A 56,905-nucleotide genomic window follows, 5' to 3' on the forward strand; every position below is an offset into this window, starting at 1 on the left:
GGTGGGTGGTGGTGCCGCGTCTACCATCCGCCGCTCGTTCCTCGCGGCTCCCGCCAGGCCCGCCACGACGCGGCACCACCACCCACCCCGCCCTGCTCCGTCTCACCCCGGTCGTCGCTCGCCCCGGCCGACTACCCGCGGTGCCGGCTTGCCGTGAAGCGCCGGACCAGGGGCCGCTGGGTGATCTGATCGCCGCGGGCCGACCATCGCGGGCGTCGGCCCGCCGGGCAACCGACCGCCGTCCTGCCGATGAGGGCTTGACCTCGCGCGACCGCGGTTCTACCTCGGCAGACCACAGTTCTACCTCGGCAGACCACAGTTCTACCTCGGCGACGCGGTGCCGAGGTGATGCTGCCGGCCTGAACACGCGGCATGAGACCCGAACAGGGTTCTACCTCGCGCAACCAGGGTCCTGTCTCGCGTGACCAGACGTTCTGCCTCGCGCGACCGCCGGGGTCAGCGGCGGGCCAGGGCCCAGCGGAAGGCGTTGCGCAGGAGGTAGGAGCCGTCGGGGCGGCGGAAGGGGCGTGCGGCGGCGAGGACGTCGCGGCGGAGCTCGGCCCGCAGCTCGGCCGACTCGCCGAACATGATCGCGGCGACGACGTCGTCCGCGTCGGCGAGCGCCATCGGCGCGTCCGCGACGCCCTCGTGGAGCACGGTGAAGCCGTGCTCCGCAAGGAGCGCGCCGAGACGGCCCTCCTCGCGGCTCTCGTCGCTCGGCTCGTGCTCCTCGCCGGCGACGGCCCGCTCGAGGACGGTGAGGTCGTTGACGTCGTCCTCGGCCCACGTCGCGACGGCGACCAGCTCGCCGACGCGCCGGCACTCGCTCAGGGTCTTGGCGACGTCGGTGAACGCGAGGGCGTTGACGAGCGTGACGAGGTCGAACCCGTCGTCGGGCCAGGGGAGGTGCTCGGCCTGGGCGACGCGCAGGTCCGCGTCCGGGCTCCGGCGGCGAGCGGCGTCGATCATCCCGGCGGCGGCGTCGCACCCGGCCGCGTCCGCACCGCGCGCGATCGCCAGGGCGACGAGCTCGCCCGTGCCGCACCCGACGTCGAGCACCCGGGACCCTGGCCCGACGCCGGCGGCGTCGAGGATCGCCCGCTGCGCGGGAGCGGCGGCCGGCGCCCACCAGCGCGCCCAGGCGTCGGCCAGGGCCGACCACTCGTCGACGTGGTCCACGGTCCCCTCCGTGCGGTGCGTCGTGCGGACGGTCGAAGCGTCAGACGTAGCGCTCGAGGATGCTCGACTCGGCGAGCCGCGACAGGCCCTCGCGCACCGCGCGGGCGCGCTGCTCGCCGACGCCGTCGACGGTCATGAGGTCGTCGATGCTCGCCGCGAGGAGCTTCTGCAGGCCGCCGAAGTGCGCGACGAGCCGGTCGATGATCGTCGCCGGGAGTCGCGGGACCTTGGAGAGGAGGCGGTACCCGTGGGGAGCGACGGCCGCGTCGAGCGCGTCGCCGCCGCCCGGCAGGTCGAGCACGCGACCGATCTGGCCGAGGTCGAGGAGCTGCGTGGAGTCGAGACCGCCGAGCGCCTTCTGGACGTCGGCGAGCGAGCGGTCCTTGCGGCCCAGGTCCACGTAGTCACGGATGACGAACTCACGGTCGGAGCCGATTCCGCCGATGAGCTCGTCGAGCTGGAGCGCGAGGAGGCGCCCGTCGGTGCCGAGCTCGATGACGTACCCGGCGATCTCCTCGGAGATGCGGGCGACCATCTCGAGGCGCTGCACGACCGAGCAGACGTCGCGGACCGTGACGAGGTCCTCGATCTCGAGCGCGGACAGCGTGCCGGACACCTCGTCGAGGCGGGCGCGGTAGCGCTCGAGCGTCGCGAGCGCCTGGTTGGCGCGCGACAGGATCGTGTCGGAGTCCTCGAGGACGTGGCGCTGGCCGCCGACGTACAGGGCGACGATCCGCATCGACTGGCTCACCGAGATGACCGGGAACCCGCTCTGCTTGGCGACGCGCTCCGCGGTGCGGTGCCGCGTCCCGGACTCGGTCGTCTCGATGGTCGGGTCGGGCAGGAGCTGCACGGCCGCGCGCAGGATGCGGTTCGCGTCGCGGTCGAGCACGACGGCACCGTCCATCTTGGACAGCTCGCGCAGGCGGGTCGCGGAGAAGCCGACGTCGAGGACGAACCCACCCGAGCACATCTCCTCGACGACCTTGTCGAGGCCGAGCACGATGAGCGCCCCCGTCCGGCCGCGGAGGATGCGCTCGAGACCGTCACGGAGCTCGGTCCCGGGTGCCACGGCGGCAAGGGTCTCCCGGAGCATCTCGTCGGGGTGCGCAGGGGAGTTGGCCACGGAGGAATCCTACGCTGTGAGCCCTTTTTCACCCCCGGGAACCCGCGGCAGCGGGCCACAATCCGGTCACGATCCGGTCTCGACGCCTCCCGTGCGCGACGCCGTGGGAGTCATCGCGACCGCGCGGTGGGCGGCGACGCGCACGGTTGTGCACGTCTTCGGCGATGTCAGGCCGGGAGGACGCGGACCCGCTCCCGGAGCGCGCACGACGTCCGACGCGGGGGCGGCGTCCGTGACGACGCCCGCGACGTCGTCGAACCGGAGCGGCGCAACGACGCCTGGAGCACTGCGACGCCGTGCTGCGCGTGCCCGGTGGCCCGGCGGGGCCGACCAGGACGTCGCGATCGCCACGGCCCGTGGCCTCCCTGTCTACCACGACGTCTCCGAGCTGCCCCGACGCGTCGAGAGCCCTGCCGCGAGCGCCCGGTGAGCCGGGTCCCGGGGTCGACGTCCCGGGGCGGGCGGAGGAGTGGCGGCCGAGGGGAGGACATGGAGGTCGTCGAGCTCGTGCTCGACGACGCGCTGGCCGTGACCGGCGACGGCCGCAACGTCGACGGCAAGACCATCATGCTGCTGCAGTGGTGCGCCCTGAGCGGCAGACGGTCGGGCCGCTGACCGTCCGTCGTCGTCAGGTCCGCGCGAGCTCGACGGCCTCGCCGAGGTGGCGTGCGGGGAGGATCGTCATGCCCTCGACGGGGCGCGGGAACGACCCGCGCGGCACGACGGCGCGGGTGAAGCCGAGGCGCGCGGCCTCCGCGAGGCGGCGGTCGAGGCCCGTGACGGGGCGGATGTCGCCCGCGAGGCCGACCTCGCCGAACGCCACCGTGCCCTGGGGCAGCGCCTCGTCCTCGCGCGCGGAGAGCACGGCGAGCGCGATCGAGAGGTCGGCGGCGGGCTCGGTGACCTTGGCGCCTCCGACGGTCGACGCGTAGACGTCCTGGTCGACGAGCCGGACGCCCGCATGGCGGTGCATCACCGCGAGGATCATCGCGAGGCGGCTGGAGTCCACGCCGCTCGTGGTACGGCGCGGGTTGGTGAGGGAGCTCGGCACGACGAGCGACTGGATCTCGAGCGCGAGCGGGCGCCGGCCTTCGAGCGTGACGGTGACGCACGTCCCCGGGGACCCGGCGCCGGTGTGCGAGAGGAACAGCCCGCTCGGGTCGGCGAGACCGACGATGCCGTTCTCCGTGAGGTCGAAGCAGCCGACCTCGTCCGTCGGACCGTAACGGTTCTTCACGGCGCGCACGAGCCGCAGTCGCGAGTGGCGGTCGCCCTCGAACTGGCAGACGACGTCGACCAGGTGCTCGAGCGTCCGCGGCCCGGCGACGGAGCCGTCCTTGGTGACGTGCCCGACGAGGATCACCGGGAGGTCACGCGCCTTCGCCGCCGCGATGAGCGACGCCGCGACCTCCCGCACCTGGCTCACGCCGCCCGGCGCGCCCTCGACCTGGGCGGACGCGATGGTCTGCACGGAGTCCACGACGAGCAGGTCCGGCTCCGTGGCGTCGATGTGGCCGAGCACTGTCGCGAGGTCCGTCTCGGACGCCAGGAGCAGGCCGGGCGCGAGGGCGCCGACGCGCTCCGCCCGCAGCCGCACCTGCCCCGCCGACTCCTCGCCCGTGATGTAGAGGACGCGCCGCGGCGTCGGGGCCGGGCGGGCACTCGCGGCCGCGCGCTCGCCGACCGGGCGCACCGTCGGCAGGTCGGACCCGCCGGCCGCGACGTTGCTCGCGACCGCGAGGAGCAGGGTCGACTTGCCGACCCCCGGCTCCCCGGCGAGCAGCACCACCGCGCCCGGCACGATGCCGCCGCCGAGCACGCGGTCGAACTCCGAGACACCCGTCGGGGTCGCGCGCGCCGCCTCGACGCTGATCTCCCCGATGGGGCGCGCCGGCGAGCGGGTCGGCGTGACCGCCGTCGTGCGCGGGCCCGAGGCCGCGGGGGCGTCCTCCGTCACCGTGCCCCACTCCTGGCACTCCCCGCAGCGACCCACCCACTTGGCCGTGGTCCAGCCGCACTCCGAGCAGCGGTAGGCGGGGCGGGAGCGCTTGGCGGCCGTGGAGCGGGCAGCGGTGGTCGACGACGTCACGCGCCCCAACGTAGCCACGACCGCCCACACCGGCGACGCCGCGACGGGAGCGCCCCCGCGCGGGATGCTGGGCGCATGCGCAGCCTCCCGCACGACAGCCCGTGGTGGACGCTCGTCCTCACGGTCGCCTCGACGACGGCGTGCCTCACGGTCTACTACGGGGTCCCGCTGCCGACCGACGACGCCCCGGAGGTCGTCCAGCTCGTGGTGTTCGCCGTCGGGCTGGCGCTGCTGTGCGCGCTCCTCGTGGTCCAGGTGCGCCGCCAGCTCCGCGCGTGGGGGACGCCGAGCGTCCGGGTCCAGTCGGTGATGGGGCTGCTCCTCCCGGTCGTCACGTTCTTCGCCCTCGCCTACTACCTCATGGCCGACCAGTTCGTCGGCATCGAGAACCGCACGGACGCGCTGTACTTCGCCGTCGTGACGCTCGGGACCGTCGGCTACGGCGACGTCCATCCGGTCGGCGAGGCGGCGAAGATCGTGGCGATGGTCCAGATCGTGCTGGACCTCGTCGTGGTCGGCGTGCTCGTGTCCATCGCCACGTCGCGCGCCCGTGCGCGTGCGGAACGGCACCGCGAGCACGGCCCGCAGACCGAAAACCGGGCCGACTGAGTTTCTTCTCCTGCGCGACGGCGACGACGCGGCCACGGCGCTCTCGCGCGCGTCATCTCGCGGTTTGTCACCGTTGCACGCGAGCACGCCCGCCGAGCCCTGAGCGTCGCGAGCCGCATCGGCACCGAAAACCATTGCGATCTCCTTTCTGGGTATGACAAGGTCGGCACCGGACGACCGGCTCGACGACGAGAGGTGCACGCCCGTGACGACGCGAGCGCGACGACGGCCCGCACGCCGCACCGCCGAGGTGCGCGGCGCCGTCGGACCGCCCGTCACGACCGCCACCCCGCGCCCGACGACGGTGCCGCGACGACGGCGGTGACGCGTCCGACCCCCGCTCGCGAGGGCGTCACCGCCGGCCGGACGCGCACCCGGCCGCCCTGCCCGCCGGCACGGGCTCCACGACCGTGCGCCCCGGGGGCCGAGGGAACTCCCGGGGCGCACGACCTCCACGCACGACCCGCTGGTCCGCGCAGCGCGCGGCCGACCGTCAGGAGAAGCCCATGACCGACAGACCGACCACCCGACCGTCGCGCGGCCGGAGCCCGGCCCGCGCCGCGCTCGCGAGCGTGCTCAGCGCCGGGCTCGCGCTCACCGGGCTCGCGGCGACCGCGGGCCCGGCCGCCGCCGCGGACCCGTACACGTTCACGAGCACCGAGAACCCGATCCTGGGCGACGGGAGCTACTACTCGGCCGACCCCGCGCCGCTCGTCGTCCCCGCGGGCGCGCCCGGCAACGACACGGGCGAGGACGAGCTGTACGTCTACACGGGCCACGACGAGGCCGGTCCGACACGCAACGACTTCGTCATGAACGAGTGGGGCGCGTTCGTGACGAGCGACGTGGACGCGGGGGAGTGGACGCACCACCCGTCGCTCATGCGGCCCGAGGACGTGTTCGACTGGGCGACGCCGGGCCGCGCGTACGCGGGGCAGGTCGTCCAGGGCGTCGACGGGCGCTACTACTGGTACGTCCCGGTGCACGAGGCGAACAGCCCGGCGAGCGACGCGTTCGGCATCGGCGTCGCCGTGTCCGAGTCCCCGACCGGCCCGTGGGCGGACCACGTCGGCGCGCCGATCATCTCCCAGCGGGTCCCGACCCCGAACACGATCCACAACATCGACCCGACGGTGCTCGTGGACGGCGAGGGTGACGACGCACGCGTCTACGTCTGGTGGGGCAGCTTCTCGAACCTGCGCATGCTCGAGCTCGCGCAGGACATGAAGACCCCGGTCGGTCAGGTCCGCACGGTCACCGGGCTCACCGGCTTCTTCGAGGCGGCATGGGCGTTCGAGCGGGACGGGACCTACTACATGGCGTACGCGGGGAACGACGCGGGACCGACCTCTCCGTGCACACCGGCGAACTACCACGCGTGCATCGCGTACGGGACCGCCTCCTCCCCCGAGGGGCCGTGGACGTACCGGGGCACGGTCCTCGCCCCGGTGTCCTCGACGACGAGCCACCCGGGCATCCTCGAGTTCGACGGCGAGTGGTGGATCGCGTACCACACGGCCGACGCCGAGGGCGGCAACCACTTCCGCCGCTCGGTCGCGATCGACCGTGTCGAGTGGGACGACACGCAGTCGCCGCCCCGCATGAAGCCCGTCGTCACGACGCCGGCGAAGGTCAGGGACACGACGCCGCGCGCGAACGTCGCGCAGGAGGCGACGGTCACGGTCTCGAACGAGCCCGTGCCGACGCAGTACTGGAAGAAGGCGCTCAACGACGAGATCGTCCGGCCGAACCCGCTGCCCCCGGACATGTGGGGCACGTGGACGGGGAACAACCCGCCGCAGCAGTGGGTCCAGTACACGTGGGACCAGCCGGTGCGCCTTGCCGGCTCGCAGATCGAGTTCTGGAACGACCAGCCGCAGGGCACGGGCGTCGGCGTCGCGGCACCCGCGTCGTGGCGCATCCAGTACTGGGACGCGTCCGACGGCGGGGCGTGGGTCGACGTGCCGAACCCCAGCGCCTACGGCACGGGGACGAGCGGGTTCCAAAACACGACGTTCGACCCGGTCACGACGACCCAGGTGCGCGCGGTCCTCGACGCCTCGACGAACGGCAGCACGTACTCGGCCGTCGCCGTCGAGGAGTGGAAGGTCCTGGCGGAGCAGCCCGCCGCCGTGGAGCCCCCCGGCGTGACGGTCGAGGTGGGCGAGACCGACCTCCCCGGGACCGTCCCGGTGACGTACCCCGGCGGCGAGACGCTGCGGGTCCCGGTGTTCTGGGACGCGGTCGGGGCCGACGACGTCGCCGCCCCGGGCACGTTCGAGGTCGAGGGGTCGGTGCTCGGGTACGCGGGCGGACGCGTGACGACGGACGTCACGGTGGTCCCGGCGGAGCCCGCCGCGGGCGACGAGACGCCTCCGGTCCTCACCCTCACGCCGCTCGGCAGCGCCGGCAACGACGGCTGGTTCCGATCCGACGTGCGCGTGCGCGTCGACGGCACCGACGACTCGGGCGGCCGCGTGGTGCTCACCACGCGCGTCGACGAGGGCGCGCCCGTCGTCACGGACCCGGTGCGCACGACCGAGGTCGCCGTCTCCGGGGACGGCGCGCACCGCGTCGTCGCGACGGCCGCCGACCGTGCGGGCAACGTCTCGGACGAGGCGGTGCTCGACGTCCGGATCGACCGCGTGGCGCCGGTCAGCAGCGGCGTCCTCGACGAGGGTGCCCGGACGGTGACGGTCACCGCGACCGACGCCACGTCGGGGGTCGCGCGCGTCGAGTACGCGATCGGGACGGGCGCGTGGCAGCCGTACGACGGCCCGGTGGCCGCCCCGGACACGAACCAGCACCGCGTGTCGTTCCGCGCGGTCGACGTCGCGGGCAACGCCGAGGCGCCGAGGTCGGTGACGATCCCGGCGGACGTCTCTGGCCCGCTCGCGGGGAACGTCGCGCCGATCGCCAGGGTGAGCGCGTCGTACACCGCCGGGTGGAACAGCGTGGGAGCGCTCAACGACGGCGCCGATCCGGCGAACCCGAGCCAGGCCCAGATCTGGGGCACGTGGTCCGGGACGCGCCCGGCCACCCAGTGGGTCCGGTACGACTGGTCGCGCCCGATCCGGCTCACCGGCGCGGAGCTGAAGTTCTGGCGGGACGCGAACCCGGGGACCGGGGACGGCGTCGTCCGCCCCGACTCGTGGATCCTCGAGTACTGGGACGACGCGGCGCAGTCCTGGGCCCCCGTGGCGAACCCGTCCGGGTACGGAACGAGCACGACAGCCTTCAACACCGTGACGTTCGACCCCGTCACCACGTCACGCCTGCGGGCGACGTTCTCGGCGAACGGGAACGGGACCACGTACTCCGCGGTGGCCGTCACCGAGTGGCGGGCGTTCGCGGACGACCCGGGCACGGGCGAGCCCGAGCTGCCCGTCACGGTCACCGCGCAGGCGCGCTGCCTCGCCGGGAAGGCCTACGTCGCCGTGGTCGCCACCCACGGCCACGACGCCCCGGTCGACCTGGTGCTCGAGACGCCGTACGGCACGCGGTCGTTCCCGGCGGTCGACCCGGGGAGGAGCGCCTACCAGTCGTTCGCGGTCCGCGGCTCGTCGGTCGAGGCGGGCAGCGTCGTCGTGCGCGCGGCGGGCACCGTCGACGGCGTCGAGGTCACGACGGAGACCGAGGCGGAGCACCCTGCCCTGGGCTGCGGGTGACGACCGGCGGGTGAACCGCCGACGCGTGCCCGACACCCCGCACGAGCGCGGGGGGTCGGGCACGCGCGCGTCCTACGCTTGGCCGCAGAGCCCGGGCCGGAGGACCGGGCCCGCGAGACCGAGAGCAGCGGAGGTACGCGCGATGAGCCAGCCGCCCGGCGGGAGCCCGACGCGACGCGCCACCCCGGCACGTCCCGCGACCGCCGGGGGGTCGTCGCCGCGTCGCCCGAGCGACGCACCGGGCGCGAGCGACCGTCGTCACTCCCGGCCCGCGTCGGCAGCCGTCTACCGGCGTCGCCGGCTCGTGGTCCTCGTCGGGCTGCTGCTCGTCGTCGGCCTCGTGCTCGCGTTCCTCGCCTGGGGGTGGCCGGGCTTCGCGCGTGCGGACGCCGCGGCGGACCCCGAGCCGACGGTCACCGTCACGGCCGACCCGCCGACGCCGACGCTCGAGCCCGTCGCACGGACCGGCACGACCGCGTTCGCGCAGGCGCTCCCGGACACCGTGCTCGACCTGGTGCTGCGCAGCGACTCGGCGACGGACGCGTGGACCGCCGCGCGGGCCCTCGAGGCGTACCAGCTCGTGTACGCGGACGGCGAGGGGGACGACGCGACCACGGTCACGGTGCTCGCCGGGCAGTGGCCGACGGTCGCCGAGGCGGAGACCGCCGCGGCGGACCTCGTCACCGCGGCCGGCGAGCCGGTGGACACCGGCGACGTCGAGGTCGCCGGAGAGGTCGCGGGCACGTACGCCGTGACGTCCGCGCCCGACGGGCAGACGACCGTCACGTGGCGCAACGGCACCGCGGTCCTCCAGGCCACCGGGCCCGCCGACGTCGTCACCGACGTGTACGAGGCGTACCCGCTCTGACCCGCTCTGACCCGCCCGGCCCGCCCTGACCCCGCCTCGACCACCGCCTCGCCTCCAGGCGTCGTCCCGGGACCCGCGGAGCCCGCGACGACGTCCCCGGGCCCTGCCCGGCCCCGAGCACCCGCCGGGTGCGCAAGAATGCCCTCACCGACCTCCGGGAGCTGATCGTCCATGACCGACCTGTCGACCCCGCCCGTCCCCGATCGCCGGCTCGCCGTCCTCGGCACGGGAGTCATGGGCGAGACCGTCCTCGCGGGCGCGCTCGCCGCGGGCTGGGACCCTGCCGACGTCGTCGCGACGGTCCGCCGGACCGAGCGCGCCGAGGAGCTCGCGACGCGCCACGGGGTCAGGACGACCCAGGACAACGTCGAGGCGGTGCGCGGCGCCGGCGTCGTGGTCGTCGCGGTGAAGCCCAAGGACGTCGCGGCGCTGCTCGCCGAGGTCCGCGACGCGGTGGGCGCGGGGACGGTCGTGGTGAGCGTCGTCGTCGGGCTCCCGACGGCCTTCTACGAGGACCGGCTGCCGGAGGGGACCGCCGTCGTGCGGGTCATGCCGAACACCCCGTCGGTCGTGGGCGCCGGCGTGAGCGCGGTGAGCGGCGGCGCCGCCGCGAGCGACGACGACGTCGCGCTCGTCGAGCGCCTGCTGTCCGCGACGGGGCTCGTCGTGCGCGTCGCGGAGAAGGACCAGGACGCGGTGGGGGCGCTCTCGGGGTCCGGCCCGGCGTACGTCTTCTACGTGATCGACGCGCTCGCCGAGGCGGGCGTGCTGCTGGGCCTCACGCGCGCGACGTCGCTCGAGCTCGCCACCGCCACGGTGCACGGCGCGGCGACGATGCTGCGCGAGACCGGCGAGCACCCGGCGATCGCGCGCGAGAAGGTCTCGTCGCCCGGCGGCACGACGGTCGCCGCCCTGCGGCGGCTCGACGCCGGCGGGGTACGCGCCGCGTTCCTCGACGCTCTCGAGGCCGCGCGCGACCGCTCGGCCGAGCTCGCCGCGGCGCTCGCGGCCGCTCCGGCGCCGCGCGCGGAGGCCCGGGGGACCGAGCGATGAGCGACGGCCCGTCCCCCCGCACGCGCCCGCCAGCGATGTCCGACGTCGCGCGCCTCGCCGGGGTGTCGCACCAGACGGTCTCGCGCGTGCTCAACGACCACCCGAGCGTGCGTCCGGAGACGCGGGACCGCGTCCTCGACGCGATCGCGACGCTCGGCTACCGGCGCAACAGCGCGGCGCGGGCGCTCGTGACGATGCGGTCGGGGACGATCGGCGTGGTCACGACCGGGTCCGCGCTCTACGGGCCGACGTCGACGCTCATCGCCGTCGAGGAGGCCGCGCGCGAGCAGGGGTACTTCGTGAGCGTCGCGACGATCCGGCGCTACGACGCCGACACGATGCACCGGGTGCTCGAGCACTTCATGGACCAGGGCGTCGAGGGCATCGTCGTCATCGCCCCGCAGACCGACGTCGCGGCGGCGGTCGACTCGTTCCGGGCGCCGGTGCCGGTCATCATGATCGCCGCGCGCGACCACCCGGGCGAGGGTGAGGCCGCGGACGTCGTGCGCCCGAGCGCCGGGGCGCTCGGCGCTCCGGGTGCCATCCTCTCCATCGCCGTCGACCAGCGGCTCGGCGCGCGGCTCGCGACCGAGCACCTGCTCGGACTCGGGCACTCCACCGTGCTGCACCTGTCCGGTCCGCTCGACTGGTTCGACGCGCGTGAGCGCGAGACGGGCTGGCGGGCCGCGCTCGAGGAGCACGGCGCGCCCGTGCCCGACCCCGTGCGCGGCGACTGGTCGTCGGACCGCGGCTACGCCGTCGGGAAGGAGCTCGCCGACGCGGTCCGCGCGGGCGACGGGCCGACCGCGGTCTTCGCCGGGAACGACCAGCTCGCGCTCGGCCTGCTCCGGGCGTTCTGGGAGCAGGGCGTGCGCGTGCCGGCCGACGTCTCCGTGGTGGGCTTCGACGACGTCGCGGGCGCCGGGCACTTCATCCCGCCGCTGACCACGGTGCGCCAGCCGTTCGGCTCGCTCGGCCGCCGGTGCATGGGGATGATGATCGACGCCCTGTCCGGCGCGGCGGTCCGGCCCGTCTCGATCCCGCCCGAGCTCATGGTGCGCGAGAGCACGACGACGCCGCGCGACTGAGGCCGCCCACCGCTCACGGGAACTCGCGCGGGGGAGTTGGCCTCGTCGGTTGTGAGCGCTAACATTCGAGAAGGAACTCAACGACCGAGGCGCGACGCCGCGACGAGGAGAAGCAGCAATGGTGCAGCAGGACGAGGTCGGCCGCCGTCGGGCGGCCGTCGTGGCGGGGGAGACCGCGCTCGGGATCGAGCTCGGGTCGACGCGGATCAAGGCGTGCCTCGTGGATGCCGACGGCACGCCGCTCGCGAGCGGCGGCCACGCGTGGGAGAACCGGCTCGAGGACGGTGTGTGGACGTACTCGCTCGACGCGGTCGAGGCCGGTCTGCGCGAGTGCTACGCCCGACTCGTCGACGACGTCGAGGAGCGCTACGGCGTCCGTCCCACGACCTACGGCGCGCTGGGCGTGTCCGCGATGATGCACGGCTACCTCGCGTTCGACGCCGACGGCGAGCTGCTCGTCCCGTTCCGCACGTGGCGCAACACGTCGACCGGCCCGGCGGCGGCCGAGCTCACCGAGCTGCTCGGGTACAACGTCCCGCTGCGCTGGTCGGTCGCGCACTGGTACCAGGCGATCCTCGACGCCGAGCCCCATGCGGCGCGGGTCGCGTCGCTCACGACGCTCGCGGGGTACGTCCACCGGCGGCTCACGGGCCGGCACGTGCTCGGGGTGGGCGACGCGTCGGGCATGTTCCCCGTCGACCCGGCGACGCGCGACTACGACCACGCGCTCCTCGCGCTCGTCGACGAGCGCGCCGCGACGCACCGGGACGGGCCCAAGCTCGCCGAGCTCCTGCCGGACGTGCTCGTCGCCGGCGAGGACGCGGGCCGGCTCACCGCCGAGGGCGCCGCCTGGCTCGACCCGTCGGGCACCCTGGCCCCCGGCGTCCTGCTCTGCCCGCCCGAGGGCGACGCCGGCACGGGTATGGTCGCGACGAACGCCGTCGCGCCGCGGACCGGCAACGTCAGCGCGGGCACGAGCATCTTCGCGATGGTCGTGCTCGAGGGCCCGCTCCGCAGCGTGCACCACGAGCTCGACCTCGTGACGACGCCCGCGGGCGACCTCGTCGCGATGGTCCACTGCAACAACGGCGCGAGCGAGCTCGACGCGTGGGCGAGCCTGCTCGGCGAGCTCGCCGCGGCCGTCGGCAGCGACGCGAGCCCGGACGACGTGTTCGGCGCCCTCTTCCGCGCCGCGCTGGACGGCGACGCCGACGGCGGCGGTCTGCTCGCGTACAACTACCTCGCGGGCGAGCCCATCACGGGCCTGGGCGAGGGCCGGCCGCTCGTCGTGCGCACGCCCGGCAGCCGCCTCACGCTCGCCAACTTCGCCCGCACGCAGGTGTACGGCGCCTTCGGGACGCTCGCGCTCGGCATGCGCGTCCTCGCGGGCGAGGGCGTCCGGATCGACGGGATGCTCGCGCACGGCGGCATGTTCCGCACCGCGGGCGTCGCCCAGCGGCTGCTCGCCGCGGCGATCGACGCACCCGTGAGCGTCGGGCACACGGCGGGCGAGGGCGGGGCCTGGGGCATCGCGGTCCTGGCCGGCTTCGCGCGCGACCGGGCGTCGTCGGGCACCGCGCCCGGGTCGACGGAGGGCGCCGTCGCCCACGACCTCGGCGCGTACCTGCGCGAGCGCGTGTTCGCGACGGCGGAGATCGAGACCGTCGCCCCCGACCCCGCCGACGTCGCCGGCTTCGCCGCGTACCTGGAGCGGTACGAGGCGGGGCTCGCCGTCGAGCGTGCCGCCGTGGCGGCGCTGCCCACCCGCACCGAAGGAGAGGACCCCGCATGAGCACGCCCACCCCGGCCGCGGACGTGGCTGCCGCGCCCGCCGCCGTGACGGCGGTGCCCGCGCACCTGCGCGACGCCGTCGACGCCGCCAAGGAGCGCGTCGCCGCGCTGCACGCCGAGCTCCCGCGGTGGGAGCTCGTGGTGTGGACCGCGGGCAACGTCTCCGAGCGCGTGCGCGACACCACGCGTCCCGACGGCTCGGGCGACCTGCTCGTCATCAAGCCGTCCGGCGTCGCGTACGACGACATCACCCCGGACGCGATGGTCGTGTGCGACCTCGACGCGACGCTCGTCGAGGGCGACCGGTCGCCGTCGTCGGACACGGCGGCGCACGCCTACGTCTACCGGCACCTGCCGGAGGTGGGCGGCGTGGTGCACACGCACTCGACCTACGCGACGGCGTGGGCCGCGCGCGGTGAGCCGGTGCCGTGCGTCCTGACGATGATGGCCGACGAGTTCGGCGGCGACATCCCCGTCGGGCCGTTCGCGCTCATCGGCGACGACTCGATCGGTCGCGGCATCGTCGAGACCCTGCGGGACTCCCGGAGCCCGGCGGTCCTCATGCGCAACCACGGGCCGTTCACGATCGGCAAGGACGCGCGCGCGGCGGTCAAGGCGGCCGTCATGTGCGAGGAGGTCGCGCGGACCGTCCACGTCAGCCGCCAGCTCGGCGAGCCCACACGCATCCCGCAGGACGACGTGGACTCGCTGTACGCGCGCTACCAGAACGTGTACGGGCAGCAGGCCGCCCGCTGACCCTGACCCAGACGCAGCACCCCGCGGCCCCGCACCGACGCGACGACCGCTCCCACCCGAGACGAGAGATGTGGAAGACATGAGCAAGCCCTACGCGGACCGCGAGATCTGGTTCCTCACCGGGAGCCAGGACCTGTACGGAGAGGAGACGCTGCGGCAGGTCGCCGAGCAGTCCCAGGAGGTCGCGCGCGTCCTCGACGCGTCCCCCGACGTCCCGGCGACCGTGGTCTGGAAGCCCGTCCTCAAGGACGCCGACTCGATCCGGCGCGCGATGCTCGACGCCAACGCGGACGACCGCGTGCTGGGCGTCGTCACGTGGATGCACACGTTCAGCCCCGCGAAGATGTGGATCGGGGGCCTCGACCAGCTCCGCAAGCCGTTGCTGCACCTGCACACGCAGGCGAACGTCGAGCTGCCGTGGGACACCATCGACTTCGACTTCATGAACCTCAACCAGGCCGCGCACGGCGACCGCGAGTACGCGTACGTCGCGACGCGGCTGGGCGTGGCGCGGACGACGGTCGTCGGGCACGTGTCGAACCCCGCCGTCACGGCGCGCGTCGGCTCGTGGGTGCGCGGCGCCGCGGGCTGGGCGGCGACGCACGAGCTGCGCCTGGCGCGCTTCGGCGACAACATGCGCAACGTCGCGGTGACCGAGGGCGACAAGACCGAGGCTGAGCTCCGGTTCGGTGTGAGCGTGAACACGTGGGGCGTGAACGACCTCGTGCGTGCGGTCGACGAGGTCTCCGACGCCGACGTCGACGCGCTCGTCGCGGAGTACGAGGACCTCTACGACGTGGTCCCCGAACTGCGCAAGGACGGCGACCGGCACGCGTCGCTGCGGTACGCGGCCCGGCAGGAGATCGCGCTCGAGACCTTCCTCGAGTCGGTCGGCGCCAAGGCGTTCACGACCAACTTCGAGGACCTGGGCGACCTGCGCCAGCTCCCCGGCATCGCCGTGCAGCGCCTCATGGCCAAGGGCTACGGGTTCGGCGCCGAGGGCGACTGGAAGACGGCCGTGCTCGTCCGCGCGGCGAAGGTCATGGGCGAGGGCCTGCCCGGCGGCGCGTCGCTCATGGAGGACTACACCTACGACCTCACGCCGGGCAGCGAGAAGATCCTCGGCGCCCACATGCTGGAGATCTGCCCGTCCCTGACGACGTCGACGCCTCGGGTCGAGATCCACCCGCTCGGGATCGGCGGCAAGGAGGACCCGGTCCGCATGGTGTTCGACGCCGACCCGGGCGTCGGCGTCGTCGTGTCCCTCGCGGACATGCGCGACCGGTTCCGCCTCACGGCGAACGTGGTCGACGTCGTCGCTCCGACGGCGCCGCTGCCGCACCTGCCGGTCGCACGCGCCGTCTGGGAGCCTCGCCCCGACTTCGCGACGTCCGCCGAGGCGTGGCTCACCGCGGGCGGGGCGCACCACACGGTGCTCTCGACGGCGGCGGGCATCGAGGCGTTCGAGGTCTTCGCCGACATCGCGCGCACCGAGCTGCTCGTCATCGACGAGAGCACGACGCGCCGGGGATTCCGCGACCAGGTGCGGTGGAACCAGGTGTACTACCGGCTCGCGCAGGGCCTCTAGGGGTCTCGGGGAAGCCGTCTGCGCAGGTCCGGGCACGGCCCTCGGGTCGTGACCGAACCGTGACGGGAGGCGGCTTCCCCTCCGCGCGTGTGAGCGCTAACATCGTCTCTCGGGAGGGTGTGAACGATCACATCCGCAGGTCTGGCGTTCAGCGCCACGGCAGGCTCCGCGGGTCGGCACGTCGCAGTGCCGGGCGGTGACCGCAACGGTTACCGAACGGTTATGCGGAATGCTGGGTCGGGGCTTGCGAGAGGGGTGCTGACACCGCTAGACATTGACACAAGCAAACATGTATCAACAAGAGTCAACAGCCCGATGGCGGGCTGGCACGACCCGACGACCCTCGGCACGGCGCCGAGGTCGCATCTCAAGGAGGAGAGCATGTTCAGCACGACCAAGGCGCGCACGCGTCTGACGGGTGTCCTCGCCGGCGTGGCGGTCCTCGCGCTCGCGGCGTGCAGCAGCGGGGGCGGCAGCACGGACGGCAGCAGCAACGACGCGGGCGGCGACGGCGGCAGCGGCGACACGATCGTCGTCGGCTTCTCGCAGGTGGGCGCCGAGTCCGGCTGGCGCGCGGCGAACACCAAGTCCATCCAGGACACGCTCACGGCCGAGAACGGCTTCGACCTCAAGTTCTCCGACGCGCAGCAGAAGCAGGAGAACCAGATCCAGGCGATCCGCTCCTACATCGCGCAGGGCGTGGACGTCATCGCGTTCTCCCCGGTCGTCGAGTCCGGCTGGGACGCGGTGCTCGAGGAGGCCAAGCAGGCCGGCATCCCGGTGATCCTCACCGACCGCGCCGTGGACTCCGAGGACGAGACCCTCTACGAGTCGTTCATCGGCTCCGACTTCGTCCTCGAGGGCGAGATGGCCGGCGAGTGGGTCTCCGAGAACGTCGCGACCGAGCCGATCAACGTCGTCGAGCTCCAGGGCACCACGGGTGCCGCGCCGGCGATCGACCGCAAGACCGGCTTCGAGAACGCCACGAAGGACAACCCCAACGTGACGATCATCGACTCGCAGACCGGCAACTTCACGCGCGCCGAGGGCAAGACGGTCATGGAGGGCTTCCTCCAGGCGCACGACGACATCGACCTCGTCTACGCGCACAACGACGACATGGGCCTCGGCGCCATCGAGGCCATCGAGGCCGCCGGTCTCGTCCCGGGCGAGGACATCAAGATCGTCACCGTCGACGCGGTCAAGGACGGCATGCAGGCGCTCGCCGACGGCAAGATCAACTTCATCGTCGAGTGCAACCCGCTCCTCGGCCCGGACCTGGCGGAGATCATCAAGAAGGTCGTCGCGGGCGAGGAGGTCGAGAAGCGCATCGTCGTGAAGGACGAGTCCTTCACGCAGGAGCAGGCCATCGAGGCGCTCCCGACGCGCGAGTACTGAGAAGCACCGGCGAGCAGCCGGGCGGACCGCTCGGAGCGATCCGAGACCCGCTCGGCACCGCTTCGGCGGGGCCCGTCGACGCCGACGGGCCCCGCCACCACGGACGGGTCGCGCGCCGGGAGAGCACGTCTCCCCGGCGCGCGGCCGACGCACCACCGCCGGCATGCCGACGTCGCCGGCGTCCTGAGGCGCCCCGGGGCCCGGCAGTCCCGCCGCCACCGCTGCACGGAAGGTCACCCATGACTACCGCCGTCCCCGACGGTCGGCCCGTCGTCGAGATGACCGGGATCTCGATCGAGTTCCCGGGCGTCAAGGCGCTCGACGGAGTCGACCTCACGCTCCGGCCCGGAGAGGTCCACGCCCTCATGGGCGAGAACGGCGCCGGCAAGTCGACGCTCATCAAGGCGCTCACCGGCGTCTACTCGATCGACTCCGGTCGCATCGTCGTCGACGGCGCCGAGCACACGTTCTCGGGCCCGGGCGAGGCCCAGGCCGCCGGCGTCTCGCCGGTGTACCAGGAGGTCAACCTCTGCGAGAACCTCTCGGTCGCCGAGAACATCATGCTCGGCCACGAGCCGCGCCGCCTCGGCGCGATCGACTGGCGTGCGACGCGTCGCCGCGCGGGCGAGATGCTCGCCCGCCTCAACCTCGACCTCGACCCGGCGTCGTCGCTCGCCTCCCACTCGCTCGCCGTGCAGCAGCTCGTCGCGATCTGCCGCGCGCTCGTCGTCGAGTGCAAGGTCCTCATCCTCGACGAGCCGACGTCCAGCCTCGACGCGGACGAGGTCGCCCAGCTCTTCGCCGTCGTGCGCCGCCTGCGCGACGAGGGCGTCGCGATCCTCTTCGTCTCGCACTTCCTCGAGCAGGTGTACGAGATCTCCGACCGCATGACGGTCCTGCGCAACGGGAAGCTCGTCGGCGAGTACGTCACGGCCGAGCTCCCGCGCCTCGAGCTCGTCTCCAAGATGATCGGCACCTCGCTCGAGGTGCTCGAGGAGCTCGAGGAGGCACCCAAGCGCTCGGTGGCCGACCGCGAGGCGACGCCGTTCGTCCAGGCGCTCGGCGTCGGCCGCAAGGGCTCCGTGCAGCCGTTCGACCTCGACGTGTACCCGGGCGAGGTCGTCGGCCTCGCGGGCCTGCTCGGCTCGGGCCGCACGGAGCTCGCCCGGCTGCTCGCGGGCGCGGACCGCGCCGACAGCGGCCAGGTGCGCGTCGGCGGCACGCTCGCGCGCCTGCGCACGCCGCGCAGCGCGATGCAGCGCAAGATCGCCTTCTCCTCGGAGCACCGCAAGGCCGAGGGCATCGTGGGCGACCTGACGATCCGCGAGAACATCGTGCTCGGGCTCCAGGCGGAGCGGGGCTGGGCGCGACGCCTGCCGAAGAAGCAGGTCGACGAGATCGTCGAGACGTACATGAAGGCGCTCGCGATCCGCCCCGCGAACCCGGACGCTCTCATCAAGAACCTCTCGGGCGGCAACCAGCAGAAGGTGCTCCTCGCGCGCTGGCTCGCGACGGCCCCCAAGCTGCTCATCCTCGACGAGCCGACGCGCGGCATCGACGTCGGCGCCAAGGCCGAGATCCAGAAGCTCGTGGCCCAGCTCTCGACCGAGGGCATGTCGGTCGTCTTCATCTCGGCCGAGCTCGAGGAGGTGCTGCGGCTCAGCCACCGCATCGCCGTCATGCGCGACCGCGTCAAGGTCGCGGAGATCACCAACGACGAGGACGTCACGGTCGAGGACGTCGTCGAGCTCATCGCGAGCGGAGGGCAGGAGTCATGAGCACCACGACACCCGCCTGGCAGCGCGCCGTCCAGCACCGGCTCTTCTGGCCGATCGTCGCGCTGGTCCTGCTGCTGGCGGTCAACACGATCAACCGGCCCAGCTTCCTGTCGGTCCGGCTCCAGGACGGCCACCTGTTCGGGTCGCTCGTCAACCTGCTGAAGAACGGGGCGCCGCTGCTGCTCGTCGCGCTCGGCATGACGCTCGTCATCGCGACCCGCGGCATCGACCTGTCGGTCGGCGCGGTCGTCGCGATCTCCGGCGCCGTGGCGCTGAGCTTCATCGCGTCGTCGCCCTCGCCGGACAGCCTGACGACGGTCCTGGTCGCCGTCGGGATCGCGCTCGCGCTGTCCTTCGTCCTCGGCGTGTGGAACGGCTTCCTGGTCTCGGTCCTCGGGATCCAGCCCATCATCGCGACGCTCGTGCTCATGACCGCGGGCCGCGGCGTCGCGATGCTCATCACGGGCGGTCAGATCACGACGGTCAACAGCGCGCCGTACAAGGCGATCGGCTCCGGGTTCTGGTTCGGGGTCCCCGTCGCGGTCGTGCTCGCGGGCCTGGTCTTCGCCGCGGTCGCGCTGCTCACGCGCCGCACCGCGCTCGGCATGCTCATCGAGTCCGTCGGCATCAACCCCGAGGCGAGCCGCCTCGCGGGCGTCAAGGCGCGCAGCATCATCTGGACCGTGTACGCGGTGTGCGCGCTCTTCGCGGGCCTCGCCGGCCTCATGATCTCGTCGAGCACCATGGCGGCCGACGCGAACAACGCCGGACTGTTCATCGAGCTCGACGCGATCCTCGCCGTCGTCATCGGCGGCACGTCGCTCGCGGGCGGCAAGTTCTCGCTCTCGGGCACGCTCGTCGGCGTCCTCATCATCCAGACGCTCACGCTCACGGTGACCATGCTCGGCATCTCGCCGTCCGTCACGCCCCTGTTCAAGGCGATCGTCGTCATCGCGGTCTGCCTCGCGCAGTCCCCGAAGGTGCGCGACCTGGTCGCCGCCCGACGACGTCGCGCGGCCCCGACGGCCGCCGCGGCCGCGGAGGTGAGCGCCTGATGTCCGCCGTGCAGACCCCTGCCCCGACCTCGCCCCCGGACCCGCGGGGTGCCGGTTCCGCCGCTCCCGGAGGCCCGTCCATGACCGAGCGACTCACGAGCCGCGTCCGCCTCGACCGGCGCTACCTCCCGGTCCTCGGCACGTTCGCCGTGCTCGCGCTCATGCTCGTCGTGGGAGGGAGCCGGTACGAGAACTTCCTCTCGGCCCGGGTCGTCTCGAACCTGTTCATCAACAACTCGTTCCTCATCGTGCTCGCGGTCGGGATGACCTTCGTCATCCTCACGGGGGGCATCGACCTGTCGGTCGGCGCGGTCGTGGCGCTCTCGGGCATCACCACGGCGTCCCTGCTCCAGAGCGGGTGGCCGGTCGCCGTCGTGCTCCTCATCTCGGTCCTCATCGGGACCGTCCTCGGCCTCGCGGTCGGCTTGATGGTGCACGTGTTCGACATCCAACCGTTCATCGCGACGCTGGCGGCGATGTTCCTCGCGCGCGGCCTGTGCTACGTGATCTCGCTCCAGTCGATCCCGATCACGGACGAGTCGTTCGTGTCCCTCGCGGGCTGGAGCCAGCAGTTCGGCGACGGCTGGCGCATCACGACCGCGGTCATCATCGCGCTGGTGGTCGTCGCGATCGCGTTCTACGTGCTGCACTACACGCAGTTCGGCCGCACGGTCTACGCGATCGGCGGCGGCGAGCAGTCGGCGATGCTCATGGGCCTGCCCGTCGCGCGCACCAAGGTGCTCGTGTACGTGGTGAGCGGCACGTGCGCCGGCATCGGCGGCCTGCTCTTCGCGATGTTCTCGCGGTCCGGCTACTCGCTCACCGGCGTGGGCATGGAGCTCGACGCGATCGCGGCGGTCGTGATCGGCGGCACGCTGCTCACGGGCGGGACGGGCTTCGTGCTCGGGTCCGTGCTGGGCGTGCTCGTGCTCGGTCTCATCCAGACGATCATCACCTTCGAGGGCACGCTGAGCTCGTGGTGGACCAAGATCGTCATCGGCGTGCTGCTCCTGGTCTTCGTGATCCTGCAGCGCGTGCTGGTCGTCAGGCGGAGGTGAGCCGGCGGTGCCGGGCCGCCCTGCGACGTCGTGCGACGTCGTGCGGGTGAGGCCCGGCACCGCGGCCGTCTGCCCGGGCGTCGCGCCCGGGGATCACCGGAGCTGGGCGGGGGCCGGCACCCCTGGGTCGGCCGGGCGCGTGCCCGGGCGACGGAGTGTCACGACACGACCCTTGTCGAATGTGAGCGTTCACACTAGGCTCGGTCACGATCCTGTTAACGCTCACACGCAATGGTGCGTGTCTCTCGACGAAGAGAGGAAGCCCATGGATACGTCCCTTCACCCTCCACGGCCCGGAACGGCGTGCCGCCGACGTGCGGTCGCGCTCGCGCTCGTGGCCGGCATGGTCGGCACCGTCGCGCTCGCGACGTCCCTGCCCGCCTCCGCCGCGGAGCCCGACCTGCCCGACGGCGCGCGGGTCGACACGTTCGACGGCGCCGCGCTCGACGCGGACTGGACCGTCGTCAACCCCGTCCCCGAGGCGCTCGCCGTCTCCGGCGGGGCGCTGCGGCTCACGTCCCAGCCGGGCGACACCTACCAGGACGCGAACAGCGCCAAGAACGTCGTCCTGCTCGACGTGCCCGCCGGCGACTTCACCGTCGTCACCCGGCTCGAGGCGCCCGTCGCCTCCGTCTACCAGGGCGCGGGGCTCATCGCGTGGCAGGACATGGACAACTACGTCCGCTCCGGCCTGACGTTCGTGGGCGACCTGTCGCCCTCGGGCCGCGCGATCGAGAACGACGTCGAGACCGGCGGCGTCTTCTCCGCGGCCGCGTTCACCGACCGCCCGGGGTCGACGGGCGAGACGCTACGCATGCAGCGCACGGGCGACACCGTCACCACGTCCTACTGGGACGGCACCGCGTGGCAGCCGGCGGGCTCCGTCACGGTCGACTTCCCGACCACGCAGGTCGGTCTCTACGCGCTCGCCGCGCAGGACGGCGCGGCGCACACCGCGGTGTTCGACTACGTCGCGCTCGAGACCGCCGAGGGCGCCGACCAGGTCCCCGACGGCGCGTTCACGCTCGTGGGCCCGGGTGAGGCGCGGTACCTCGTGGCGGCCGACGACGGCCTCGCTCTCGACGACGAGCGCCCCGCGACGACGGTCGCGCTCGACGCGACGGCGGTCGACGGCGCCGAGGGCGCGTCCCCGGTGACGCTCGCCGTCGGCGGCCGGCCCGTCGTCGTCTCCGGCTCGTCCCGGCTCTCCCTCGGAGCCGCGGGCGAGGAGGCCGCCGCGCTGCGGCTCACCGACGCGGGTGGCGGCAAGGTCTGGCTGCGCAGCGCGGCGGACCCCGGGCTGTACGCCGGCGTGCGTGCGTCCGACGGCGCGCTCGTGCTCGGCCCGCGCGAGGCAGCCACGAAGCTCAGGATCACGCCCGCCACGAGCGCGGACCACGAGATCACCGTGGACCTCGCCGGCGAGCGCACCGAGATGAGCGACGAGCTGTACGGCATCTTCTACGAGGACATCAACTATGCGGCCGACGGCGGCCTGTACGCCGAGCTCGTGCGCAACCGGTCGTTCGAGTTCAACAACCAGGACAACGGGTCCTTCACCGGCCTCACCGCGTGGAGCACCGCGAACAGGGGCGGGGCCACGGCGACGACGCAGGTCGTGAACGACGCCGGGCGGCTCAACGCGACGAACCGCAGCTATCTCGCCCTCACGACGACCGCCGCGGGCGCCGGGTGCGCAACGCCGGATACAACACGGGCCTGTTCGTCGAGGAGGGGGAGTCGTACGACTTCTCCGTCTGGGCGCGGTCGGCGACGGCGCAGACCGTCACCGTGCGCGTCGAGGACGCTGCCGGGACCACGGCGTACGCGTCCGGCCAGGTCGCGGTCGACGGCTCGAACGCGTGGAAGAAGTACGACGTCACGCTCACCGCGACCGGCACGACGAACGCCGGGCGCCTCGCGCTCCTCTCCGGCGCGGCGGGCACGCTCGCTCTCGACCAGGTCTCGCTCTTCCCGCAGGACACGTGGGTCGGCCCGGTGAACGGGAAGTCCGTGCTCCGCAAGGACCTCGCGGAGAAGATCGACGCGCTCGACCCGCAGTTCCTGCGCTTCCCCGGCGGTTGCGTGACGAACGTCGGCACGTTCCGCTCGTACGAGGAGTCGGGCTTCACCGACCGTCGCCGCACGTACCAGTGGAAGGAGACGATCGGCCCGGTCGAGGAGCGCGCGACCAACTGGAACTTCTGGGGCTACAACCAGTCGTACGGCATCGGGTACCTCGAGTACTTCCTCTTCGCCGAGGACCTCGGCGCGACGCCGCTGCCCGTGGTGTCGGTCGGCGCCAACGGCTGCGGCAGCACCATCCCCGAGATGAAGGACCCCGCGCAGATCCAGCGCTGGGTCGACGACACGGTCGACCTCATCGAGTTCGCGAACGGCGACGTCACGACCGAGTGGGGCGCCGTGCGCGCCGAGCTGGGCCACCCCGAGCCGTTCGGCCTGAAGTACATCGGGCTCGGCAACGAGGAGAACACGAAGACGTTCGAGGCCAACTTCCCGGCGTTCCGCGACGCGATCGCGGCCGCCTACCCGGACATCCAGATCATCTCGAACTCCGGCCCGGACGACGCCGGACAGCGCTTCGACGAGCTCTGGGAGTTCAACCGCGAGCAGGACGTCGACCTCGTCGACGAGCACTACTACAACGACCCGCAGTGGTTCCTCGAGAACGACGAGCGCTACGACTCCTACGACCGCGAGGGGCCGCACGTGTTCCTCGGCGAGTACGCGTCGCGCGGCAACACGTTCGCCAACGCGCTCGCGGAGGCGTCGTTCATGACCGGTCTGGAGCGCAACTCCGACGTCGTCCGGCTCGCGTCGTACGCACCGCTCCTCGCCAACGAGTCGTACGTCCAGTGGTCGCCCGACGCGATCTGGTTCGACAACGACGAGTCGTGGGGCTCGGTGAACTACTACGTCCAGCAGCTGTTCTCCGCGAACGCCGGTGACGAGGTGGTGCCCAGCACGCACTCCGGCCCGGTGCCGGCCGACGCGACGGTCGACGGCGGCGTGTTCCTCTCCACGTGGAACACGGCCGCGCAGTACGACAACGTCCGCGTGACCGACAACGCGAGCGGCGAGGTGCTCTTCTCGGACGACTTCGAGTCCGGCGCCGACCGGTGGGAGCCGCAGGCCGGCACGTGGGCCGCGCAGGACGGCGCCTACGTGCAGTCGGCGACGAACGTCACCGACGCCCGGTCGATCGTCGCCGGTGCGTACGCGAAGGACTGGTCGAGCTACACGCTCGAGCTCGACGCGCGCAAGACCTCCGGCGCCGAGGGCTTCCTCGTCGGCTTCGCCGCGGGCGGCCCGAACGACTACTACTGGTGGAACCTCGGCGGTTGGAACAACACCCGCCAGGCCCTCCAGCGCGCGTCGGGCGGGAGCGCCAACGAGGTGAAGGCCGTCGAGAACCACAGCATCGAGGCCGGCCAGCCGTACCACGTCAAGGTCGTCGTCGAGGGCTCGACCATCGAGCTCTACCTCGACGGCGAGCTCCAGATGTCCTACGAGCAGCCGTCGACCAAGTCGCTCTACCAGGTCGTCACGCGCGACGACGACACGGGCGACGTCGTCGTCAAGGTCGTCAACCCGACGGCGACCGCGGCCCGCACGCAGGTGCACGTCGAGGGTTCCGAGGGCATCGCGTCCGAGGCGACGGTCACGGAGATGGTGGGCGCGCCGTCGGACACCAACACCAAGGCCGACCCCGAGCGGGTCGTCCCGGTGGAGCGGACGTTGTCGGGCGTCGGCGAGGAGTTCTCCTACGAGTTCCCCGCGCACTCGATCACGTTCGTCCGGCTGCACGCGTCCGACGCGGCGCCCGAGCTCGACCTCGCGGTCGAGGCCTCGCCGCGCTGCCTCGCGGGCAGGGCGTACGTCGCCGTGCGCGCGACGAACGGCGAGGACGTCCCGGTCTCGGTGACGCTCGCGACGCCGTTCGGGCAGAAGGCGTTCGCGGACGTGGCGCCCGGCAAGAACGCGTACCAGTCGTTCGCGGCGCGCGCGACGTCGGCCCCGGCCGGCACCGCGACCGTCACGGGCACGGCGGTGGTCGACGGTGAGCAGGTCACCGCGACCCTCGACGTCCCCTACGACGCGCTCGACTGCGGCTGACCCGGCGAGGGAGGACCTCTGGTCGCGGGGGAGAGGCCTCGAGCCCTACCTCGCGACCGCCGGTCCTCCTTCGCGAGTGCCTGCTTCCCTCGTGGCCGGTCCGGCGGGCCACGAGGGCGCGGCCCGCGCGTCGTGCGCGGGCCGCTCTCGCACGACCGCGCGACGACGCCGTCGCGTGACCACCTGTTCGACCTCCCACACGCGGGCGACGACGCCCGCGCGCGACCCTGAGGAGCAACGATGCACCCCCGACCGACCGACGGCGTCCGCCGTCGACCCGGCGGCGCGACCCGGCTGGCCGCCGTGGCGGCCGCCGCCGCGCTCGCCCTGACCACGTGGGCGCCGTCCGCCGTCGCGGCCGACGCGCTGCCCGCGCCCGTCCTCGACCTCGCGTTCGACGGCGACGTCGCCGACTCCGGCGCGCTCGCCCACCCCGTGACGCTGAAGGGCCACGACGGCTCGCCGCCCACCGGTTACTCGTACGTCGACGGGGTCGACGGGAGAGGGCAGGCGCTGCGCCTCGCCGGGAGCACGTACCTCGACCTCGGCACCTCCACCGCGCTGCAGCCCGAGGACCTCACGCTCTCGTTCTGGGTGGAGCCCAGCGGGAGGCTGTCGGGCGAGCACGTCATCACGTGGAACAAGCGCGCGTACAACTCGGACGGCTGGTACCTGTCGAGCGAGTCGGACACCGTGCCGCTCGCCCTGTCCGTCGGGCCGGCGTCGGGCCAGCCGTACAAGGTGCGGGTGGCCAGCTCCGACCGCGCGGCGTTCTTCCCCGCGGACGAGTGGACGCACGTCGTCGTCACGTACGACCACGCGACCAAGGACGTCGCGTTCTACCGCAACGGCGAGAAGGTGCCGTCCACGGTCGCGAACGCCGTCGGCGGCGACGCGACCGGCGTGCTGGGCTCGGACCCGGCGCTGCCCAAGACGATCGGGTTCAACGGGCCGGAGTACAACGGGGCCTACCTCAAGGCGGCGCTCGACGACTACCGCGTGTACGACGCCGTCGCCGGCCTCGGCGACGTCGTGGGGCTCTACGAGGAGAGCGGGCGCACGGTCGACCGCGACGCCATCGCGCAGGACGACGCCGACGCGCTGTCGCTGCCCGAGCGCGCGACCGTCGCGCTCGTGCTGCCGACGACGGGCTCGCGCGGGTCGACCGTGACGTGGCGGTCGTCGCACCCGGAGGTGGTCGCGACCGACGGGACCGTGGTCCGGCCGGCGATCGGCGAGGACGACGCGCACGTGACGCTCACGGCGACGGTGCGCTACCTCGACGGGGAGCCCGTGACGCGCGACCTCGAGGTCGTCGTGCCCGCGCTCGTCGACGAGACGCCGCTCGAGGACACGGCGCTGCCGTCGGTGCTGCTCTCGGACGACTTCCTCCAGAACGCCGCGGCGAAGGAGCACGAGTACCTGCTGAGCCTCGACTCCGAGACGTTCCTCTACGAGTTCTACAAGGTCGGCGGGCTCACCCCGACGACGCCGGCGGGCTACGGCGGCTGGGAGCGCAGCAACGCCGTGAACTTCCGCGGCCACGCGTTCGGCCACTACATGTCCGCGCTCGCCATGTCGTGGTCGTCGACGCAGGACCCGGCGACCAAGGACGCGCTGTTCACCGAGATCGAGGAGGCGGTCGGGGGGCTCTCGCGCGTGCAGGACGCCTACGCGGCGGCCCACCCCGGTTCCGCGGGGTACGTGTCCGCGTTCCGCGAGTCGATCCTCGACCAGGTGCAGGGCACCGGGACGTCGGACGAGAACGTCATCGTGCCCTGGTACAACCTCCACAAGGTGCTCGCGGGGCTGCTCGACGTCGCCGAGTACGTGGACGGGCCGGTCGGGGACCAGGCGCTCGCCGTCGCGACGGAGTTCGGCCTGTACGTGGAGGGACGCGTCTCGAAGCTGCCGAGCACCGACGTCATGCTGCGCACCGAGTACGGCGGCATGAACGAGGCGCTGTACGAGCTGTTCGACCTCACGGGCGACGTGCGCATCAAGGAGGCGGCCGAGGCGTTCGACGAGGTCGCGTTCTTCCGCCAGCTCGCCGCGGGCCACGACGTGCTCCCGGGCAAGCACGCCAACACGCAGATCCCCAAGCTGCTCGGCGCGCTCAAGCGCTACCGCGTGTTCACGCAGAACCCCGAGTACTACGACCTGCTCACCCCGGCGGAGAAGGACGAGCTGCCGATGTACCTCGCGGCGGCGGAGAACTTCTTCGACATCGTCGTGCGCGACCACACGTACGTCACCGGGGCCAACAGCCAGGCGGAGCACTTCCACGCACCCGGCTCGCTGCACGAGCACGCGGCCGAGCAGGGCACGGCGCGCAACGCCGAGACGGCCGAGACGTGCAACGAGTACAACATGCTCAAGCTCGCGCGCGAGCTGTTCAAGCTGAGCAAGGACGTGCGGTACGCGGACTACTACGAGAACGCGTTCATCAACACGATCCTCGCGTCGCAGAACCCCGAGACCGGGACGACGACGTACTTCAACCCCATGGCCTCGGGCTACCACCGCGTGTACAACCTGCCGTTCACCGAGTTCTGGTGCTGCACCGGCACGGGCATGGAGAACTTCTCCAAGCTCGGTGACTCGATCTACTTCACCGGGCAGGGCTCCGTGTGGGTCAACATGTTCTTCTCCTCGACGGTCGAGCACGCGGAGCAGAACCTGCGGCTCACGCAGGAGGCGAACCTGCCGAACGAGGACACGGTGACCTTCCGTGTCGACGCGCTCGAGGGCGGTGCGGTCGCCGAGGGCGCGACCCTGCGCCTGCGCGTGCCGTCGTGGATCGCCGGCGACCCGGGCGTCGAGGTGAACGGCGCCGCCGTCGAGCCGCACGTGTCGCGCGGGTACGTCGTGCTGCCCGTCGCCGCGGGCGACGTCGTCCGGTACACGATGCCGATGGCGGCGTCCGTCGTGGACACCCCCGACAACCCGTACTTCGTCGCCTTCCGGTACGGGCCGGTCGTCCTGTCGGCGGACCTCGGCGAGGTGCCGGAGCCGGCGTCGCAGAGCACGGGCATCCTCGTGCGCTCGTCGACGCGCGATGCCGACGCGCAGACCACCATCACCGCCGCCGGCATGGGCGCGGACGAGTGGAAGGAGCGCATCACCGAGAACCTGGTGCGCGTCGAGGACGACGCGGACGGCCGGATCCAGCTCCGTCTGCGCAACACCGCCGACGGCGGCGACCTCGTGTTCACGCCCCACCACACCAACTGGGACGTGACCTACGGGCTCTACCTCGACCTCGACGAGCCGGACTCGGCGGCGTCGCAGGAGCGCATCCTGCGCGCCAAGCAGGAGCTGCGCGACGCCGACCGCACCGTCGACAGCCTCACGAGCTTCGACGACAACAACTTCGAGAACGCGAAGAACCTCCAGCAGAGCGGGTCGTCGGTCGGGACGTTCTCGGGCCGCCAGTTCCGCCACGCGAACGGCACCGGCTGGTTCAGCTACGACCTGATGATCGACCCGGCGTCGACGTCGAACCACCTGGGTGTCACGCTCTACTCGGGCGACCAGGGCCGCGTGTTCGACGTGTACGTCAACGACGAGAAGCTGAAGACGATCACCACCGTCGCGAACGCCCCGACCAAGGACGAGCAGGGGTTCTACGTCGACACGACGCAGCTCCCCGCGAAGTACCTCGAGATCGGGGAGGGCACGCGCTGGAAGGTCGACAGCGCGGGCGAGTACGTGCTCGACGAGGACGGTGAGCGCATCCCCGTGGTGACCGTGCGCTTCCAGGCGACGGGCGGCTGGGCCGGGGGAGTGTTCGGGGTGCGTGTCGACCGCGCCGCGACGTACGACACGACACCGGGGCTCGCCGCGCTCGCTTTCGACACGGGGTCGCTCGCACCCGCGTTCGACCCGGCGGTGACGGACTACACGCTCACCGTGCCCGAGGGCACGACGAGCGTCGTGCTCGACGCCGACCCGCACGTGCCGAGCGGCCTCGTGCGCGTCGACGGCGTGCTGGTCGACGACACGCAGGGTCGGGTCGTGCCGCTCTCCGCGGACGGGAGCGCCCGGACCGTGGAGGTCGTCGGCGTCGCGCAGGACCACGTGACCGCGACGACGTACACGGTCCAGATCGTGCCCGGGACGGCGGCCGTCGTGCCGCTCGACGTCGAGGCGTCCTCGCGCTGCCTCGCCGGGAAGGCCTACGTGGCCGTGCGGGCGACGAACACGGGCGCCGTGCCGGCGGACGTCACCCTGACCACGCCGTTCGGGGAGAGGTCGTTCACGGCCGTCGCCCCGGGCGCGCGCGCGTACCAGTCGTTCGCGTCGCGCGCGACGTCGGTGCCCGAGGGTGTCGTCACCGTCAGCGGCACGGCGGTGGTCGACGGCATACCCGTCACCACGGCGTACGACGTCGCCGTCGACGCCCGCGCCTGCGCCTAGAACCGCAGTCCGCCGGGGGGAGCACCAGGGTTCGTCGAGGGAGTGCCGGGGCCGCGAGCCCTGGGCTCCCTCGGCGAACCGGGGCCCTCCCCGGCGGCGCCGGAGGTCGATATCGGTCGAGACCGATCTCCGCACGATCCGAGCACGACCTCGACGAGGAGGAGAACGAGATGAGCAGACAGGTGAGGACCGTGGTCGCCGCGGCGCTGGCGGGGGTGCTCGCGCTCGGCGCGAGCACGGCGTCCGCCGTGGTGCCGGGCGAGTCGGACGACGCACCGGGGGGAGCAGGCACGATCACCGGACTGACCACGACCGACCGCGGTGACGGGACGTACGGCGTGCCGCTGCTGCGCAGCGACGTCCCCGACATCTCGGTGGCGCGCGTGCCCGCCGCCGAGAGCGACGAGGGGCGCGACGTCTACTACATGATCAGCACGACGATGCACCTCGCTCCGGGTGCGCCGATCATGAAGTCCTACGACCTGGTGAACTGGGAGATCGTCGGGTACGTCTACGACCGGCTCGGCGTGGGCGACGTGTCGTCGTTGCGCAACGGTCGGAACGGCTACGGCAACGGCCAGTGGGCGTCGTCGCTGCGCTACCACGACGGCACCTTCTACGTGGTGTTCAACACCAACGACCTGGGCGGGTCCTACCTGTTCCGCACGGACGACGTCGAGCACGGCGCGTGGGAGCGCACGGCGCTCGGCCGGGGGTTCCACGACCCGTCGCTGTTCTTCGACGAGGCCGACGGCGGGACGCCGTACATCTTCTACGGCTCGGGCGCGACGAGCGCCGTCCGGCTGAACGACGACCTCACCGCGATCGAGGCGGACTTCCCGAACATCTTCCGTGCCGAGGACTACGCGGGCGAGCGGTTCATCGGCGGGCTGTTCGAGGGCGCCCAGGTGCACTACATCGACGGCGAGTACTACGTCGCGATCATCACGTGGCCCAGCGGCCAGAACCGGCAGGAGGTGCTCTTCCGCTCTCCGCACCTCCTGGGGCGCTACGAGACCGCCGACGGGTCGAACCCGTACGAGGCGCGCAGCGCGCTGAACTCGGACGGCTTCGCCCAGGGCGGGCTCGTCGAGGTGCCCGACGGCGCGGGCGGCTACGAGTGGTGGGGGATGTTCTTCCGCGACACCTACCCGCTCGGCCGCATCCCCGCGCTCATCCCGGCGACGTGGGAGGACGGCTGGCCGACGTTCGGCGACGACGGCGTCGTCCGCGTCGGCGACACGTTCGCCAAGCCGATCGTTCTCGACGAGGCGACCGAGCGACGCGAGCGGCTGAAGAGCATCGTCGCCTCCGACGACTTCGCGAACGACGCCGAGCACCGCGCGTTCAGCGACACCGTCTGGGAGGTCCCGGAGCCTCCGACGTACGACGAGTCCCTGCTCGGCGTCGAGCTCGTCGCCAACCCCGGGTTCGAGGACGCGACGACCGCGCCCTGGGCCGCGCAGTTCGGGGCGACCCTGGCGCTCGACCGGAGCAGCCCGGCGTCGGGGGCGGCGGCGCTGCGCGTCAGCGGCCGGACGCTCAACGGGTCGGGACCGAACCAGCAGCTCGGCGGGAAGATCCAGGCGGGCGTGACCTACGAGGTCTCGGCCCGGGTCCGGTACGCCACCGGGCCCGCGCAGGTCCGCTTCAACCTCGTCGGCGACTGGGGCGCGGGCGTGAAGACCCTGGCCTGGGCGGACGCGACCCCGGGGGAGTGGACCACGGTCAGCGGCACCTACACGGTGCCGGCCGGCACGGACGTGAGCGCGTTCAAGCTCGCGGTCGAGACGCCGTGGGCGAACCCGCAGCCGCCGTCGTCGAGCGTCGAGTACCTGCTGGACGACGTGTCCGTGGTCGGCCGCGCGCCGGACGTCGAGACGCCCACGCTCGAGGAGGTGTCGTACAACGGCTCGGACCTCGACCTCGCCTGGCAGTGGAACCACGCACCGGACAACCGGTACTGGTCGCTCACCGAGCGCGAGGGCTGGCTGCGCCTGACCAACGGGCACGTGGTGACCGGCGAGGCGGAGTACACCAAGGCTCCCGGGCGTGACCTCACCTATCTCGAGGAGGCGCGCAACACGCTCGGTCAGCGCACGTTCGGGCCGACGGCCTCCGCGGAGACCCGCCTCGACGTGTCCGGCATGCGCGACGGCGACGTGGCCGGCCTCGCCGTCTACGGGCGCAGCTTCGCGTACGCGGGGATCCAGCAGGTCGACGGCGAGCGCACGCTGGGACTCGTCACGCGGCTCCAGCCGTTCACGGACACGATCGACCGCGAGGCGGTCGAGTCGTTCGTCCCCGGCTCGCAGGTCCCGCTCGGCGAGCGCACGGACGTGCACCTCAAGGCGGACGCCGACTTCGCCTCGCCGGACGGCCAGCTCTGGGTGCAGTACTCCTACAGCCTCGACGGGCGCACGTGGCAGCCGCTCGGGCCGCGCCAGGGGCCGCTCGTCATGGACTGGAGCCTGTCCCACTTCATGGGCTACCGGTTCGGCCTCTTCTCCTACGCGAAGGAGCAGACCGGGGGGCACGTCGACTTCGACCACTTCCTCCTGAGCGACGTGCTCGACGCGGACGGCGGCGCCGACCGGACGGCGCTCGACGCCGTCGTCGCCGAGGCCGAGGGACTCGACCCGACGGGCTGGACGCCGGACTCCTGGGCCGCGGTCGAGCAGGCGCTCGCCTGGGCGCGGTCGACGACCGCGCCGTCGACCCAGAACCAGGCCGACGCCCCCGCACGGGCGCTCGCGCTCGCCGTCGCGTCGCTGGAGCCCGCCCCGACCCAGGGCGTCGCGTTCGCGGCGGAGGCGAGCCTTCGCGCGCTCGCCGGCAAGGACTACGTGGCCGTGCGCGTGGTGAACGAGGAGGACGTCCCGGTGGACGTCGTCGTGAGCACCCCGTACGGCAGCCGGACCTTCGCCGGCGTGGAGCCTGGCGCGAACGCGTACCAGGCGTTCGCGAGCCGGCTCGGCCAGGCCCCGGCCGGCGAGGCCACGGTCACCGTCACGCGCTCGACCGACGCGGTGACGACGACCCGCGCGGTGTCGTACGGCCGCTGACCGCGGCCGACCCGGTGGGCCGCCCCGGCTGCTCGCCGGGTCGGCACGAGAGGAGGGAGGACGCAGGACGACGGCGGGGGACCGCCGTCGGGCACGACCGTCCGCGCGAGGCGCGCGGACGCGCACCACATCGATCGAGGAGGATCCATGGACACGCACCACCGCAGACGACGTCGCCTGCGCGGCGCCGTCGCCGGAGCCGCGCTCGCGACGCTGCTCTCCGCGTCGCTGGCCGCGCTGCCGTCGTACGCCGCGGACGAGGAGCTGATCGTCAACGGCGGCTTCGAGGACGGGACGACCGGCTGGTTCGTCAACAACGGCAACGCGACCGACAAGGCCGTGCTGTCGACGACCGACCAGGCGTTCTCGGGCGAGGCCGCCGTGCTCACCACCGAGCGCGCGACGACGGGCTCCGGCCCGATGCAGGACCTCAGCGGCAAGGTCCGCGCGGGTGAGACGTACGAGCTCACCGCGAAGATCCGCTACGACGCCGCCGCGGCCCCGGCCACCAAGCAGTTCTTCGCCACGATGCACTACGGCGGCGGGACGTACACCAACCTGGTGAGCGTCACCGCGACCAAGGGCCAGTGGGCGACGTTCGACGGCCGGTTCACGATCCCGGCCGACCAGAACGTCGGCACCGCGCGGCTGTTCTTCGAGACGCCGTGGACGAGCAACCCGTCCGCCGACCCGGCGACGCACCTCATGGACTTCGTGCTCGACGACGTCTCCGTCGTCGGCGCGGCCCCGCCCGGGCCGCCCTCGAAGACGATCGAGGTGCTCGGCAAGGTGCCCGGCGAGCACAACCCGCTCATCTCCCACAAGTTCGGGGCCGACGGGTTCGGGTTCGTCGAGGACGGGCGCGTGTACATGTACATGACGAACGACACGCAGGGCTACGCCCCCGACCCGGTGACGGGCGTCTCGCCGCAGATCAACTACGGCAGCATCAACCAGATCACGCTCATCTCGTCCGAGGACCTCGTGAACTGGACGGACCACGGCGAGATCCAGGTCGCGGGGCCGCAGGGCGTCGCGCCGTTCACGAACAACTCGTGGGCGCCGGGCATGGCGAAGAAGACGGTCGACGGCGTCGACAAGTACTTCCTCTACTACGCCAACGGCGGCGGGTCGTCGAACGTCATCACGGGCGCGTCGCCGCTCGGGCCGTGGACGAGCGAGCGCGACAGCACGCTCATCGACGGGCGCACCCCGGGCGCCGAGGCCGTGGCCTGGAAGTTCGACCCGGCGCCGCTCGTCACCGACGACGGCGCGTACCTCTACTTCGGCGGCGGCCCGGCGTCGACGTCGATGCCCGCGGCGGAGCGGTTCAACAACCCGAAGAACATCCGCGTCATCGAGCTCGGCGACGACATGGTCTCGACGCAGGGCACGGCGGCCGTCGTGGACGCTCCGGTGGCGTTCGAGGCGGCGCAGGTCTTCGAGCGCGACGGCAAGTACTACCTGTCGTACTCGTCGCACTTCGGCGGCAACGACTTCGGCGGCAACCAGGCCACGCTCCCGGGGTACCCGGGCGGCGGGCAGATCGGCTACATGATCTCCGACGACCCGATGTCGTTCCCCAAGGAGACGTACGCCGGCGTGATGTTCCCGAACCAGTCGCAGTTCTTCGGCGCGGGCACGGGCGGCAACAACCACCAGTCGGTGTTCGAACTCGACGGCAAGTACTACTTCACGTACCACGCACCGACGCTCAACAAGCGCATCAACGGCAGCACCACGCAGGGCTACCGCAGCCCGCACATCCAGGAGCTGACGTTCAACGCGGACGGCACGGTCCAGCAGGTCGTCGGCGACTACGCGGGCGTGGACCAGGTCAAGGACCTCGACCCGTTCCGGGTGATCGAGGCGGAGACCTTCGCCTGGCAGCAGGGCCTGGCCACGGCGAAGGTCGACGGCGGCTCGGCGCAGTTCGGCACGCAGGCGCCGAACCTCGTCGTCCGCGACGTGGACGACGGCGACTGGTCGGCGCTGTCCTCGGTCGACTTCGGCGACGGTGCCGCGAGCGTCACGGCGCGCGTGAAGCCGCTCGTCGAGGGCGCCACGGTCGAGGTGCGCCTGGACGACCGCGAGGGGGCCGTGGTCGGCACCCTCGACCTCGACACCCCCGTGGGCGAGTGGGCGGACGTGACCGCCGCCCTCGAGGGCGTGAGCGGCGTCCACGACGTGTACTTCACGTTCGTCGGCCCCGCGGGCGTCGACCTCGTCGAGGTGGACACGTGGGAGTTCGCGGCCGACGCCGCCGGCCCGGCCGTCGAGCTCGACGTGACCGCGTCCGCCCGCTGCCTCGCGGGCAAGGCGTACGTGGCGGTGCGCGCGACGAACCTGGGCGACGTCCCGGCCGACGTCACGCTCGCCACGCCGTTCGGCACGCGCGTCGCCGAGGACGTCGCGCCGGGCGCGAACGCCTACCAGTCGTTCGCGGCGCGGTCCGCGTCGCTCGCGGCCGGGTTCGCGAGCGCCACGGGCGCCGCGGTGCTCGACGGCACCGCGGTCGAGACCGCGCACGAGGCCGCCTACGGCGACCTCTCCTGCGGCTGACGCTCCGCGACGACCCGCACGGTGACCGACGGCGGCCCGCACCACACCCGGTGGTGCGGGCCGCCGTCGACGTCCGGGCGACGTCGTCGGGCGACGGCCGGGGACGTGCGGCGGACCGTCCGCGGGCGCGCCGGGCCGCTGCTCCGCGGGGCCGCGGGAGGGCTCGTCGCAGTTCGACATCGTTGTCGGCACAGGAGGCCCTGGTCATGTTTGCGCTCACATGTTAGCGTTCACACGCGCGTCCGACGGCGGACCCGCGACCGGCGCCGACGCCGGGCACGACGACGAGGAGTCACCGATGACCTCACGCCACGAACCACCCCCGACGCCCGCGGAGCCCCGCGCCCGACGCCGGCGCCGCTCGCTCGCCGCGCTGCTCGGCCTCGCGCTGGTCGCACCGCTCGCGCCCGTGGGCGCGGCGGCCGCCGGCCCGCTGCCCACGGCGCCCGCTCCGGTCCCGACGGCGGCCGAGCCGACCGCGGACGGGCTCCGGCTGTGGCTCCCGCTCGACGAGACCGAGGGCACGGTCGCGCACGACGCGTCCGGCCACGGCCTCGACGCCACGCTCGTCGGCACGGGCGGCGGGTGGCGCGAGGGCCAGGGACTGACCTTCGGCGGGTCCAACCACGTCGACCTCCCGGACGACCTCCTGGCCGGCTACGACGCCGTCACGGTGAGCGCCGACGTGTGGGTCGACGCGTCGTTGAGCGGCAACTACTTCTTCTACACCCTCGGCAACCCGGCGGTCGGGAGCCCGCAGTCGGGGAACGGATACCTCTTCTCGACGGGCAACGCGAGCTACCGCGCGACGATCTCCGACCTCGCGTGGGGCCGCGAGCAGAACACCGTCAAGACTCCCGCGGCCGCGCTGCAGCGCGGCGTGTGGAAGACCGTCACGTACACGCTCGGCGGCGGCACCGCGCGGCTGTACGAGGACGGCGCGCAGGTCGGGCAGAACACCGCGGTGACGATCACGCCCGGCGCGATCGGCGGCGGCACGACGACCGCGAACGCGCTCGGCAAGTCGGCCTACGCCGCCGACAACCTCTTCAAGGGCCGCATGAAGGACTTCCGGCTCTACGACCGTGCGCTCACCGCGCAGGAGGTCGCCGACCTCGCGTCCGCCGCAGCACAGGACGCGGTCGCGGCCGACGCGGCCGCGCTCGACCTGGGAGACACGAGCGCCGTCGTCACGGATCTCGCGCTGCCCGCGAAGGGCGTCGGCGGCTCCGCCGTCGCGTGGACGAGCTCGGACGAGGGCGTCGTCTCGGCGAGCGGCGCGGTCACGCGCCCCGCGGGCGACGAGCCCGCGACGGCGACGCTCACCGCCACGGTGACGCTCCGCGGCGCGACCGAGACGCGCACGTTCGACGTCACGGTCCTGCCGGGAGACGGTGACCAGGCGAAGGCCGACGCCGCGGCCGCCGCGCTCGAGGTGACGAACCTCGACGACGTGCGCGGCAACCTCACCCTGCCCACGACGGGCCTGCACGGCGCGGGCGTCGCGTGGGCGTCGTCGTCGGGCACGATCACCCCGACGGGCGAGGTGACCCGCCCCGCGCACGGCGAGGACGCCGAGACCGTGACGCTCACGGCGACGGTGACGGTCGGCGCCGCCACCGCCACGCGCGAGCTCGAGGCGCACGTGCCCCCGCTGCCCGAGCAGGAGGACCTCGCGGGCTACCTGTTCTCCTACTTCGTGGGCGAGGGCACCGCCACGGGCGAGCAGGTCTACTTCGGGCTCAGCCAGGGCAACGACCCGCTGAAGTACCAGAACCTCAACGACAACAAGCCGGTCCTCACGTCGGAGCTGGGGGAGAAGGGCCTGCGGGACCCGTTCATCATCCGGTCGCCCGAGGGCGACAAGTTCTACCAGATCGCGACCGACCTCAAGATCTACGGCAACGGGGACTGGGACGCGTCCCAGCGCACGGGCTCCAAGTCGATCATGGTGTGGGAGTCCACGGACCTCGTGAACTGGACCGACCAGCGCCTCGTCCAGGTCTCGCCCGACACCGCGGGCAACACGTGGGCGCCCGAGGCGTACTACGACGAGACCATCGGCGCGTACGTCGTGTTCTGGGCGTCCAAGCTCTACGCCGAGGACGACCCCGACCACACGGGCAACACGTACAACCGCATGATGTACGCCACGACCCGAGACTTCGTGACCTTCAGCGAGGCGCAGGTGTGGGTCGACCCGGGCTACTCGGTGATCGACTCGACCGTGACGCAGCACGACGGCCAGTACTACCGGTTCACCAAGGACGAGCGGAACAACACGTCGTCCACGCCGTGCTCCAAGTTCATCCTCGCGGAGAAGGCGACCGAGCTGCGCTCGACGGACTACGAGTTCATCACCGACTGCATCGGCAAGGCGAACTCGCTCGGCGGCGGGATCAACCAGGGCGAGGGGCCGACGATCTTCAAGTCGAACACCGAGGAGAAGTGGTACCTCTTCATCGACGAGTTCGGAGGCCGCGGCTACGTGCCGTTCGAGTCGACCTCGCTCGACGCGGCCGAGTGGACCATGTCGACCGACTACGAGATGCCGTCGCGCCCGCGGCACGGCACGGTGCTCCCGGTGACGCAGGCAGAGTACGACCGTCTGCTCAAGACCTACCAGCCCGACGCGTTCGTCGAGTCCGTCGACGACGTCGCCGTGACCGTCCAGACCGGCTCCGCGCCGGTGCTCCCGGCGACCGTGACGGCACGCTTCGCCGACGGGTCCACGGGCTCGGTGGACGTCACGTGGGACGCGGTCGACCCGGCGTCGTACGCGCAGGCCGGCTCGTTCGAGGTCCTGGGCACCGTCGGCGGCGGCGTGAGCGTCCGGGCCCGCGCGGTCGTCACCGTGACCGACGACGTCGTGCCCGTCGAGGGCCTGAGCGTCACCCCCGAGTCGCTCGAGGTGGGCGTCGGCGGCACGCGGCAGCTCACCGCGACCGTCACGCCGGCCAACGCGACGGCGCGCGCGATCACGTGGGCGTCGGACGACGCGGACGTCGCCACGGTCTCGGCCGACGGCCTCGTCACGGGCGTCGGGGAGGGCCACGCGCTGGTCACGGCGACCACGGCCGACGGGTCGCACACCGCGTACGTCGCCGTCGAGGTGACCACGGAGATCCCGGGCCTCGTCGTGCGGTACGCGCTCGACGAGACGAGCGGCACGTCGGCGGCGAACACCGCGCCCGGGTCGTCGTTCGGCCCGGCGACGCTCGCCAACGGCGCGTCGTTCTCCGGGACGGGCGAGGGCGTGACCCTCGACGGGACGGACGACTACGTCGACCTGCCGGACCACCTGCTCGCGGGCCTGACCGACGTCACGGTCGCGCTCGACGTCAAGGTCGCCACGGACCAGGCGACGCCGTACTTCATCTACGGCCTGGGCAACACGAGCGGCACCGCTGGCGACGGGTACCTGTTCACGACGGGCGACGCGTACCGCACGTCGATCGCGACGGGGAACTGGACCACCGAGCAGACCGTCACCAAGAACGCGAACCTCCAGCGCGGGGTGTGGAAGCACCTCACGTACACGCTGTCCGGGACGACGGCCGTGCTCTACGAGGACGGCGTCGAGGTGGGCCGCCAGACCGGCGTCACGATCGACCCGAAGGACATCGGGAACGGCTCGACGCTCGCCAACTACATCGGCCGCTCGCTGTACTCGGGCGACCGCTACCTCAAGGGCTCGGTGCGGGACTTCCGGGTCTACGACCGCGCGCTGACCGCCGACGAGGCCTACCAGGTCGGCGCCGACCACACGGCCGTCACGGGCGCCGAGCTCGACGCGCTCAAGGTCCCGGCGATCGTCGACGGGGCGAGCTCGACCGTGACGCTCGCGGTCGAGCCGGGCACCGACGTCTCCGCGCTCGCGCCGGTCCTCACGGTGTCGCCGCGCGCGACGGTGGCACCCGAGAACGGCTCGGTGCAGGACTTCACGCAGCCCGTGGAGTACACCGTCACGGGACCGGACGGGTCGTCGCGCACGTGGACGGTCCAGGCGAAGGTCATGGGCAGCCCCGTGCTCCCCGGGACGTACGCCGACCCGAACATCGCGCAGTTCGGCGACACGTTCTACCTCTACGCCACCACCGACGGCACCCCGGGGTGGGGCGGCAAGGACTTCTACGTCTGGAAGTCGACCGACCTCGTGACGTGGGAGCGCTCGGAGCAGCCGTTCCTCACGCTCGACGGCGCGAACGGGAACGTCCCGTGGGCGACGGGCAACGCGTGGGCGCCCACGATCATCGAGCGGGACGGGAAGTACTGGTTCTACTTCTCCGGCCACAACCCGACGTACGACCGCAAGACGATCGGCGTCGCGGTGGCCGACAGCCCCGAGGGGCCGTTCACCGCGCAGCCGACGGCGATGATCACGAACGGCGAGGCGGTCACGTCCGGCCAGGCCATCGACCCGGCCGCGTTCCGCGACCCGGAGACCGGGAAGTACTGGCTCCTGTGGGGCAACGGCGGGCCGTCGAACGGCCCGGTCATGGCCGAGCTGGGCGACGACATGACGTCGATCAAGCAGGACACGCTGCGGCGGATCCCCGGCCTGACCGACTTCCGTGAGGGCCTGTTCCTCAACTACCGGGACGGCGTCTACCACCTCACGTACTCGATCGACGACACGGGCTCGGAGAACTACCGCGTCGGCTACGCGACGTCGGACAGCATCGAGGGCCCGTGGACGTACCGCGGCGTGATCCTCGAGAAGGACGCCTCGCAGGGCATCCTCGGGACCGGGCACAGCTCGATCCTCAACGTCGAGGGCACGGACGACTGGTACATCGCGTACCACCGGTTCGCGATCCCGGGCGGCAACGGGACGAACCGCGAGACGACGATCGACCGTCTGACGTTCGGCGACGACGGCCTCATCCAGAAGGTCGTGCCGACGCTCGAGAGCGTGGACCCGGTCGAGGTGTCGCCGGCCCCGGCGGTCGAGCTGACGGTCGAGGCCACGCCGCGGTGCCTCGCGGGCAAGGTCTACGTCGCGGTGCGGGCGACGAACGCGGGCGACGTGCCCGCCGACGTCACCCTCACGACCCCCTACGGCACGAAGACGTTCACGGCCGTGGCCCCGGGAGCCAACGCCTACCAGTCGTTCGCGACGCGGGCGACGTCGGTCCCCGCGGGCACGGTCACCGTCACCGGCACGGCCGTGCTCGACGGCGCCCCGGCCACGACGCCCTACGACGTCGCCTACGACGCCCACACCTGCGGCTGACCCCGCGCGTCGCCGAGGTAGTACCGCAGTCCGCCGAAGTAGTACCGGGGTTCGCCGAGGTAGTACCGGGGTCATCACCCCGGTACTACCTCGGCGGACCAGGGTTCTACCTCGGCGGACCAGGGTTCTACCTCGCGAGCACGACCTGCATCTCGACGAGGAGAGGACACATGGAACTGACACACCGAGCACGCTCGGCGCTCGCCGCCGGGCTCGTGGGGGCGCTCGCCGCCACGACGCTCGCCGCCGCCGTCGCGGCCCCCGCCGCGGCAGACGTCGGCGGGCCCACCGACGACGGGCTCGTCGCGTGGTACCCGCTCGACGCCGCGAGCACGACCGGCGGCACGACGGCGAACCGCGCCGAGGGCTCGTCCTTCGGCCCCGCGACCCTGGTGGGCGGCACGGCGACCGCCGACGGCACGACGCTCGACGGGACCGACGACTACGTCGACCTGCCCGACCACCTGCTCGCCGGGCTCACGGACGTCACCGTGAGCCTCGACGTGCTCGTGAGCGAGGACCAGGGCACGCCGTACTTCGTCTACGGGCTCGGGAACACGAGCGGCTCCAACGGCAACGGCTACCTGTTCACGACCGGCAACGCGTACCGCACGTCGATCGCCACCGGGAACTGGTCGACCGAGCAGACCGTGACCAAGGGATCCAACCTGCAGCGCGGCGTCTGGAAGACGCTCACGTACACGCTCACCGGCACGACCGCGACGCTCTACGAGGACGGCGTGCAGGTCGGGCAGGCCACGAACGTCACGACCGACCCCGGCCAGATCGGTGGCGGGCAGACGACCGCGAACTACGTCGGCCGTTCCTTGTACTCCGGCGACCGCTACCTCAAGGGCCAGGTACGCGATTTCCGCCTCTACGACCGTGCGCTCACCGCAGCGGAGGCGGGCGAGCTCGCCGCGGCCACCTCCACGGCGGCCGCCGACGCCGACCTCGCCGCGCTCGACCTCGGCGACACGAGCGCCGTCACCGCGGACCTCGCGCTGCCCACCACGGGCGCGCAGGGCTCGCTCGTCACGTGGACCTCGTCCGACGCGGGCGTCGTCAGCGCCGCGGGGAAGGTCACGCGGCCCGCTGCGGGCGAGGACGACGCGACCGTGACGCTCACCGCGCTCGTCACGCGCGGAGCGGTCGCGCGCACCGCGCAGTTCGACGTCACCGTCCTCGCGCACCTCGCGCCCGCCGAGGCGGTCGCGTGGGACGCGAGCCACGTCGTCGTGCCGCACCTCGACGACGTGCGCGGCAACCTCACGCTGCCCGCCGACGGCGCGAACGGCTCCGCCCTCACGTGGGAGAGCTCCGACCCCGCGGTCGTCTCGGCCACGGGAGAGGTGACGCGGCCCGCCCACGGCGAGCCGGCCGCCGTCGTGCGGCTCACCGTGACCGCGACCAAGGACGGCGCGACCGCGACGCACACCTACGACGCGACCGTCCGGCCGCTGCCCGCGGAGGCCGACTACGAGGGCTACTTCTTCCCGTACTTCGAGGGAGAGAGCACCCCGGACGGCGAGTCGGTCTACTTCAGCGCGAGCAACGGCAACGACCCGCTCGACTGGGTGGAGCTCAACGACGGCGAGCCCGTGCTCACCTCGACTCTCGGCGAGAAAGGCCTGCGCGACCCGTTCATCATCCGGTCCCCGGAGGGCGACCGGTTCTTCCTCCTCGCGACGGACCTGCGCATCTACGGCGGCAACGACTTCGGCAACGCGCAGGAGCGCGGGTCGCGTGCCCTGATGATCTGGGAGTCGACCGACCTCGTGCACTGGTCGGAGCAGCGCATGGTCACCGTCTCGAGCGCGTACGCGGGCAACACCTGGGCGCCCGAGGCGTTCTGGGACGCGCAGCGCGGCGAGTACATCGTCTACTGGGCCTCGGCGCTCTACCCCACGACGTCGACCGACGGGCGCCGCATCGCCGACTCCTACCAGCGCATGATGTACGCCACGACGCGCGACTTCGTGACGTTCTCCGAGCCGCAGGTGTGGATCGACGAGAAGCGCGGCAACGGCCTCGGGATGATCGACTCGTCGATCGTCGAGCACGACGGCACGTACTACCGCTTCACCAAGGACGAGGCGTACATGATCCCGCGCCTCGAGAAGTCGACGGACCTGCGCTCGACCGACTGGGAGCTCGTCGCCGAGAAGATCGGCTACGGCCAGCCCAACCCGTGGGGCGGCACGCTCACCGCGGGCGAGGGGCCGACCGTCTTCAAGTCGAACACCGAGGAGAAGTGGTACCTCTTCGTCGACCAGCCGAGCTACCACGGCGGGCAGGGCTACCTGCCGCTCGAGTCCACCGACCTCGACTCGGGCGTGTGGACGTCCGTCGACGCCCACCTCCCGAGCAGCCCGCGGCACGGCACGGTCCTGCCGATCACGGCCGCCGAGCACGCCGCGCTCCTCGCGGCGTACGGCGAGCAGCCGCCTGCGCCCGAGCTCGACCTCGCGGTCGAGGCGACGTCGCGCTGCCTCGCGGGCAAGGCGTACGTCGCCGTCCGCGCGACGAACGGCGAGGACGTCCCCGTCACCGTCACGCTCACGACGCCGTACGGCGAGAAGACCGTCGCCGACGTGGCGCCCGGCAAGAACGCTTACCAGTCCTTCGCGGCCCGGGCGACGGCGGTCCCGGCCGGGACCGTCACGGTGACCGGCGTCGCGACCCTCGACGGGAAGGAGGTGACGACCACGCGCGAGGCGCAGGTCGACGCGCTCGACTGCGCCTGAGACCCGCGAGGTCGCACCCCGCCGAGGGAGAGGCCAGGTACCGCGAGGTAGAGGCGTGGTCACGACCACGCCTCTCCCTCGACGGACCAGAGCTCTACCTCGGCGACGTGGCGGCCGGGCGGAACAAGCACGAGCGTCGGACGCGGGGCTTCCCTCCTTGCCGCCGACGACGCTTCCACCACTCGACGACGAGTGAGAAGGAGCGACAGCTCATGCACGTGCACGACACCAGCTATTCGCGACGGGCCGTCCTGCGGCTCGGGGCGCTGGCCGCCGGGGCGACCGGCGCCGTCGCGCTCGCGGGCGGCGGCAGCGCGCTCGCCGCGCCGCCGGTCCCGGCGCTGACGGTCCCGAGCGGACCGCCCGTCAGCCGGGCCTTCCTGCGGTCCCTCGACCGCTCGGTCACCCTCGACGGCTGGGCCGCCGAGCCGTTCCCCATGTCCGACGTGACGCTCGCCCCGAGCGTCGCGACGCGCTCGCAGGACCAGATCCTCCACCTCGCGCGCGAGTACCCCGTGGACCGCATCCTCGCGGTGTTCCGGCGCAACGCCGGGCTCGACACCAAGGGCGCGTCCGCGCCCGGCGGCTGGGAGGGCTTCGGCCACGCGAACGAGCAGCCCTGGGGCCCGGACGACTACCCGGGCCGTGCCAACACCCAGACCGCCAACCTCCTGCGCGGGCACTACGGCGGGCACTTCCTGTCCATGGTGTCCCTCGCGTACGCGAGCACGGGCGAGACGGTGTTCCGCGACAAGGTGGACCAGATCGTCGAAGGGCTCGGCGAGGTCCAGACGGCGCTCGCGGCCATGGGTCGGTTCAGCCACCCCGGGTTCCTCGCCGCCTACGGCGAGTGGCAGTTCAGCCAGCTCGAGAAGTACGCGCCGTACGGCGAGATCTGGGCGCCGTACTACACGTGCCACAAGATCATGGCCGGTCTGCTCGAGGCCTACCGCCTCGCGGGCAACGACCAGGCGCTCGAGATCGCGTCGTCGATGGCCGCGTGGGTGCACAGCCGGCTCTCGGTGCTGCCGCAGGCCCAGCTCGACCGCATGTGGGGCATCTACATCGCGGGCGAGTACGGCGGCATGAACGAGGTGCTCGCCGACATCGCGTCGATCACGGGCGACGACACGTACGTCGCCACCGCGAAGCTGTTCGACCTCAACACGCTCGTCGACGCGAGCGCGGCGGGCACCGACACGCTCAACGGCAAGCACGCGAACCAGCACATCCCGCAGTTCCCCGGCTACCTCAAGGTCTACGACCTCACGGGCGAGGAGCGGTACCTCAAGGCGGTCGAGGGCTTCTGGGGCATGGTCGTGCCCGGGCGCACGTACGCGCACGGCGGGCACGGCGAGGGCGAGCTGTTCGGACCGCCGAGCACGGTCGCCGGCGACATCGGTGCGCGCAACGCCGAGACGTGCGGCACGTACAACATGCTCAAGCTCTCGCGGCTGCTGTACTTCCACTCGCTCGACCCGAAGTACATGGAGTACTACGAGCGCGGGCTGCTCAACCACATCGTCGGCTCGAAGAAGAACACGCAGTCCACGACGAGCCCCGACGTCACGTACATGTACGGCGTCAACCCGGGCACGCGCCGCGAGTACGGCAACACCGGCACGTGCTGCGGCGGCACCGGGCTCGAGAACCACGTGAAGTACCGCGACTCGGTCTACTTCCGGTCCGTCGACGGCGAGGTGCTGTACGTCAACCTCTACCTCGCCTCCACCCTGACGTGGGAGGAGAAGGGCTTCGAAGTCGTCCAGGAGACGCAGTACCCGAAGGTCGGCGCGACCCGCCTGACGGTGAACGGCTCCGGGCAGCTGGACCTGCGCCTGCGCGTGCCCGGCTGGGTGCGCAAGGGGTTCGTGGTGACGGTCAACGGGGTGGAGCAGGAGCTCGACGCCGTGCCGGGGACGTACGTGAGCGTGTCGCGCTCGTGGTCGCCCGGCGACGTCGTCGAGGTGACGATGCCGCTGAGCATCCGCGCCGTGCCGACGATCGACAACCCCGCGATCCAGAGCATCGAGCACGGGCCGACCGTCCTGCTCGCGCGCAGCGCGTCGCGTGAGTACCTCAAGCTGTCGCTCTACGCTCACATGGGCCTCGACGGCACGCTCGAGGGCGCGTTCACCGACCTCGGGAACGGGTACTTCCGCCTCGGGGACCTGACGTTCGAGCCCGCGTGGTCGGGCGACGACACGCAGTACCACATGTACGTCGAGCGTTCGGAGCCGCGCGTGGTCTTCGCGGGGCTCGACAGCGGCGTCGCCAACGCCGCGCGGCCGAACGGGACGACGTTCCTGGACGTCGTGTGGGGCGACGGCGGCTTCGCCGACCGCGCCGCGTTCCTCCAGAAGGTCCGGCGCACGGTCGAGCAGTTCACCGCGGAGGGCCTGCTGAGCCGCCGCGACGGTCAGAAGGTCCTGGTCACGGCGGGGAAGGCGAGGCTGGCATGAGCGCGCGCACCACCACACCGCGGGGTGCGGGCTCGACCGTGCTCCTCCCGCTCGGGGACCAGCCGCCGGCGCCGCGGGCCCGACGGCGCGTGGTCGCCACGACCACCGCGCTCGCCCTGGCCCTCACGGGCGCGGGCGTCGGGGCGTGGGCCGCGGTCGGCGGTCCGGGCGCCGAGGGGCTGACCGCGGCGGCCGAGGAGGCGCCGTCGAACGTCGCGCTGCTCGGCACGCCGGAGGCGAGCTACACCGCGTCGTGGAACAAGGTCGAGGCGGTGAACGACGGCGCCGGCGTGAGCACCGGGGGAGCGCACGACGCGACCTGGGCGACGTGGAGCGGGGACCGCCCCGCGACGCAGTGGCTCGAGTACTCCTGGCCGGCGCCGGTCACCGTGGACCGTTCCGTCGTCCGGTTCTGGTCGGACGGTACCGACGCGAACGGCGACAACGTGCGCGTCCCGGCGTCGTGGAAGCTCCAGTACTGGGACGCGGACGCCGGCGCGTTCGTCGACGTCCCGAACCCGAGCGGCTACCCGACCGAGCGCCTCGAGACCAACGAGACGACGTTCGACGCCGTCACCACGACGCGCCTGCGCGCGACGTTCGACGCGCTGCGGGGGACCACGGCGACGACGTACTCGGCCGTCGGGGTCTCCGAGTGGGAGGTCTGGGGCACGGGCGGCGTGGAGGAGCCCGAGCCGGTCGACCCGAACGGGCCGATCGACTACTCGCCCGTCCACATCCCCACGGACGTCGGCGTCCTGCCCGACCTCCCGGCCGAGATCGACGCGATCTTCACCGACGGCCGGGTCGAGTCGGTCGCGGTCGACTGGGAGGACGTCGCGGCCGAGGACGTCGCCGCGGCGGGCGCGTTCGAGGTCAGCGGGACGTCGGACGAGCTCGTCGAGCCGGTGCGCGGCACGGTGCACGTGCGCGACGGCGAGCCGGGTGCGATCACGGCGGTCGACAACGTGAGCGTCGTGACGCTCGCGGGCACCGCCCCGGCGCTCCCGGCGACCGTCACGGCCGAGTACGAGGACGCGTCGAAGGACAGCCGCATCCCCGTGACGTGGGACGCCGTCGACCCGGCGGACTACGCCGAGCCCGACGGGCTGTTCTTCGTGGACGGCGACGTCGAGGGGACGGACGTGCCGGCCGAGGCCGTCGTGTTCGTCGTCGCTCCGGACACGGGTGAGGACACGACGCCGCCGACCGTGACCGTCACGGCGCAGCCCGGCCCGGCGACGTCGGGCTGGTACGTCCAGCACCCGACCGTCACGGTCGTGGCCTCCGACAACCGCGACCCCGCCCCGGTGGTCGAGGTCTCGGTCGACGGCGGCGCGTGGGCTCCCTACGACGGTCCGTTCGCGGTCGACGACGACGGCGTGCGCACCGTCGAGGTCCGCGCGACGGACGCCGCGGGCAACGTCGGCACGGGCTCGCGCGAGCTGCGCGTCGACACCGTGGCGCCGGTGACGGTCGCGACGCTGCGCGAGGTCGGCAGCAGCGTCGAGATCACGCTCGCGGCGACGGACGCGGGCTCGGGCGTGGACAAGGTGCAGTGGGAGGGCCCCGGAACGTTCTGGGGCACCTACACCGAGCCGTTCACGCGCGCGCTCACCGACGAGCCGCAGGTCATCGAGTTCGCCGCGACCGACGCGGCCGGCAACGAGGAGGCGCGTCAGCAGGTGGTGCTGCCCGCGCTGGGTGGCGAGCCGGAGCTGGACCTCGCGGTCGAGGTGTCGCCCCGGTGCCTCGCGGGCAGGGCGTACGTCGCCGTGCGCGTCACGAACGGCGAGGACGTCCCGGTGTCGGTGTCGCTCTCGACGCCGTACGGCGAGAGGACGTTCGCCGACGTGGCGCCCGGCAAGAACGCCTACCAGTCGTTCGCGACGCGCCAGACGTCGGCCCCGGCCGGCACCGCGACCGTCACGGGGACCGCCACGGTCGACGGCCCCGACGGACCCCAGGAGGTGACCGCCACGGTCGACGCGCCGTTCGACGCGCTCGACTGCGGCTGACGCCGAGGTAGAGCCCCGGCACCGCGAGGCGACCACAGACCCCCGGGCGGTGTGCCGGCACCGCCCGGGTCCGGTTCGGCCCCCGTCGCTCCTCGGAGCGGCGGGGGCCGAACCGCGTTCTGCGGGGTGGGCCGGATCCCGCGGGTGAACAACCTGGACGGCTGTTCAGTTCACGCGTCCAAGATGGCAAGATGTTCGCGGCTGGACGATCGTCCAGCCGGGTTCGGGGGGGCCCTGCGACGCCCACCCCGGGCCGGACGAAGAGGTTCATCGCGTGACGACCACCCGCAGGCTGCTCGCCGCCCTCGCGATCTCCGGCTCCCTCCTCGTCCCCGCCGGAGCGGCCTCGGCCGCCGCCCTCGCCGTCGCGTCCCCGGACCCGGCCGACGGCGTCCGCGTGAGCGTCGAGATCACCGAGCGCGAGGTGCCCGCGGGCCCGCGCGTGGTCGTCGTGGGCGAGGGCCCGTTCGTCGTCGGCGGCGAGATCGTGGTCCGCGGGACCGGCCTCGCGCCGCACACCACCTACGAGGTCTGGCTCGAGAGCGAGCCCGTGCTGCTCGGCACGGTCACCACGGACGCCGACGGCGCGTTCGAGCTCGTGACGCGGATCCCGGCCGGGACGGCGCCCGGCGAGCACCACCTGCGTCTCGTCCCACGGGGCGGTGGTGACGCCGTGCTGTCCGAGCCGTTCGTCGTCCTCGCGGCACCGGGCGAGCCCGAGGAGCCCGGCGGTACGCCGTCCACCGGCACGGGTGGGACGACGGGCGGCGGGACCTCCGCGTCGCCGCGTCCGGGCGGCCTCGCCACCACCGGCACGGGGCTCGTCGGGGCCGCGGCGCTCGCGGGCCTGGCGGTCGCCGCCGGTGCCGTGCTGCGCCGCCGGGCGCACGGGGACCGGCCCGCCTGACCGTCGCCGGGGAGGACGGTCCGCGCGACCGGGCGGGGACGGCGCGCGACTCAGTCCTGGACTGCGGGGTCCCCCGTGGGCCCGGCCGTCCGGTCCCCGGCGCCGGCACGCTCGTCGGCGGCACGCTCGGCCGCGTCCATCGCGCGGTCGTCCACGACGAGCATGCCCACGAGCGTCGCGGCGGACACGGCCGCCATGACGACGAACACGCTCCGCAGCCCGAACGCCTCGCCGAGCAGACCGCCGACCGCCGCGCCGAGCGGCATCGTCCCCCACGCGACCAGCCGGTAGCAGGAGTTGAGGCGGCCGAGCAGCGCGTCGGGCGTGATCCGCTGCCGGAGCGAGACGGTGACCACGTTCCACACGGCGATCCCCGCACCGCCCACGGCGTAGACGGCGCCGATCACCCACGCGCTCGTCGTCACCGCGGGGACGCCCACCAGCGCGACCGTGCTGAGCACGGTCAGCGCGAGCGAGCGCGCCCGGCCGGCGAGCGCGACGACGCGCTCCGCGACGAAGGAGCCGGCGAACGCGCCGACGGCGGTCGTCGTGAGCAGCACGCCGTACGCGGGCTCGGACAGTCCCAGCGAGGAGTCGGGACCGACCGCGTAGAGCACGAAGATCGCGAACGCGGCGTTGCTCGCGAAGTTGATGCCGCCGACCATGAGGGCGAGCGTGCGCAGGATCCGGTCGTGCCACAGGAAGCGCAGGCCCTCCGCGACGTCGGCCCGCAGCGTCGTGCGGGTCGTGCGCTCGGGACGGTACGAGCCCGGCAGGCCGACGAGGAGCCCGACGGCCAGCGCCCACAGCGCGCCCGGCAGGCCGAACGCCACGGCCGCGCCCGCCGCGACGAGCAGCCCGCCGAGCGGAGGCCCGACGAACTGGTTGGCGGTGAGCTCCGCCGCGTACAGGCGCCCGTTCGCCCGGGGGAGCGCGGTGCGCGGGACGACCTGCGGCAGGATCGACTGCGCCGCGGTGTCGTACAGCGTCTCCGTGACACCGACGCCGAACGCGACGACGTAGAGCACGGCGATGCTCCCGGCGTCCGGAACGAGCGCGACGACGGCGAGCGCGGCCACGAGCAGCGCACGCGCCGCGTTGGCGCCGACCATCGCGTGGCGGCGGTCGAGCCGGTCGGCGAGCGCCCCGGCGGGCAGCGCGAGGAGGAGCCAGGGGAGGGTGAGGGCGAACGTCAGCCCGGCGACGAGCGCGGGGGAGTCGGTGTACCGGACCGCGACGAGCGGCAGCGCGACCTTGAGCACGCCGTCCGCGAGGTTGGACACCGCGGACGCCGTCCAGAGACGCCGGAACGGCGCTCCCAGGGCCGTGCCGGCCGGGCGTCGTCGGCGGGGTCTGGAGGCCATGACGCCCAGCATGGCACAGCGATCGAGAAATCCCAATCGATCGGTGTATCTCGATCGCTCGAACGTACGATGGGTGCCATGAGCGCCGGGCCCACGTCCCAGGACCCCGCACCCCGCCGGGGCGCGACGCCGTCGGGGGTGCCCGGACGCCGCCCGCCCACGGCGCTCGAGGCCAAGGCTCTCGCCCACCCGCTGCGCCAGCGCATCGTGCGGCAGTGCGGCACGCGCGAGATGACCAACAAGGAGCTCGCCGACCACCTCGGCGTCGCCCCCGGCACCGCCCTCCACCACGTCCGGCTCCTCGTCCGGGCGGGCCTGCTCGAGCCCGCCGACGTGCGCACCGGCGCCGGGGGCGCGCTCGAACGCCCGTACCGCGCGACGGGGGCGACCTGGTGGCTCGACGACCCCCTGCGCGGCACCGCGCCCGACGTCCGGTTCGGCCCGGTCGCCGCCGCGCTCGACGACGCCCTCGCCGCCGGTCCCGACGCCGTCACGACGTCGGCCGCCTTCCGCCTCCACCTCTCGGACGACGACCTCGCGGAGCTCGACCGGCGCATCCTCGCCGTCCTCGACGAGTACGTGGCGACCGACGACCAGCGCCGCGACCGTCCCCTCCACCGCGGGCTGTTCCTCCTGCACCGCCCGCCGGACTGACCGTCCTGACCGTCCGGTCGGTCCCGTCAGGGGCGGGCGGCGAAGCGCTCCAGGAGGTCGGCGTGACCCGAGACGATGAGGAGGTCGTTGGCGCTGATGCGGGTCTCGGGGGTCGCGTAGAGGAAGTCCTCGCCGGGAGACTTCACGCCGATGACGGTGACGCCGTAGCGCTCGCGGACCTTGGACTGCGCGAGCGTGAAGCCCTGGACCTCGCGGGGCGGGCGCATCTTGACGATGGTGAACCCGTCCTCGACCTCGATGTAGTCGAGGAGCTTGCCGGAGACGAGGTGCGCGACGCGCGAGCCGGCGTCGGCCTCGGGGAAGACGACGTGGTGCGCGCCGATGCGCTGGAGGATGCGCCCGTGCTCGGCCGAGATGGCCTTGGCCCAGATCTGCGGCGTGCCCATGTCCACGAGGTTGCCCGTGATGAGGACGCTCGCCTCGAGCGACGTGCCCACGCCGACGACGGCGACGGGGAAGTCGCGTGCGCCGAGCTGTTCCAGGGCGACCGGGTTGGAGGCGTCGGCCTCGACGAGGGGGAGCTGGCCGCTCCACTGGGCGACGAGCTCGGGGTCGCGCTCGACGGCGAGCACGTCCTGGCCGAGGCGGTCGAGCGTCGCGGCGATGGCCGTCCCGAAGCGACCGAGACCGATGACGAGGACGCCCGCGTCCTTGCGCGGCGCCTTCGCCTCGTCGCGGCGCGCGCGCTCGGCGCGGCCACGCTCGACGATGCGCTGCGCCACCGGGTCCGCGGGCAGGGCGTCCTTCCCGTCGGCGGCGCGGGTGAAGGGGTCGGTCACGGTGGGGCCTTTCGTCGGTCCGGAGAGTCGGTGCGGGGGGTGCCCGACGGCGTGCGCGCCGCCGAGCCGGGTCGCTCACCCGATGATGGGGCGCTCCTCGGGGTAGCGCACGATGCGGCGGCGGTCGCGCAGCGCGAGCGCGGCGGCGAACGTCATGGTGCCCGTGCGGCCCACGAACATGAGCGCGACGAGCACGTACTTGCCCGCGTCGGGCAGGTCGGGCGTGATGCCGGTGCTGAGGCCCACCGTCGCGAACGCCGAGATCGTCTCGAAGAGGATGACGTCGAGCGTCTCGCCGGTGATCTCGAGCAGCAGCAGGCTCGCCAGCAGGACCGCGGTCGCACCGACGAAGGAGACGGCGACGGCGAGCCGCAGCGTGTCGCGCGGAATGCGGCGCCCGAACGCGTCCATGTCCCGGTCGCCGCGCGCCTCGGAGACGATCGCGATGAGCATGACGGCGAGCGTCGTGACCTTGATGCCGCCCGCGGTCGACGCGGAGCCGCCGCCGACGAACATGAGGGCGTCGGTGATGAGCCAGCTCGCCTCGTGCATGCCGCCGGTGTCCACGGTGGAGAAGCCGCCCGAGCGAGGCATGACGCCGGCGAAGAACGACGCGAGGAGCTTCTCGCCGAGGTCGAGCGGCCCGAGGGTGCGCTGGTTGGTCCACTCGAAGGCGGCGAAGAGGACGGTGCCCACGACGACGAGCACCGCGCTCGTGGTGAGCGTGAGCTTGGTGTGCAGGCTCCACTTCGCGACGCGCTTGCGGTTGCGCATGACGTTGAGGATCACGGGGAAGCCGAGGGAGCCGATGAACACGCCGAGGATGATCGGCAGGCACAGCATCCAGTCGCCCACGTAGGGTGCGAGCCCTTGCTCGGTGGGGATGAAGCCGGCGTTGTTGAACGCCGAGATGCCGTAGAAGATCCCGTGCCAGGCGGCCTCCCCGAACGTCTCCTCCAGGACGATGAAGCGGGGCAGGAGGAGCAGCGCGATGAGCAGCTCGAGCGACGTCGACGTGATGATGACGACCCGCACGAGCGAGCCGACCTCGCCGAGCCGCGTCGTCTTGGTCTCGGACGCCGTGAGGAGCTTCTGCGTGAGGCCGATGCGCCGCGACACGGCCATGCCGAGGATCGACGCGAGCGTCATCACGCCGAGGCCGCCGATCTTGATGCCGAGCAGGATGACGACCTGCCCGTACGTCGACCAGTACGTCCCGGTCGGGACGACGACGAGGCCCGTCACGCACACCGCGGACGTCGCGGTGAACAGCGCGTCGACGAACGGGGCCGCGCGTCCGCTCGCCGTCGCCCACGGCGCCATGAGCAGGGCGGTGAAGACGGCGATGACCGCGGCGAAGACCGTGACGGCGAGGCGTGCGGGCGACTGCCGGGCGAGGCGGTCGACGATCTCCCGCCCCCGGAACAGGCGCCCGGTCATGCTCGTCGGCATGGAGCCTCCCTCACCACTCGCGTCACTCTGCCACGGGCCCGGTGGCCCGTCATGTCGCCGCTCCGGCGCCGGGACATCATGCCCGCTCCCGCGCCCCGACGCCGCACCGGGGTCCGGGGACCGGCCACCGGGGCCGGTACGCGCCGTCGGGCGTTACGGTGAGCCATGCCCACGCCCGACCCCTCGTCGCCGCCCGCCCCGACCGGCGGGGGTGCCGCGGCGCCCGGCTCGTGCGTCGTGTGGAGCCCCGAGCTCCTCGGCTACGACTTCGGCCACGGCCACCCCATGGCCCCCGCCCGGCTCGACCTGACCATGGGCCTGGTGCGCGCGCTGGGCCTGCTCGACGGCGACGTGGCGCCGGCGGTCCTGCGACCCGAGCCCGCGAGCGACGACGTGCTGGAGCTCGTGCACGACGCCGAGTACGTCGCAGCCGTGCGCGCGGCGTCCGAGCACGGGACGCCGGACCCGGCCCGCGGGCTCGGCACCGAGGACGACCCCGTGTTCGCGGGGATGCACGAGGCCGCGGCCCGGATCGTCGCCGGCTCGTACGCGGCGGCCGGGGAGATCGCCGCGGGACGTGTCGCGCACGGCGTGAACGTCGCGGGGGGAATGCACCACGCGAAGGCGGGCGCGGCGTCGGGCTTCTGCGTCTACAACGACGCGGCGGTCGCGATCCGCCGCCTCCTCGACGACGGCGTCGCGCGCGTCGCGTACGTGGACCTCGACGCTCACCACGGCGACGGCGTGGAGGAGACGTTCTGGGACGACCCGCGCGTGCTCACGGTGTCCGTCCACCAGAGCGGGGCGACGCTCTTCCCGGGGACGGGTCACCCGACCGACGTCGGGGGCGCCGGGGCCGAGGGGACCGCGGTCAACGTCGCGCTCCCGCGCCGCACGGACGGCGCACGCTGGCTCCGCGCGGTCGACGCCGTCGTGCCGCCCGTGCTGCGCGCGTTCCGGCCCGAGGTCCTGGTCACCCAGCACGGGTGCGACGCGCACGGCGAGGACCCGCTGTCCGACCTGGACGTGTCCGTCGACGCGCAGCGCACCGCACTCACCTGGGTGCACGACCTCGCGCACGAGCTCGCCGACGGACGATGGCTCGCGCTCGGCGGCGGCGGGTACGCGATCGCGCGCGTCGTGCCGCTCGTGTGGTCGGCCGTCGTGGGGGAGGTCGTGCACCGGCCCGTGACCGCGGGCGAGCCCCTGCCGGCGGAGTGGCGTGCGCGCGTCGCCGAGGTCGCCGGTTTCGACGCCCCGCTCGCGTTCGGCCCGCCGGTCGACGTGCGGCGCTGGAGCAGCGGCTACGACCCGGACGACGACGTCGACCGCGCCGTCGCGGCCACGCGCCGCGCCGTCTTCCCGCTCCTGGGCCTCGACCCGCACTTCGACTGACGTCGGCTCGACGGCACGCAGCACGGTGGGCGCGCGGACGCGGAATCTCGCCCGAGCACCGGTCGCCGGGACCGAGAAATCACCCGCACGATCACCCGCTGTGCGGCACGGGCTTCGACGTGCTCCTGGGAGCGACCGTGGTAGCAAGAGGATCGAAGCCCGCGAAGCGCCGTCCGACTCCGGTCGAGGTTGGAGTGGTCACCGTGTTCCCTCTCGTCTCCTTGCCGTGCGCGCCGACCACCGTGGCCACGCCGGTGGTCTCGACGACGGCTGGATGAGCCCGTGAACGTCAACGGCCCGGACGGCGCCGCGTTCTCGTCGAGCGGTGCCGGTGGCGGAAGGCGCGCGATCCCGTGACCGACGCACCTCGGGAGGGCATCACGGATCGAGTCGTCGCGGCCCTGCGATCGCTGCGCGCGCTCGGCGACCGTCAGTCGACGCAGCGCGCTCTGAAGCCAGAGCCTGGCCTGCCGGGACTGCTCGGCGCGGTCGGCGCCGCCCTGCTCGCCTCCACGAGCGCGACCAACGACGTGCAGGACACGCTCAACGAGCTCGCGTCGCGATACGGCAAACCCGAGCTCCGTGTCTTCGTCCTCCCGACGCTCATCCTCATCGAGGACCCCACGACGACGCCGCCACAGACCGCGGTGTTCCCGGCGGAGGGCGAACCTCTGCGTCTCGACCAGGTCGGCGCGATCGACCACATCGTGCGACACGCGCTCGCGGAGCAGCCGCCCCCGGACGACGTCATCGCGCAGATCGCCGAGGTGACCGCCAAGAGCCCACGATTCGGCCCGTTCCTCACGGTGCTGGGGCACACGCTGTTGACCCTCGGCTTCGGGCTCGTCGTCAATCCCGCGCTCAGCGCTCTGCCGGTCTACGCCGTGCTGGGCGTCGTGGTCGGCACGATCGTGCTGTACGGGTCGCGGATCTCGACCCTCGCACTGATCCTCCCGGTCTTCACCGCGTTCACGGTCACGGTCCTCGTCGGTCTCGTCGCCCGACCGCTCGTCGACGACAACTCCCTACGCCTCGTCGCCCCATCACTGGTGTCCTTCCTGCCCGGGCTCACTCTGACGATCGCCGCCGTGGAGCTCACCTCGGGCCAGGTCATGGCGGGCGCAAGCCGACTGGTCTACGGGATCGCGCGGCTCGGCCTGCTCACCTTCGGAGTCTTCGCCGGCCTGTCGGTGATCGAGGGGACGGCGACGAGCAGCAGCGGGAGCCAGCTCGGAGCATGGGCCCCGTGGTGCGGACTCCTCCTCGTAGGCCTGGGCTACTACATGTTCGAGTCCGCCCCACGGGGGTCGCTCGTCTGGATCCTCTACGCCCTCGTGGTCGCGTACGCCGCCCAGTCCTTGGGCAACCTCCTGCTCGGGGCGGAGCTCTCCGGGCTCGTAGGCGCTCTGGTGGTCGTCCCCGCCGTCTATCTCGTCGCTCGGACCCCGGGTGCCCCACCACCCTCGATCATGCTCACGTCGGCATACTGGCTGCTCGTGCCCGGTTCCATGGGATTCATCGGGCTGACCGAGGCCGCGTCCGGAACGGCAGGTGCTGCTCACACGATCATGGCCACGCTGGGCTCGCTCCTCGCGATCGCCATCGGCATGCTCCTCGGAGGAGGGCTCAGCAAGGATGCGACCGCGGTGCTGAAGGCGTGGCAGCACCGGTCGAGCCGTCACGCGCCCCGCACCGCCCTCGCAGCGCGTGCGACCACTCCGAACGAGCACGAGTGAGAACGGACGCGGCAGAACCGACGGTTCGTCGGGCGTCACGCACGTCTGCGCCGAGCACCACCGCGCCGAGGCGTGCCAGGCCCGCCGTGCCTGCCACCCTGACGGGCCGACCACCCACCTGACGCCGGCGGACTCCGAGCTCGGCGGGCAGCCGATGCGCGACCCCGGGGAGCGGCCGTCGGCCCTCGCGAACGACGGCGTACCAGGGCACGAGCGCGAGCGGGTAGTCTAGGGGGCGGATTTCTCTCGTGTTGGTCGGCTCGCGGCGCCCTCGTGGTCGCCGGGCGCCCCGATCAACCGTGGACCACACGCGGCCGGTCGACCGGTCGCCGACCGACACGCCGTTCGAGCATTGCGAGGACCGTATGGGCTCCGTCATCAAGAAGCGCCGCAAGCGCATGGCCAAGAAGAAGCACCGCAAGCTGCTTCGCAAGACGCGTCACCAGCGTCGCAACAAGAAGTGACGTCGCGCGCGTCCTGACGCGCCGACCCGCCGTCGAGCCCGGCCCCTCCCGAGGGGACCGGGCTCGACGCGTCTCGGGCCCGCTCCACGTGGCCGCGAGGAAGAACCGCGCTTCGTGTCGGAGGCGCGTCGTCCCGCCGTGATCCGCCGACATAGAACCCTGGTCCGCCGACACAGAGCCCTGGTCCGCCGAGATAGAACCCTGGTCCACCGAAAACCCCGGTCCCCGAGAAAGAACCGTGGTCATGAGCGGAGAGCTCCGGTCGCCCGGGTGAGCAGGGACCAGGGTGGGACGACGCCGGGCGGGGTGGGTGGTGGTGCCGCGTCGTGGCGGGCCTGGCGGGAGCCGCGAGGAACGAGCGGCGGATGGTAGACGCGGCACCA

The 56,905-nt window shown here is 72.8% G+C and carries 32 protein-coding genes and 1 pseudogene; 27 read left to right on the forward strand and 6 right to left on the reverse strand.

The features are described from left to right. Positions 1-456 precede the first annotated feature (456 nt). Both JN535_RS19745 and disA read right to left on the reverse strand, forming a co-directional pair. Entirely contained in the window at positions 457-1,179 is a 723-nt protein-coding gene (locus JN535_RS19745; protein ID WP_205207516.1) for a class I SAM-dependent methyltransferase, read from the reverse strand. A 40-nt stretch (positions 1,180-1,219) separates the two neighbouring features. After that, positions 1,220-2,305: a DNA integrity scanning diadenylate cyclase DisA gene (gene disA / locus JN535_RS19750; protein WP_205207517.1), complete on the reverse strand. Its 1,086-nt coding sequence runs from the start codon at positions 2,303-2,305 to the stop codon at positions 1,220-1,222. Positions 2,306-2,794: 489 nt separating this feature from the next. Here disA and JN535_RS21330 point away from each other — a divergent pair, with 489 nt between their 5' ends. After that, on the forward strand, positions 2,795-2,920 hold the full coding sequence (locus JN535_RS21330; RefSeq protein ID WP_275892273.1) for a hypothetical protein: 126 nt from the start codon (positions 2,795-2,797) through the stop codon (positions 2,918-2,920). A 13-nt stretch (positions 2,921-2,933) separates the two neighbouring features. Here JN535_RS21330 and JN535_RS19755 read toward each other — a convergent pair whose 3' ends face one another. Continuing rightward, positions 2,934-4,394, reverse strand: a complete 1,461-nt coding sequence (locus JN535_RS19755; protein ID WP_205207518.1) for a DNA repair protein RadA — start codon at positions 4,392-4,394, stop codon at positions 2,934-2,936. Positions 4,395-4,469: 75 nt separating this feature from the next. Here JN535_RS19755 and JN535_RS19760 point away from each other — a divergent pair, with 75 nt between their 5' ends. The 22 genes and pseudogenes from JN535_RS19760 to JN535_RS19870 all read left to right on the forward strand — a co-directional run bounded on the left by JN535_RS19760 (position 4,470) and on the right by JN535_RS19870 (position 48,657). After that, positions 4,470-5,003 (forward strand): potassium channel family protein, encoded by a 534-nt coding sequence (locus JN535_RS19760; protein WP_205207519.1) that lies wholly within the window; start codon positions 4,470-4,472, stop codon positions 5,001-5,003. Between the two features lie 506 nt (positions 5,004-5,509). Then, positions 5,510-8,671 (forward strand): family 43 glycosylhydrolase, encoded by a 3,162-nt coding sequence (locus JN535_RS19765; RefSeq protein ID WP_205207520.1) that lies wholly within the window; start codon positions 5,510-5,512, stop codon positions 8,669-8,671. A 142-nt stretch (positions 8,672-8,813) separates the two neighbouring features. Then, positions 8,814-9,539, forward strand: a complete 726-nt coding sequence (locus tag JN535_RS19770; RefSeq protein ID WP_205207521.1) for a hypothetical protein — start codon at positions 8,814-8,816, stop codon at positions 9,537-9,539. Between the two features lie 171 nt (positions 9,540-9,710). After that, entirely contained in the window at positions 9,711-10,592 is an 882-nt protein-coding gene (gene proC, locus JN535_RS19775) for a pyrroline-5-carboxylate reductase (protein WP_205207522.1), read from the forward strand. Further along, entirely contained in the window at positions 10,589-11,680 is a 1,092-nt protein-coding gene (locus JN535_RS19780; protein WP_240201513.1) for a LacI family DNA-binding transcriptional regulator, read from the forward strand. Before proC ends, JN535_RS19780 begins: the two co-directional genes overlap by 4 nt. A gap of 118 nt (positions 11,681-11,798) precedes the next feature. Beyond that, on the forward strand, positions 11,799-13,472 hold the full coding sequence (locus JN535_RS19785; protein WP_205207523.1) for a xylulokinase: 1,674 nt from the start codon (positions 11,799-11,801) through the stop codon (positions 13,470-13,472). Beyond that, positions 13,469-14,227: an L-ribulose-5-phosphate 4-epimerase gene (locus JN535_RS19790; protein WP_205207524.1), complete on the forward strand. Its 759-nt coding sequence runs from the start codon at positions 13,469-13,471 to the stop codon at positions 14,225-14,227. The genes JN535_RS19785 and JN535_RS19790 overlap by 4 nt, the downstream gene beginning before the upstream one ends. A 79-nt stretch (positions 14,228-14,306) precedes the next feature. Then, positions 14,307-15,815, forward strand: a complete 1,509-nt coding sequence (araA, locus tag JN535_RS19795; RefSeq protein ID WP_205207525.1) for an L-arabinose isomerase — start codon at positions 14,307-14,309, stop codon at positions 15,813-15,815. Positions 15,816-16,196: 381 nt separating this feature from the next. Continuing rightward, positions 16,197-17,213, forward strand: a complete 1,017-nt coding sequence (locus tag JN535_RS19800; protein WP_205207526.1) for an ABC transporter substrate-binding protein — start codon at positions 16,197-16,199, stop codon at positions 17,211-17,213. A 239-nt stretch (positions 17,214-17,452) separates the two neighbouring features. Continuing rightward, positions 17,453-18,991: a sugar ABC transporter ATP-binding protein gene (locus JN535_RS19805; RefSeq protein WP_162289827.1), complete on the forward strand. Its 1,539-nt coding sequence runs from the start codon at positions 17,453-17,455 to the stop codon at positions 18,989-18,991. Then, positions 18,988-20,046 (forward strand): ABC transporter permease, encoded by a 1,059-nt coding sequence (locus JN535_RS19810; RefSeq protein ID WP_162289826.1) that lies wholly within the window; start codon positions 18,988-18,990, stop codon positions 20,044-20,046. Before JN535_RS19805 ends, JN535_RS19810 begins: the two co-directional genes overlap by 4 nt. Before the next feature lie 80 nt (positions 20,047-20,126). Further along, positions 20,127-21,104, forward strand: a complete 978-nt coding sequence (gene yjfF / locus JN535_RS19815; protein ID WP_162289825.1) for a galactofuranose ABC transporter, permease protein YjfF — start codon at positions 20,127-20,129, stop codon at positions 21,102-21,104. Positions 21,105-21,447: 343 nt separating this feature from the next. Next, positions 21,448-22,074 (forward strand): annotated as a pseudogene (locus JN535_RS21065) (DUF1349 domain-containing protein); the annotation flags it as partial. 722 nt (positions 22,075-22,796) lie between these two features. Then, positions 22,797-25,241, forward strand: a complete 2,445-nt coding sequence (locus JN535_RS19820) for an alpha-L-arabinofuranosidase C-terminal domain-containing protein (RefSeq protein WP_205207527.1) — start codon at positions 22,797-22,799, stop codon at positions 25,239-25,241. 240 nt (positions 25,242-25,481) lie between these two features. Further along, positions 25,482-29,660 (forward strand): beta-L-arabinofuranosidase domain-containing protein, encoded by a 4,179-nt coding sequence (locus tag JN535_RS19825; protein ID WP_205207528.1) that lies wholly within the window; start codon positions 25,482-25,484, stop codon positions 29,658-29,660. A 170-nt stretch (positions 29,661-29,830) separates the two neighbouring features. Further along, positions 29,831-32,725, forward strand: a complete 2,895-nt coding sequence (locus tag JN535_RS19830; RefSeq protein ID WP_205207529.1) for a family 43 glycosylhydrolase — start codon at positions 29,831-29,833, stop codon at positions 32,723-32,725. A 147-nt stretch (positions 32,726-32,872) separates the two neighbouring features. Further along, complete coding sequence (locus tag JN535_RS19835) at positions 32,873-35,287, forward strand: family 43 glycosylhydrolase (RefSeq protein WP_205207530.1); 2,415 nt, start codon at positions 32,873-32,875, stop codon at positions 35,285-35,287. A gap of 298 nt (positions 35,288-35,585) precedes the next feature. Further along, positions 35,586-40,523, forward strand: coding sequence for a family 43 glycosylhydrolase (locus JN535_RS21070; RefSeq protein ID WP_240201514.1), 4,938 nt, complete (start codon positions 35,586-35,588; stop codon positions 40,521-40,523). 170 nt (positions 40,524-40,693) lie between these two features. Then, positions 40,694-43,270, forward strand: a complete 2,577-nt coding sequence (locus JN535_RS19855) for an immunoglobulin-like domain-containing protein (protein ID WP_205207531.1) — start codon at positions 40,694-40,696, stop codon at positions 43,268-43,270. Between the two features lie 212 nt (positions 43,271-43,482). After that, positions 43,483-45,732 (forward strand): glycoside hydrolase family 127 protein, encoded by a 2,250-nt coding sequence (locus tag JN535_RS19860; RefSeq protein WP_205207532.1) that lies wholly within the window; start codon positions 43,483-43,485, stop codon positions 45,730-45,732. Next, a complete protein-coding gene (locus JN535_RS19865) occupies positions 45,729-47,750 on the forward strand; it encodes an Ig-like domain-containing protein (protein ID WP_205207533.1) in 2,022 nt (673 codons plus the stop codon). The genes JN535_RS19860 and JN535_RS19865 overlap by 4 nt, the downstream gene beginning before the upstream one ends. 274 nt (positions 47,751-48,024) lie before the next feature. Beyond that, positions 48,025-48,657 carry a hypothetical protein gene (locus JN535_RS19870; RefSeq protein WP_205207534.1) on the forward strand — a complete coding sequence of 211 codons (633 nt, stop codon included), beginning with the start codon at positions 48,025-48,027 and terminating at the stop codon, positions 48,655-48,657. A gap of 50 nt (positions 48,658-48,707) precedes the next feature. Here the strand turns inward: JN535_RS19870 and JN535_RS19875 are convergent, their stop codons facing one another. Continuing rightward, entirely contained in the window at positions 48,708-50,021 is a 1,314-nt protein-coding gene (locus tag JN535_RS19875; RefSeq protein WP_205207535.1) for an MFS transporter, read from the reverse strand. A 78-nt stretch (positions 50,022-50,099) separates the two neighbouring features. On the opposite strand from JN535_RS19875, the gene JN535_RS19880 reads away from it, so the two are divergent. Next, positions 50,100-50,675, forward strand: a complete 576-nt coding sequence (locus JN535_RS19880) for an ArsR/SmtB family transcription factor (protein ID WP_205207536.1) — start codon at positions 50,100-50,102, stop codon at positions 50,673-50,675. 26 nt (positions 50,676-50,701) lie between these two features. On the opposite strand, the gene JN535_RS19885 is transcribed toward JN535_RS19880, so the two are convergent. After that, entirely contained in the window at positions 50,702-51,406 is a 705-nt protein-coding gene (locus JN535_RS19885; protein ID WP_205207542.1) for a potassium channel family protein, read from the reverse strand. Positions 51,407-51,550: 144 nt separating this feature from the next. Continuing rightward, positions 51,551-52,927, reverse strand: a complete 1,377-nt coding sequence (locus tag JN535_RS19890) for a TrkH family potassium uptake protein (RefSeq protein ID WP_205207537.1) — start codon at positions 52,925-52,927, stop codon at positions 51,551-51,553. Positions 52,928-53,092: 165 nt separating this feature from the next. On the opposite strand from JN535_RS19890, the gene JN535_RS19895 reads away from it, so the two are divergent. From JN535_RS19895 to JN535_RS19905, 3 genes are all read left to right on the forward strand, one after another. Further along, entirely contained in the window at positions 53,093-54,322 is a 1,230-nt protein-coding gene (locus JN535_RS19895; RefSeq protein ID WP_205207538.1) for an acetoin utilization protein AcuC, read from the forward strand. 353 nt (positions 54,323-54,675) lie between these two features. Beyond that, the gene (locus tag JN535_RS19900) at positions 54,676-56,058 is read left to right on the forward strand and encodes a threonine/serine exporter family protein (RefSeq protein ID WP_205207539.1); all 1,383 of its coding nucleotides are present in this window, start codon (positions 54,676-54,678) and stop codon (positions 56,056-56,058) included. A 365-nt stretch (positions 56,059-56,423) separates the two neighbouring features. Beyond that, positions 56,424-56,522, forward strand: coding sequence for a 30S ribosomal protein bS22 (locus JN535_RS19905; protein ID WP_003792170.1), 99 nt, complete (start codon positions 56,424-56,426; stop codon positions 56,520-56,522). Positions 56,523-56,905: the final 383 nt, after the last annotated feature.

It is taken from the genome of Cellulosimicrobium cellulans, assembly GCF_016921195.1.
In the GTDB taxonomy this organism is placed as follows: Bacteria; Actinomycetota; Actinomycetes; order Actinomycetales; family Cellulomonadaceae; genus Cellulosimicrobium; species Cellulosimicrobium cellulans_F.

Coding starts and splice junctions, on each gene's coding strand:
- JN535_RS19800 (WP_205207526.1), top strand. CDS start 16,197: ATGTTCAGCACGACCAAGGCGCGCACGCGTCTGACGGGTGTCCTCGCC.
- JN535_RS19760 (WP_205207519.1), top strand. CDS start 4,470: ATGCGCAGCCTCCCGCACGACAGCCCGTGGTGGACGCTCGTCCTCACG.
- JN535_RS19790 (WP_205207524.1), top strand. CDS start 13,469: ATGAGCACGCCCACCCCGGCCGCGGACGTGGCTGCCGCGCCCGCCGCC.
- araA (WP_205207525.1), top strand. CDS start 14,307: ATGAGCAAGCCCTACGCGGACCGCGAGATCTGGTTCCTCACCGGGAGC.
- yjfF (WP_162289825.1), top strand. CDS start 20,127: ATGACCGAGCGACTCACGAGCCGCGTCCGCCTCGACCGGCGCTACCTC.
- JN535_RS19855 (WP_205207531.1), top strand. CDS start 40,694: ATGGAACTGACACACCGAGCACGCTCGGCGCTCGCCGCCGGGCTCGTG.
- JN535_RS19835 (WP_205207530.1), top strand. CDS start 32,873: ATGGACACGCACCACCGCAGACGACGTCGCCTGCGCGGCGCCGTCGCC.
- JN535_RS19830 (WP_205207529.1), top strand. CDS start 29,831: ATGAGCAGACAGGTGAGGACCGTGGTCGCCGCGGCGCTGGCGGGGGTG.
- JN535_RS19865 (WP_205207533.1), top strand. CDS start 45,729: ATGAGCGCGCGCACCACCACACCGCGGGGTGCGGGCTCGACCGTGCTC.
- JN535_RS19880 (WP_205207536.1), top strand. CDS start 50,100: ATGAGCGCCGGGCCCACGTCCCAGGACCCCGCACCCCGCCGGGGCGCG.
- JN535_RS21330 (WP_275892273.1), top strand. CDS start 2,795: ATGGAGGTCGTCGAGCTCGTGCTCGACGACGCGCTGGCCGTGACCGGC.
- JN535_RS19805 (WP_162289827.1), top strand. CDS start 17,453: ATGACTACCGCCGTCCCCGACGGTCGGCCCGTCGTCGAGATGACCGGG.
- JN535_RS19770 (WP_205207521.1), top strand. CDS start 8,814: ATGAGCCAGCCGCCCGGCGGGAGCCCGACGCGACGCGCCACCCCGGCA.
- proC (WP_205207522.1), top strand. CDS start 9,711: ATGACCGACCTGTCGACCCCGCCCGTCCCCGATCGCCGGCTCGCCGTC.
- JN535_RS19780 (WP_240201513.1), top strand. CDS start 10,589: ATGAGCGACGGCCCGTCCCCCCGCACGCGCCCGCCAGCGATGTCCGAC.
- JN535_RS19785 (WP_205207523.1), top strand. CDS start 11,799: ATGGTGCAGCAGGACGAGGTCGGCCGCCGTCGGGCGGCCGTCGTGGCG.
- JN535_RS19905 (WP_003792170.1), top strand. CDS start 56,424: ATGGGCTCCGTCATCAAGAAGCGCCGCAAGCGCATGGCCAAGAAGAAG.
- JN535_RS19890 (WP_205207537.1), bottom strand. CDS start 52,927: ATGCCGACGAGCATGACCGGGCGCCTGTTCCGGGGGCGGGAGATCGTC.
- JN535_RS19825 (WP_205207528.1), top strand. CDS start 25,482: ATGCACCCCCGACCGACCGACGGCGTCCGCCGTCGACCCGGCGGCGCG.
- JN535_RS19810 (WP_162289826.1), top strand. CDS start 18,988: ATGAGCACCACGACACCCGCCTGGCAGCGCGCCGTCCAGCACCGGCTC.
- JN535_RS19765 (WP_205207520.1), top strand. CDS start 5,510: ATGACCGACAGACCGACCACCCGACCGTCGCGCGGCCGGAGCCCGGCC.
- JN535_RS19875 (WP_205207535.1), bottom strand. CDS start 50,021: ATGGCCTCCAGACCCCGCCGACGACGCCCGGCCGGCACGGCCCTGGGA.
- JN535_RS19895 (WP_205207538.1), top strand. CDS start 53,093: ATGCCCACGCCCGACCCCTCGTCGCCGCCCGCCCCGACCGGCGGGGGT.
- JN535_RS21070 (WP_240201514.1), top strand. CDS start 35,586: ATGACCTCACGCCACGAACCACCCCCGACGCCCGCGGAGCCCCGCGCC.
- JN535_RS19860 (WP_205207532.1), top strand. CDS start 43,483: ATGCACGTGCACGACACCAGCTATTCGCGACGGGCCGTCCTGCGGCTC.